General features: G+C 37.3%; 46 protein-coding genes and 2 tRNA genes (1 of these 48 cut by a window edge). 23 read left to right on the top strand and 25 right to left on the bottom strand.

Annotated features, from left to right (window positions below):
- Window positions 1-34: 34 nt before the first annotated feature.
- From acs to F564_RS0100535, 4 genes are all read left to right on the top strand, one after another.
- Window positions 35-1,942: an acetate--CoA ligase gene (acs, locus tag F564_RS0100515; protein ID WP_028120867.1), complete on the top strand. Its 1,908-nt coding sequence runs from the start codon at window positions 35-37 to the stop codon at window positions 1,940-1,942.
- Window positions 1,943-2,339: 397 nt separating this feature from the next.
- Window positions 2,340-2,732, top strand: a complete 393-nt coding sequence (locus tag F564_RS0100520) for a surface-adhesin E family protein (protein WP_028120868.1) — start codon at window positions 2,340-2,342, stop codon at window positions 2,730-2,732.
- A gap of 513 nt (window positions 2,733-3,245) precedes the next feature.
- Window positions 3,246-3,419: a hypothetical protein gene (locus F564_RS0100530; RefSeq protein WP_154656769.1), complete on the top strand. Its 174-nt coding sequence runs from the start codon at window positions 3,246-3,248 to the stop codon at window positions 3,417-3,419.
- Between the two features lie 90 nt (window positions 3,420-3,509).
- Complete coding sequence (locus tag F564_RS0100535; RefSeq protein ID WP_051259508.1) at window positions 3,510-4,118, top strand: dual specificity protein phosphatase family protein; 609 nt, start codon at window positions 3,510-3,512, stop codon at window positions 4,116-4,118.
- 184 nt (window positions 4,119-4,302) lie between these two features.
- Here the strand turns inward: F564_RS0100535 and cphA are convergent, their stop codons facing one another.
- Complete coding sequence (gene cphA, locus F564_RS0100540; protein WP_028120871.1) at window positions 4,303-6,930, bottom strand: cyanophycin synthetase; 2,628 nt, start codon at window positions 6,928-6,930, stop codon at window positions 4,303-4,305.
- A gap of 354 nt (window positions 6,931-7,284) precedes the next feature.
- On the opposite strand from cphA, the gene F564_RS0100545 reads away from it, so the two are divergent.
- The 4 genes from F564_RS0100545 (at window position 7,285) to F564_RS0100560 (ending at window position 9,771) form a co-directional block, all read left to right on the top strand.
- Complete coding sequence (locus F564_RS0100545; protein WP_028120872.1) at window positions 7,285-8,184, top strand: cyanophycinase; 900 nt, start codon at window positions 7,285-7,287, stop codon at window positions 8,182-8,184.
- 149 nt (window positions 8,185-8,333) lie between these two features.
- Window positions 8,334-9,176: an isoaspartyl peptidase/L-asparaginase gene (locus F564_RS0100550; RefSeq protein ID WP_028120873.1), complete on the top strand. Its 843-nt coding sequence runs from the start codon at window positions 8,334-8,336 to the stop codon at window positions 9,174-9,176.
- Between the two features lie 107 nt (window positions 9,177-9,283).
- On the top strand, window positions 9,284-9,526 hold the full coding sequence (locus F564_RS21175) for a DUF2752 domain-containing protein (RefSeq protein ID WP_394330620.1): 243 nt from the start codon (window positions 9,284-9,286) through the stop codon (window positions 9,524-9,526).
- Entirely contained in the window at window positions 9,523-9,771 is a 249-nt protein-coding gene (locus F564_RS0100560; protein ID WP_028120875.1) for a hypothetical protein, read from the top strand. The genes F564_RS21175 and F564_RS0100560 overlap by 4 nt, the downstream gene beginning before the upstream one ends.
- 84 nt (window positions 9,772-9,855) lie before the next feature.
- On the opposite strand, the gene F564_RS0100565 is transcribed toward F564_RS0100560, so the two are convergent.
- The 3 genes from F564_RS0100565 to F564_RS0100575 are packed head-to-tail and all read right to left on the bottom strand — an operon-like array spanning window position 9,856 to window position 12,730.
- Window positions 9,856-10,839, bottom strand: a complete 984-nt coding sequence (locus tag F564_RS0100565) for a PLP-dependent cysteine synthase family protein (protein WP_028120876.1) — start codon at window positions 10,837-10,839, stop codon at window positions 9,856-9,858.
- Between the two features lie 34 nt (window positions 10,840-10,873).
- Window positions 10,874-11,479, bottom strand: a complete 606-nt coding sequence (locus F564_RS0100570) for a hypothetical protein (protein WP_028120877.1) — start codon at window positions 11,477-11,479, stop codon at window positions 10,874-10,876.
- Between the two features lie 21 nt (window positions 11,480-11,500).
- Window positions 11,501-12,730 (bottom strand): ABC transporter permease, encoded by a 1,230-nt coding sequence (locus F564_RS0100575; RefSeq protein ID WP_028120878.1) that lies wholly within the window; start codon window positions 12,728-12,730, stop codon window positions 11,501-11,503.
- Window positions 12,731-12,734: 4 nt separating this feature from the next.
- On the opposite strand from F564_RS0100575, the gene F564_RS0100580 reads away from it, so the two are divergent.
- A complete protein-coding gene (locus tag F564_RS0100580; RefSeq protein ID WP_028120879.1) occupies window positions 12,735-13,931 on the top strand; it encodes an exo-beta-N-acetylmuramidase NamZ family protein in 1,197 nt (398 codons plus the stop codon).
- Window positions 13,932-15,006: 1,075 nt separating this feature from the next.
- Here the strand turns inward: F564_RS0100580 and F564_RS0100595 are convergent.
- Complete coding sequence (locus F564_RS0100595) at window positions 15,007-15,450, bottom strand: 6-pyruvoyl trahydropterin synthase family protein (RefSeq protein ID WP_028120882.1); 444 nt, start codon at window positions 15,448-15,450, stop codon at window positions 15,007-15,009.
- A 100-nt stretch (window positions 15,451-15,550) separates the two neighbouring features.
- On the opposite strand from F564_RS0100595, the gene F564_RS0100600 reads away from it, so the two are divergent.
- On the top strand, window positions 15,551-16,018 hold the full coding sequence (locus F564_RS0100600) for a hypothetical protein (protein ID WP_028120883.1): 468 nt from the start codon (window positions 15,551-15,553) through the stop codon (window positions 16,016-16,018).
- A gap of 3 nt (window positions 16,019-16,021) precedes the next feature.
- On the opposite strand, the gene F564_RS0100605 is transcribed toward F564_RS0100600, so the two are convergent.
- The 3 genes from F564_RS0100605 to pheT form a co-directional block, all read right to left on the bottom strand.
- Window positions 16,022-16,852 (bottom strand): alpha/beta hydrolase family protein, encoded by an 831-nt coding sequence (locus tag F564_RS0100605; protein ID WP_028120884.1) that lies wholly within the window; start codon window positions 16,850-16,852, stop codon window positions 16,022-16,024.
- A gap of 52 nt (window positions 16,853-16,904) precedes the next feature.
- A complete protein-coding gene (gene hemN, locus F564_RS0100610; RefSeq protein WP_028120885.1) occupies window positions 16,905-18,284 on the bottom strand; it encodes an oxygen-independent coproporphyrinogen III oxidase in 1,380 nt (459 codons plus the stop codon).
- Between the two features lie 389 nt (window positions 18,285-18,673).
- Complete coding sequence (pheT, locus tag F564_RS0100615; RefSeq protein ID WP_394330621.1) at window positions 18,674-21,115, bottom strand: phenylalanine--tRNA ligase subunit beta; 2,442 nt, start codon at window positions 21,113-21,115, stop codon at window positions 18,674-18,676.
- Window positions 21,116-21,257: 142 nt separating this feature from the next.
- Between pheT and F564_RS0100620 the strand changes: the two genes are divergently transcribed.
- Window positions 21,258-22,664 (top strand): leucine-rich repeat domain-containing protein, encoded by a 1,407-nt coding sequence (locus F564_RS0100620; RefSeq protein WP_028120887.1) that lies wholly within the window; start codon window positions 21,258-21,260, stop codon window positions 22,662-22,664.
- Entirely contained in the window at window positions 22,661-22,999 is a 339-nt protein-coding gene (locus F564_RS0100625; protein ID WP_028120888.1) for a hypothetical protein, read from the top strand. The genes F564_RS0100620 and F564_RS0100625 overlap by 4 nt, the downstream gene beginning before the upstream one ends.
- Before the next feature lie 153 nt (window positions 23,000-23,152).
- On the opposite strand, the gene dnaN is transcribed toward F564_RS0100625, so the two are convergent.
- A complete protein-coding gene (gene dnaN / locus F564_RS0100630; RefSeq protein ID WP_028120889.1) occupies window positions 23,153-24,283 on the bottom strand; it encodes a DNA polymerase III subunit beta in 1,131 nt (376 codons plus the stop codon).
- Window positions 24,284-24,560: 277 nt separating this feature from the next.
- On the opposite strand from dnaN, the gene F564_RS0100635 reads away from it, so the two are divergent.
- From F564_RS0100635 to coaD, 3 genes are all read left to right on the top strand, one after another.
- Window positions 24,561-24,926 (top strand): diacylglycerol kinase family protein, encoded by a 366-nt coding sequence (locus F564_RS0100635; protein WP_028120890.1) that lies wholly within the window; start codon window positions 24,561-24,563, stop codon window positions 24,924-24,926.
- Between the two features lie 116 nt (window positions 24,927-25,042).
- Complete coding sequence (locus F564_RS0100640) at window positions 25,043-26,026, top strand: D-alanine--D-alanine ligase (RefSeq protein ID WP_028120891.1); 984 nt, start codon at window positions 25,043-25,045, stop codon at window positions 26,024-26,026.
- A 56-nt stretch (window positions 26,027-26,082) separates the two neighbouring features.
- Window positions 26,083-26,544 (top strand): pantetheine-phosphate adenylyltransferase, encoded by a 462-nt coding sequence (gene coaD, locus F564_RS0100645; protein WP_028120892.1) that lies wholly within the window; start codon window positions 26,083-26,085, stop codon window positions 26,542-26,544.
- Window positions 26,545-26,618: 74 nt separating this feature from the next.
- On the opposite strand, the gene F564_RS0100650 is transcribed toward coaD, so the two are convergent.
- From F564_RS0100650 to F564_RS0100675, 5 genes are all read right to left on the bottom strand, one after another.
- A complete protein-coding gene (locus F564_RS0100650; RefSeq protein ID WP_028120893.1) occupies window positions 26,619-33,341 on the bottom strand; it encodes a T9SS type B sorting domain-containing protein in 6,723 nt (2,240 codons plus the stop codon).
- A gap of 411 nt (window positions 33,342-33,752) precedes the next feature.
- Window positions 33,753-33,825: transfer RNA gene (locus F564_RS0100660), tRNA-Phe, on the bottom strand.
- Between the two features lie 118 nt (window positions 33,826-33,943).
- A tRNA-Phe gene (locus tag F564_RS0100665) sits at window positions 33,944-34,016 on the bottom strand.
- 91 nt (window positions 34,017-34,107) lie between these two features.
- Window positions 34,108-35,952 carry a lysophospholipid acyltransferase family protein gene (locus F564_RS0100670; protein WP_028120894.1) on the bottom strand — a complete coding sequence of 615 codons (1,845 nt, stop codon included), beginning with the start codon at window positions 35,950-35,952 and terminating at the stop codon, window positions 34,108-34,110.
- Window positions 35,953-35,959: 7 nt separating this feature from the next.
- Complete coding sequence (locus tag F564_RS0100675; RefSeq protein WP_028120895.1) at window positions 35,960-37,198, bottom strand: aspartate kinase; 1,239 nt, start codon at window positions 37,196-37,198, stop codon at window positions 35,960-35,962.
- 240 nt (window positions 37,199-37,438) lie between these two features.
- Here F564_RS0100675 and fbp point away from each other — a divergent pair, with 240 nt between their 5' ends.
- The 8 genes from fbp to F564_RS20485 all read left to right on the top strand — a co-directional run bounded on the left by fbp (window position 37,439) and on the right by F564_RS20485 (window position 45,799).
- Window positions 37,439-38,458, top strand: a complete 1,020-nt coding sequence (fbp, locus tag F564_RS0100680; RefSeq protein WP_028120896.1) for a class 1 fructose-bisphosphatase — start codon at window positions 37,439-37,441, stop codon at window positions 38,456-38,458.
- A 65-nt stretch (window positions 38,459-38,523) separates the two neighbouring features.
- Complete coding sequence (locus F564_RS0100685; protein ID WP_028120897.1) at window positions 38,524-39,537, top strand: o-succinylbenzoate synthase; 1,014 nt, start codon at window positions 38,524-38,526, stop codon at window positions 39,535-39,537.
- Window positions 39,538-39,633: 96 nt separating this feature from the next.
- The gene (locus F564_RS0100690) at window positions 39,634-42,012 is read left to right on the top strand and encodes a M1 family aminopeptidase (protein WP_028120898.1); all 2,379 of its coding nucleotides are present in this window, start codon (window positions 39,634-39,636) and stop codon (window positions 42,010-42,012) included.
- Window positions 42,013-42,064: 52 nt separating this feature from the next.
- Entirely contained in the window at window positions 42,065-42,790 is a 726-nt protein-coding gene (locus tag F564_RS0100695) for a DUF3108 domain-containing protein (protein WP_028120899.1), read from the top strand.
- 168 nt (window positions 42,791-42,958) lie between these two features.
- Window positions 42,959-43,240, top strand: a complete 282-nt coding sequence (locus F564_RS0100700) for a co-chaperone GroES (RefSeq protein ID WP_028120900.1) — start codon at window positions 42,959-42,961, stop codon at window positions 43,238-43,240.
- Window positions 43,241-43,286: 46 nt separating this feature from the next.
- Window positions 43,287-43,643, top strand: coding sequence for a four helix bundle protein (locus F564_RS0100705; protein ID WP_028120901.1), 357 nt, complete (start codon window positions 43,287-43,289; stop codon window positions 43,641-43,643).
- Between the two features lie 129 nt (window positions 43,644-43,772).
- Window positions 43,773-45,395, top strand: coding sequence for a chaperonin GroEL (gene groL, locus F564_RS0100710; RefSeq protein ID WP_028120902.1), 1,623 nt, complete (start codon window positions 43,773-43,775; stop codon window positions 45,393-45,395).
- 254 nt (window positions 45,396-45,649) lie between these two features.
- The gene (locus tag F564_RS20485; protein WP_154656770.1) at window positions 45,650-45,799 is read left to right on the top strand and encodes a hypothetical protein; all 150 of its coding nucleotides are present in this window, start codon (window positions 45,650-45,652) and stop codon (window positions 45,797-45,799) included.
- 257 nt (window positions 45,800-46,056) lie between these two features.
- Here F564_RS20485 and F564_RS0100720 read toward each other — a convergent pair whose 3' ends face one another.
- The 11 genes from F564_RS0100720 to F564_RS0100770 all read right to left on the bottom strand — a co-directional run.
- Window positions 46,057-46,425 carry a septal ring lytic transglycosylase RlpA family protein gene (locus tag F564_RS0100720; RefSeq protein ID WP_028120903.1) on the bottom strand — a complete coding sequence of 123 codons (369 nt, stop codon included), beginning with the start codon at window positions 46,423-46,425 and terminating at the stop codon, window positions 46,057-46,059.
- A 516-nt stretch (window positions 46,426-46,941) separates the two neighbouring features.
- A complete protein-coding gene (gene rimO / locus F564_RS0100725; protein WP_028120904.1) occupies window positions 46,942-48,243 on the bottom strand; it encodes a 30S ribosomal protein S12 methylthiotransferase RimO in 1,302 nt (433 codons plus the stop codon).
- Window positions 48,244-48,335: 92 nt separating this feature from the next.
- The gene (locus F564_RS18475) at window positions 48,336-49,727 is read right to left on the bottom strand and encodes an exopolysaccharide biosynthesis polyprenyl glycosylphosphotransferase (RefSeq protein ID WP_051259510.1); all 1,392 of its coding nucleotides are present in this window, start codon (window positions 49,725-49,727) and stop codon (window positions 48,336-48,338) included.
- 124 nt (window positions 49,728-49,851) lie between these two features.
- On the bottom strand, window positions 49,852-50,397 hold the full coding sequence (gene rfbC, locus F564_RS0100735; RefSeq protein WP_028120905.1) for a dTDP-4-dehydrorhamnose 3,5-epimerase: 546 nt from the start codon (window positions 50,395-50,397) through the stop codon (window positions 49,852-49,854).
- A complete protein-coding gene (locus tag F564_RS0100740) occupies window positions 50,394-50,852 on the bottom strand; it encodes an adenylyltransferase/cytidyltransferase family protein (RefSeq protein ID WP_028120906.1) in 459 nt (152 codons plus the stop codon). The genes rfbC and F564_RS0100740 overlap by 4 nt, the downstream gene beginning before the upstream one ends.
- Window positions 50,853-50,910: 58 nt before the next feature.
- Window positions 50,911-52,014, bottom strand: a complete 1,104-nt coding sequence (locus tag F564_RS0100745) for a glycosyltransferase (protein ID WP_051259511.1) — start codon at window positions 52,012-52,014, stop codon at window positions 50,911-50,913.
- A gap of 74 nt (window positions 52,015-52,088) precedes the next feature.
- A complete protein-coding gene (locus F564_RS0100750) occupies window positions 52,089-53,297 on the bottom strand; it encodes a GH39 family glycosyl hydrolase (protein WP_161625922.1) in 1,209 nt (402 codons plus the stop codon).
- Between the two features lie 140 nt (window positions 53,298-53,437).
- Window positions 53,438-54,505 carry a glycosyltransferase family 4 protein gene (locus tag F564_RS0100755; protein ID WP_028120909.1) on the bottom strand — a complete coding sequence of 356 codons (1,068 nt, stop codon included), beginning with the start codon at window positions 54,503-54,505 and terminating at the stop codon, window positions 53,438-53,440.
- A gap of 18 nt (window positions 54,506-54,523) precedes the next feature.
- Complete coding sequence (locus F564_RS0100760; RefSeq protein ID WP_028120910.1) at window positions 54,524-55,708, bottom strand: O-antigen ligase family protein; 1,185 nt, start codon at window positions 55,706-55,708, stop codon at window positions 54,524-54,526.
- A gap of 76 nt (window positions 55,709-55,784) precedes the next feature.
- On the bottom strand, window positions 55,785-56,879 hold the full coding sequence (locus F564_RS0100765; protein WP_028120911.1) for a glycosyltransferase family 4 protein: 1,095 nt from the start codon (window positions 56,877-56,879) through the stop codon (window positions 55,785-55,787).
- A 26-nt stretch (window positions 56,880-56,905) separates the two neighbouring features.
- A protein-coding gene (locus tag F564_RS0100770) for a glycosyltransferase family protein (protein WP_028120912.1) crosses the window boundary here: on the bottom strand, window positions 56,906-57,671 show its 3' portion. Its footprint extends 467 nt past the window's final position; 766 of the gene's 1,233 nt are visible here — the last part of the coding sequence; its start codon lies beyond the right edge, outside the window; it ends in the stop codon at window positions 56,906-56,908.

Consider the following 57,671-nt stretch of genomic DNA (forward strand, 5'->3'; position numbering starts at 1 on the left):
AACAATGATTTTAAAAATTAAAAATAGATAAACAATGAGAAATTATCACATTCAGAATTTACAGGATTATTTCAAAGAGTACAAGAAATCAATCCAGAATCCGAAGAAGTTTTGGGATAAAATTGCGGATGAAAATTTCGTCTGGTATCAGCGCTGGTCCAAAGTGGTGGATTATGACATGCAGGAAGCCAACATCAAATGGTTCAAAAATGCGAAACTTAACATCACCAAAAACTGCCTGGACAGGCACCTTTCCGTACGTGGTGACAAAACAGCGATCATCTGGGAACCAAACGACCCGAAGGATGAAGCACAGCACATCTCTTACAACGACCTATACACCAGAGTCAACAAAGTAGCTAATATCCTTCGCGGATTAGGAATTGAAAAAGGTGATAGAGTCTGCATCTACTTACCCATGATTCCGGAATTAGCGGTCACAATGTTGGCTTGCGCGAAATTGGGCGCAGTTCACTCCGTGGTATTTGCAGGGTTCTCAGCTTCAGCAGTGGCTTCCAGAGTGAATGACTGTGGCGCAAAAATGATCATCACCTCCGACGGCAGTTACAGAGGCAACAAAGTGCTTGACTTGAAAAGTCTTGTGGACGAAGCCCTTGAAAAGACACCAACAGTCGAGAACGTCTTGGTGGTCAAACGAACCCACAACGATGTCCAGATGAAAGAAGGCCGTGACCATTGGATGGATGACTATTATGACAAGGCTTCTGCAGATTTTGTGACTGTCATTATGGACGCAGAAGATCCGCTGTTCATCCTCTATACGTCAGGATCCACAGGGAAACCGAAGGGAATGTTACACACCTGCGCCGGCTATATGGTTTACACAGCTTACACATTCAAGAATGTCTTTAATTATAAAGAGAATGACATCTACTGGTGTACAGCAGATATCGGCTGGATCACGGGACATTCCTACATCCTCTACGGTCCACTTCTGAATGGCGCAACAACTGTCATCTTCGAAGGCGTGCCCACGTTCCCCGATGCGGGAAGATTCTGGGAAGTGATCGAAAAGCACAAAGTGACTCAGTTTTACACCGCCCCGACAGCCATCCGTTCGCTGGCGAAAGAAAGTGTAGATTGGGTGGTGAAACACAATCTGGACTCATTGAAGGTCATCGGCTCTGTGGGAGAACCTATCAACGATGAGGCTTGGCACTGGTACAACGATAATGTCGGGAAGAAAAAATGCCCGATTGTCGATACCTGGTGGCAGACAGAAACCGGCGGTATTATGATCTCGCCGATCCCGTTTGTAACGCCCACCAAACCTACCTACGCCACGCTCCCACTGCCAGGAATCCAGCCAGTTCTAATGGATGAAAAACGCAACGAGATCACTGGAAACCAGGTGGACGGGAATCTATGCATCCGTTTTCCGTGGCCAGGAATTGCCAGAACCATATGGGGCGATCACCAACGGTATAAGGAAACCTACTTCTCCGCTTTCCCTGGAAAATATTTCACGGGTGATGGCGCTCTGAGGGACGAAGTGGGCTATTACAGGATCACAGGCCGAGTGGATGATGTGATCATCGTTTCGGGTCACAATCTGGGGACAGCACCCATTGAGGACAGCATCAATGAGCATCCAGCGGTAGCAGAATCGGCGATCGTAGGTTATCCGCACGACATCAAAGGGAATGCGCTCTACGGTTTTGTCATACTGAAAGAAGCAGGTGAAGAAAGAAACCGCGAGAACCTGGCCAAAGAAATCAACCAGTTGATCTCTGAACAGATTGGGCCGATTGCGAAGCTGGATAAGATCCAGTTTGTATCCGGGTTACCAAAGACGAGATCCGGGAAGATTATGCGCCGAATCCTCAGGAAAATTGCCGAAGGCGACTTCAACAGCTTTGGAGATATCTCGACGTTGCTAAATCCGGAAATTGTGGAGGAAATTAAGAATGAGAAAGTCTAGAGGAAGAAGTTAGAGCTTAGATTGCAGAAGTTAGAATTGATACCTTTTATCCTTAATTATACAACAAAGCCATCCGAATCAGGGTGGCTTTTGTGCTGTAATAAAGTCTCGTGCATTTACACGAAAGACTTGACGATGCTGTTGTTTCAATTTTCCGCTAACGTTTTGGTTTTTAAAATATTAATGATTAAAGAGAATTTCAGATCAGGGATGATATCCATATAAAAGACCATTTTTAAGAATGATTTCCGTAAGATCACAGGAGATGAACAGCTTTTGGATTCAATGTGGAATTATTAATTGATATTATGTTAAATTAATAAATTAATCATCTGATTATCAGTCTATTTTGTAAATTTGAACAAACTAAATTCACTAACCAATTGAAAACTACAAAATGAACAAACCTTTATTAGCCCTTTCGCTCATCCTATTTTCTTACAGCTATTCGCAGGATTGGAAATACATTTTTGAAAATAATACTGATACCTTTTACTACAAACCCAATACAGAAAATACGGCGTGGATAAAAATGATATCTGTCAAAACAGAATACTATCCAAAAAATTCTACCGGTTTAAAGGTGATTGACGGTTATACATTAACCCTATGGAAATTTGACTGCGAACACAAAAAAACAGGCCTTATCCAATGGAATGTCTACTCAAAAGAAGATAATCTCTTAACCAGTTTAAAACAAAATCAATATTTGGCTGAGATGGCATATGCGATTCCGGATTCTGTGGGAGAAGGTTTTTTTGGTGTGTTTTGTAACAATGAGTACAAATAGCCCAGTTGGATGGTTTAATTTTTCTAATTACATAAGTTAAATTATTGTTAATAAGTTTTTTTTTAAAAATACTGACTTGTCATATTTTAAATAAAAAAAATGGACTAGATATCTGACTGTTTTGTAAATTTGAATCAAACAAAAAAACCAATACTTAGCGTTTGTTGACAAATAATTGAAAATTCAATTATTCAGATATTTTTCTTCTACCCAAACATAGAGGGCGAAAAAAGCATTGAACATCTCGTCAAAGTTTCGCCTTTTAGGTTTGAGGTAATCATTTTGCTGAAATTCAAAAAGGCCCTTAAACGCTTCAAATGAAAAAAAACCTTTTAGTTCTGTCAGTTCTTGCAGCCTCACTCAGCGCTGCCGCAAGCACAACTACAATAAGATGCGAGCCTGAGCCTTGCACCGACGATAAGATTGGGTTTTATTTCTGAAAATTAGTATTTTAGTGACTTAAAAAAACCAGATTAATCTTAATACTTAAAAATGATGGAAAAGAAAAATCCAATGACTTTTACGATGGGTGTGGTTGCCATCATCGTGGGTGTGGCATTATACAGGCAAATTGATTTCAAAACTATGACTGTGGAGAAGCCTGCGTTGGCGGTGCTATATGCGGTCACTTTTGCGGGTGCTGTTTTTGTACTGATGAAGCATTATTGCGAGAAGGTGGAGAAATAGGAAATTGATCTGACGAGCTGAAAAGAAAAAAGAATAAAGACAAGCTGAGTCTTTGGCTTCTGCTTATTAAAAATTATATTTTAAGAACCTATGACGTTGAATTTTAAAAATAAAACAACGAAAACAACAGCAATTCTACTGATTACAGTTGTAGTATTGGTTTCTGGTTTTGCTTTTTATCAGAAAAAAGTACGGTACAATCTGGTAACGATTTCGGAAAACAAAGTCTACAATTCTGGCGTCATCGCTCCCGAAGAACTGCCCCAAGTCTTAGGCGAAAACCGAATCAAAACAGTGATTGATCTCCGTGATGGCTTGGAACGTACAGCACTGAATCCCGAAACCAAAAAACAGGTAACTGCAGAGGAAAACGCAGTCAACAAAATCGCAGGTGTACAATATTTCAATTTGCCTACAGATCAGATTCCACCAGACAGTACAGTCAAAAAGTTTCTGAAGATTATGGACGACCCTAAGAATTACCCTGTCCTGATCCATTGCCACCACGGTGTTGGGCGTTCCAGATTATTCAGTTCTATTTACAGGATTGAATATGAAGATTTCAGCAATGAAAAAGCAAGAGCAAATGCCCGTTATTTTTGGGAATTAAGCGGTAATTTTTCTAGAAAGTCTGATAAAGGAATGTACCTTACCAATTACAAAAAAAGAAATCTTTCCGACACCAACACTTACAAATAATCATTTAACACAAACAAGGAAAACCGCTACTGTAAGGCTCTTTTGGGCTAAGAGCTTTCCGTAGGAGATCTTATCATTATCCCAGAAAACATGATTGAGTCTGTAAAAATCACAGGCACTTCATTAATGCAAAAAAACCGCCCTATATAACAGAGCGGTTTTGGTTTTTAAACACTTTAAAAGCCTAGTACATCCCTTCGTCCTGAACTTCTTTGTTCTGGTATTCCTGAACGAGTTCTATCGCATTGTTGATAACGTCGCTTAGCGCAGTGATGAACGTTCCTTCCTCTGCCAGACTCATGGCGTGTTTCAGTGCGTCTATCTCTTTCGGGATACATTCATAGCTGATATCTCTGTTGGCATCCTGGATGCCTTCGATGATCAAGCCGTTGATCTCTTCTTCCGGCCGTCCTCTTAGATGTTTTTCGTTTCTGATGATGATATGGTCAAACATTCTTCCGGCAATTTTTCCTATCTCACGGATATCATTATCCCGTCTGTCACCCACGCCGGAGATGATACCGATCTTCTTGTTTGCTTCCACACTTTTCAGGAAATCCTCGATGGCTTCATAACCCGATGGATTATGTGCAAAATCGATCATCACTTTGAAATTTTTGAAGTTAAAGATATTGAGTCTTCCCGGTGTCAGTTGCGCACTTGGGATAAAGGTCGTCAATGCCAAAGCAATATTCGGAATTTCGAAGCCATAAACATAAGCCGCCAATGACGCTGCCAGAACGTTGGCAATCATAAACTTTGCCTTACCTTCCATCGTAATCGGGATATTTTTCACCCTTTCGATTCTGATTTTCCACTCGCCTTTTTTGATGGTTACAAATCCTTCTTCGTAAACGCAGGTAATCCTCCCCTCTTTCGCAAAACGTTTGATGTGGGGATTATTTTCATCCAGACTAAATAGCGCCACTTTGGACTTCAGATCATCTGCAATTCTCATAGAATATTCGTCATCAGCATTCAGGATACACCAGCCGTCTTTCTTCACACTATCCAGAACTACACGTTTCACTTTCGTAAGGTCTTTCAGATTGTGAATATCACTGATGCCCAGGTGATCTTCCTTGATATTGGTCAAAACGCCAATATCACAACTTCCAAAACCAAGACCTGAACGTAGGATTCCACCTCTGGCGGTTTCCAGAACAGCAAATTCTACAGTTGGATCTTTCAGAATAAATTCTGCCGACTGTGGTCCTGTGGTATCGCCTTTCTGAAGCAGTGTATTTTGGATGTAGATCCCGTCAGATGTTGTGAAACCTACTCTTTTGCCATTATTTTTAACGATATGCGCCAGGATCCTTGTCGTGGTTGTTTTTCCGTTCGTACCAGTCAAGGCGATGATTGGAATCCTGAATTCTTTTCCAGGTGGATACAGCATATCGACAACAGGCGCAGCCACGTTCCTTGGCAGTCCTTCACTTGGTGCAAGGTGCATTCTGAAACCAGGTGCAGCATTCACTTCCAGTATGGCGCCGCCACTTTCTTTAAGCGGCTGTGTTAGGTTTTCCGCCATAATATCGATACCGCAAACATCCAATCCGATGATCCTGGAAACGCGCTCCGCCATCTGGATATTTTCCGGATGTATCATATCTGTCACGTCAATAGATGTTCCTCCGGTAGAGAGATTGGCGGTCGATTTTAAGTAGACGATTTCTCCTTTATGAGGGACAGTTTCTAATGCGTAATTCAGTTTTTCAAGAAGTTCATTGGTGTCTTTATCGACATCAATTTCGGTCAACACATTTTCGTGGCCGTAACCCCTTCTTGGATCTGTGTTTTCTTTATCGATCAACGCCTGAATATTGAGTTCACCATCGCCTACCACGTGTGCAGGAACTCGTCTTGCGGCAGCAACCATCTTATGATTGATGACCAACACACGGAAATCAAAACCTGTGATGTATCTTTCTACGATCACTTTTTTTGAATATTTCTGAGCGTGTTCCAGTCCGGTGCGCGCTGTCTCAAAATCATTGACATTGATAGAAGCACCCTTTCCGTGGTTGCCATCCAAAGGTTTGATTACCAAAGGATATCCAAATTTTTTGATGGCTTGTTCCAAACCTTCTTCATCTACAACAAGACTTCCCGATGGAACCGGAATGGCGGCATCTTCCAGCATTTTTTTTGTCAGCTCCTTATTACATGCAATATCTACTGCAATACTGCTGGTATTACCTGTAATAGTGGCCTGAAATCTCTGCTGATTGATCCCGTAGCCTAATTGAACCAGAGAGTTCTTACCCAGTCGGATCCAAGGAATTCTTCTGGAAACAGCTTCTTCAACAATACTTCCTGTGGATGGCCCTAGTCTTTCGCTTTCACGGAGTTCTTTGAGGTGGTGGATACATTCTTCGATATCATAGGCTGTAGCAGCTATCAATGCTTCGGCAATTTTCACGGCTTCTTCTGCCGCAAAGATCCCAGCCTGTTCTTCTTTATAATTGAAAACCACGTTGTACACGCCTGGTGTTTTGGTTTCACGCGTTCTTCCGAAACCAACATCCATTCCTGCCAGCGTCTGGATCTCCAGAGCAATATGCTCTATCACGTGCCCCATCCAAGTGCCCATTTCTACACGTTTGAAAAAGCCGCCTACGCAACCTTCGGAGCATCTGTGAGAAATCAGTGATGGCAACAACAGTTCTATCCTTTCGCGGAAGCCATCTATCTTGTTGGTTGGAAAATGTTCCGTTTCCTCCAGATCCAGGCGCATCTGTATTAGTTTCTTTCTGGTTATACTCCAGATATTGGGACCTCTTAAAACCTGTATTTTCTCAATTTTCATATTTAATAGTAGATGTTAGATATTAGACTTTGGATATTAGACTTAAAATCAATGTCTTAAAATACCTTTTTAAGATTTCTCGACTGTATAGAAAGCTATTCCTTAAGATCATTAGTCAGTTCAACTTTATCAAAGATAATAGAAAAGCATTTAAATCACGAAAAATCAGAAATAAATATTTTAGTATAAAAATCATTCTTTGCCATTTTTATAAAATAATTGAATATTTCTTGGTTTAAAATTATTTTTCGAAACAAATAAGTGGTAAATTACCAAAACACCGAATAAAGTTAATTGCGATTTACCTTAAAAATATGAGGTATATTCTATCATGATTTATTATTTTTGTTAACTATGAAATCAAAAGGAAAACTTGTCATCATTGGAGGCGCTGTAAACAAAGGAAGTTTTACAGAAACCGATTTTGACCAGAACGTCGAAAAAAACCTCAACTTTTTTGAACGAGGTATCCTCAGAAAAATCATCAACGAATCCAAACTTAAGGAAGATTCTGTAATAGAAATTATTACAACGGCTTCTCAGATCCCTGATATTGTTGGCCCGGAATACAAAAAGGCTTTCGAGTTTTTAGGCACCAAAACCTGCAATATTCTGGATATCCAAACCCGTGAACAAGCGAATAGCGATGCAATTGTTGCAAGAGCCAATGCGGCTGATGTGGTGATGTTCACCGGTGGCGATCAGCTGCGTCTGACCTCTATCCTGGGTGGAACCAGATTTCACGATACCATTTTGACGAAATATCAAACAGAAGATTTTATTTATGCCGGTACTTCTGCCGGTGCAGCGGCGGCATCAGAAAATATGATTTACCAAGGTTCCAGCTCTGAAGCACTATTGAAAGGTGAGATCAAAACCACGCAGGGTCTTGGCTTTATAGAAAATGTGATCATCGATACCCATTTTGTTCAGCGTGGAAGAATCGGAAGGTTGTTCCAAGCTGTGGTCAACAATCCCAGAACTTTAGGAATTGGCCTGGGTGAAGACACCGGATTATTCATCGAAGATGATAAAATGACTGCAATTGGTTCTGGTTTGGTAATCATTGTAGACGGACTTCAAATTAAGGATACCAATCTAACAAACGTTGAACTTGGACAACCCATTTCTATTAAAAACCTCATCGTAGATGTGCTGTCTATGAATGATACTTTTGATATGAAATCCAGGGAAATGACCATTGTCAATTCCCAATACAATCCCATTCCGCAGATCGCACCGCATCAATCATAATAAGATGTTAGATATTATAATTTAAATTAATGCATCGTGGCTCCACAAGGTGTGCTGAGGCTGGTAATCCCTATGTAAATCTTTCAAAAATATCAGTCTGAGGCTTTCGAAGACGAAGACCAATCATAACTAAAATTCCCTATCTAAGAATGAAGATCATCATCCACGGCGGTTTTTTCTCCGAAAGCAATCAAAGCCACGAAGTGAAAGTTGCCAAACAAAATTCTCTGAAAACCATTGCTGAAAAATCATACGATTTTATGAAGACGAATTCAGCATTCGATACGGTCGCCTATGCGGTTTCGCTTTTGGAAGATGACGAGCTGTACAATGCAGGCATTGGATCTCAAATCCAAAGTGACGGCATCATCCGGATGAGCGCGGCGATTATGGATGGCGAAACGCAGAAAATGAGTGGTGTGATCAATCTTCAGGATGTTAAGAATCCGATTTTTGTAGCGAAGGAATTAATGAAGGAAGACGACCGTGTTCTTGGAGGAAACGGCGCAAAACAATATGCTACAAAAAACGGCTTTGAAAACGTCTCCACCGAAATCCCACAACGAAGAAAAGAATACGAAGAAAAACTAAAAACCGGCGGCAAAGGAACCGTTGGCGCTGTTGCAATTGATAAAGACGGAAAATTGGCCGTTGCTACTTCTACTGGCGGAAAAGGTTTTGAAATCCCGGGAAGAATTTCGGATTCTGCCACGGTTGCCGGGAATTATGCCAACCAATTTTGTGCGGTAAGTTGTACTGGCGTTGGCGAAGATATCGTAAGCAATGCGACCTCAGCCAAGATTGTTACCAGAGTGACAGACGGATTGACCATAGAAAATGCCTTCGACAGAACCTTTGAAGAACTGAAAGAAATTGATGGTTTTGCTGGCGCGATTGGTATCGATTCTGAGGGCAATATCTTCCATCAGGACTCTTATCCAACGATGGTTTTTGCGAGTTTTGATGGGGTGGATTTTGAGGTTTTTGAGTGATTAAAATTTAATTTCTATTATTGAAGCTATTCTCAAAAAACCAGGAACTCAAAAACGCAATCCGTATTATTTGGCAGATCACAGCGATTCTTTCCATTTTAATATTGTTGATTTTATTTTTCATTGATGATCAAATCATTCTATCTAAAGTTCCAATTTGTGAGGCTAGGAAAAAAGGGTCAGAATGTTTACTGTGCGGATCGACACACGCTTTTCTTGAACTTAAAAACTTAAATTTCAAAAGTGCTTTCGCATTGAATAAGTTAAGCCCGTTTATGTTCATCGTTCTCATCATCAATTCACTTTTATTTTTAAATCATTTATTCAAAAACGATAAAACAAAACTATGAAAACAGCAAGCCTCGTGATGGGAATTTTATCAATTTTCGGAATGTTTTTCGGATTTATCCCGTGTTTGGGAGCGTTCAATTGGATTAATATTCCATTTGCTATGATCGGTTTGGTCATCGGCATCGCAGCTTATGTTCAGGAAGACGGTTTGCCAAAAAACAATGCAACAGCTGGAATCATTATGTGCAGTATCGCAGCATTTTTTGGATTAGTCAGATTATTTTTGGGCGGAGGAATTGTATAGATCCTCAATACAGTTCATTAGACAAACAAAACCGCCTCGTTATAAAACAAGGCGGTTTTTATCATTTATCAATTTTTATAATTACTACTCCAGCCAACCCATTTCCTTCATCCACTCGTCGTTGTAGATTTTACCCACATAACGGGAACCGTGATCGTGAAGCAGAACGACAATGATGTCATCTTTTGTGAATTGATCTTTCATCTGAACCAAGGCAGCCATGGCGCTTCCTGCAGAATATCCACAGAATATGCCTTCTTCTTTTGCCAGTCTTCTTGCGTAGATCGCGCCGTCTTTGTCCGTCACTTTCTCAAAATGGTCGATGACGCTCATATCATAATTTTCAGGAAGAATATCTTCACCGATTCCTTCTGTAACATAAGTGTAGGCGTGATCCAAATGTATTTCTCCGGTTTCGTGGATCTCTTTTAGGATAGAACCATAAGTATCAACACCAATGACTTTGATACCCGGATTTTTTTCTTTAAAGAATGTCCCACAACCTGTCACTGTTCCGCCTGTTCCTGCACCAGCTACAAAATGCGTCAGTTTCCCTTCTGTCTGATCCCAGATTTCCGGAGCTGTGCTTTCGTAATGTGCCTGTCTGTTGGAAAGGTTGTCATACTGGTTCACATACCAGCCATTTTCTGTCTCGGTAGCCAGTCTTTTGGAGACTGAATAATACGAACGTGGATCTGTAGGTTTCACATCTGTAGGACAAACGATGACCTCTGCGCCAACCGCACGAAGAATATCACATTTTTCCTTAGATTGCTTGGAGTTGGTGACGAAGATGCATTTGTAACCTTTTTGGATTGCAACAAGCGCCAAGCCCATTCCTGTATTTCCGGAAGTACCCTCAATGATGGTTCCGCCGGGTTTCAGACGGCCGTCTTTCTCGGCATCTTCTATCATCTTCAGCGCCATTCTGTCTTTTACAGAATTTCCCGGATTTGTGGTTTCTACTTTTGCAAGAACCAAAGCTGGGAAATCTTCTCCAAGAACTCTGTTTATTTTGACTAATGGTGTGTTACCAATCGTTTCTACAATGTTGTTATAATATTTCATATTTCTATTTTTCTTATCTATTCTGTTTCAAATCTTATCCTCTGGATCTTTCCACAAGTACCATCATCAGAAAACTTAAAACAACCAGGGATTCATCTTCATCATCAATATCGATTAATCGCTCTAGCTGAAACCGTCTTCCAACCAACGAAGGCATTTTTTTTAGTCGGAAATATTCTTTCCCTGCATGATCCTTTACGGTGTACGATGGATTGAGGAAATATCCTGTAAACATTCCTACAATAGGAATCTCGCTCACGATCCCGTCCAATACTTTTATCCAGCCATTGTCCTCGTTAATCTGGTATTTTGGCTGATCGTTGGCACCAATGATATCATATTGTGATTTCCAGAAAGAACGCATCCCTCTTCTGGCAAGCCTTCCAACAGTTCTCCCATTCACCAGGTCCGTCATCGAAAAAGAGGCATTGAAATCGATCCATTGGTTTGCTTTTATTCTGAAAAGTTCCTCAGATTTCGATTCGTTCTGATAGACAATGACGTCATCTTTCAGTTTGAATATTTTTTCGCGGACGTAGGCTACATTATTTCCATCTCTGTCTGCTATATTAAAATCACTGGAAATGGTTGTAATTTTAAACTTAAAATCAAGCGGATAATTAAGGTTTTTGAGTATCATTTAGGATTTTTTGGTCTTTTATTAGCTGTATTTGATCGCTCGTACAGGAGAAATTTTACTAATCAAATAGCTTGGCAAGATCATCGCTATTCCTGAAACAATAAAGATACCAACGGACACAGCAATGATATAAACAGGGTTGAGATCTACCGGAACTGTGCTGATAAAATAATTTTCGGGATCCAGTTTGATAAATCCACTATATTTCTGAATCAACAGCAGTCCAATGCCGATCACGTTTCCTGCCAATAATCCTGGAATCATAATCAGTAAAGTGTAATTGATAAATATGGATCTGACCTGAGCATTGGAAGCACCCATCGTCTTCAAAACCCCGATGGAATTGGTCCTTTCGATGATCAAAATTAATAACACCATCACGATATTGATTACCACGACCAAAAGCATGATGGTAATGATCAATGAGATATTCTGATTGAAAATATTGATCCAATCTAGGATCTGCGGATATTTTTCGGTTACTTTTTCTGCGTAATTTTTGTAACCAATGTACTTTTCGATTTCAGGAAAAACCTCATCGGTCTGATTTGTATTCTTTAGGAAAACATCCAGCCCACCAACCTGCTTTTCGTCCATATTCATCACTTTGCGCACGTGGTTGATATCGCCAATGATGTACAGATCATCCACCAGTTTGATGTCCGTTTTGTAAATGCCTTTGACTACAAATTTTCTATAAATCGGTTTCTGGTCTTCCTTTGAGAAAATCGTAACAATGCTGTCATTCGTTTTTAAAGAAAGATCACTGGCAATTTTTTCTGACAGAATGATCTCGTTGTTATAACCATCTTCCTTAAAATCAGGAATAGAGCCTGCGATCATAAACGGCTGGAATCTGGTTTTGTCAAAATCCTTTCCTACACCTTTCAGAATGATACCTGCAAAATTGGTTTCGGTTCGCAGAATGCCACTTACCGAAGCGTAAGACTGCAATCCTGCAACACCTGGAATATGTTTCACTGCGTTGATATCCAGCCCTTGTGTTTCCAAAACCGAGGAATTGTAGGAAGAGTTGGATCGTGTGGATTTTACAGAAATATCTCCGCTGAAATTTGAGATTCGGTCTTCGATGGCTTTTTTGGAACCCAGACCTGTGGATATCGTAATCAAAGAAACAATGATGCCCAATGCCACAGAAAGCCTGCCGATGTAGACGATGACCTTCGAGAGATTATTTTTGTTATCTTTGGAAAACGCTATCTTTTTCGAGAAATATAACGGAAAATTCAAATCAATGATATTAAGCTTCAAAAATAAAACTTTAGTTTTTATCCTGCTAATTTATTTTACTTCAATCCCATTTATAAAAGGTCAGAAACCAGGAAAAGACTGCTTTGCGACTGCTGCGGACAGACCAGAACTCTATCTTCCACTTCTGAAGAATAAAAATGTGATTGTTGCCGCAAACCAAACCAGTCTTTTGAAGGACAAAAAACATCTGGTCGATTTTTTAGTAGAAAAAAATATTAAGATCAAATCCATCTTCGCCCCAGAGCACGGTTTCCGAGGGACGGCAGACGCTGGAGAACATGTAAAAAGTGGTATCGACACCAAGACAGGATTACCGATTGTCTCGCTTTATGGCGACAACAAAAAACCAAAAGCAGAATATCTGAAAGGCGCCGATGTGATATTATTTGACATCCAAGATGTTGGCGTACGTTTTTATACGTACATATCGACACTTTCCTATATTATGGAAGCGGCGGCAGAAAGTAATATTGAAGTGATTGTCCTGGACAGACCCAATCCCCACGATGGCTACACAGACGGACCAATGATGCGTGAGCAATGGAAAAGCTTTGTCGGACTGCACAACGTTCCCGTGGTGTATGGCTTGACTATTGGCGAATATGGTAAAATGGTCAATGGTGAAAAGTGGCTTAAGAACAGTATCACTGCAAAATACACGCTGATCCCTATGCTGAATTATCACAAGCAAAAGCGCTACGGCGTTTCTGATAAACCATCACCAAATCTGCCCAATGACAGATCCATCAATCTCTATCCGAGTCTTTGTTTTTTTGAAGGCACGCAGGTTTCTGTAGGCCGTGGGACAGATTTACCTTTCCAGATCTATGGAAGCCCGTGGACGAAAGGTTTTCCTTACCAATTCACGCCCAAGCCAACTGCAGGAGCTAAAGATCCTTTCCTGAATGGCAAATTATGTCACGGAGAAAATCTAAGCAATTACAGTCAGGATTTACAAGTTTTGAACCTCGGATGGCTTTTAAACTCTTATAAAAACTACAAAAATCCTGAGCAGGATTTCTTCCTCAAGAATCTTTTCTTTGATAAGCTTGCAGGAAGTGATGCACTGAGAAAGCAAATCATTGCCGGAACATCCGAGAAAGAAATTAAGGAAAGCTGGAAAAAAGACCTTGAAAGTTTTGAAAAAATAAGACAGAAATATCTGGTTTATCCAAACTAACAAAACTCGTACAAAAGCGGGGTTTCTTTTGATATAAATCTGCGATATTATTTAAAAAAATACGAAAATCAAGCGTTGAAACAAGACGTGTAAGTTACATGCTTCACCGCTCCTTCTTGATTAGAAGTATGGCTGTATGCGAAACTAAGATCAACACCAAGTGGCGGGTTATTTGTTGTACTGTAAAAACATCTTCTAACCCCAACCCAAATAAGGCATTACCTTAGATGCTGACTTGAAATAATAAGCCTCATTGGGCAGTGCAACTTTCGCAACGGTCTTATTACAACAACGTTCCGGCGCTTGGCGAGGTTGCGAGCTTCGGAACCGATTATTTTCTATCCGAGATAAAATTTCTTGCGAGAAATAAACGTGAATTTACTACAAAATTCGCAATCTTGCCAAACGCCTGTTATGCGTTGCTTTTATTGTATAAAGTGTTTTTTGATTCCAATCTGTTCCCATTTTTCTTTATCACTTTTTTGGAACATAATTGTAAATGTTGCGAAATATTGATCCCAATCTTCGTCAAGGAATATTGATTTACTTTTGGCTACAATATATAAAAAAGCAAATTTTTCATTTGTTGAGTATTGAGGTTCAGAAACCAAAAAGTAAAAACCTTTTCCGTCGAATTTTTTGATTGTATTGTAATTACGGCCTTGAATTTGATTTTTTTTTGAGGAAATCAAGCTTGCTTTTGCGCTTAGTTTTTTCTTCTCCTTATCTTCAATTAAAAGATCAAGAGTTTTGTCAGTAATAAGTATAAAGAATGATAATAATGGTGTTCTTCCTTTTTAATTTCTTCAACCACTTTCGGATCTTTTAAATCTACATTTTCAAGGTAGAATGTTTTTGGTTGCCAAACTATTGTAGTATCAATTATCAGAAACTTTCTTGGTATTTTATCACCCATTATTTTCAACAATTCAAAATTTTCTTTTTTTGAGAACGCTAAATCATAGAGTTCTTTAGTTTGAGAAATCCCTGAAAAGGATATTAAGAATAATAAATAGATTAAGTTTTAGAAATTCAGTGGTTTTATACACAGTTTTTCCAAAGTAACGCCTAACTATCAATTCTCTTCAGCCAGCCATTCGCCGTAAGAATTTTCGGTTTCGTGCAATTTGAGGTAGGCGAGTTGAACTTCGGAAGGCAGTTTTGATTTGATTTTGGAAGCAATGTCGTAAAGCATATTTTCGCAAGTCGGCTGGTAATCACAGAAAATAACTTGATGACCTTGGTTTTCCAGACTTTCGCCAAGACTTCTGTGGGGCGACGCACCGTTTACCAAAACCGAATGATCCCAAAGATCGATGATTTCCTCATTCACAATTTTTTTGATATCCCCAAAATCTACTACCATCCCATTTTTGTGGTGATCCAGATCATTGATAGGATTTCCCTTGACGGTTACAAACAATTTGTAGGAATGGCCGTGCATATTCTTGCATTTCCCATCATAATTATAAAGCACGTGCGCCGTCTCGAAAGTAAAAATCTTGGTTATCCTTATCATTCTGCAAAGATAATCAAAAATCCGTTTTATAATTTTCACAAAAGATTTGTCGCCCACTATCCAAATGCTTATTTTTGTAACTGAAAACGCAAGCAACACAATGAAAAAAACAATTCTATTCTTAACCCTACTTTCCTCTGTTTACTTCTATTCCCAGGACTTTTCAGGCATCAATAAAATCCTTGAAAAAATCGAGGAAAAAGGCAAAAAAATGAAAGATGCCAGCAATTACGAGCTGAAGGGCAAAAAGTTCGTCCTGGTAGAAGATTTTGAAGATCATACGGAACGTCATGTTTTAGAATTCAATGCAGACGGTACTTTGACGCTGATAGAACTAATTGACGATAAATCCAACGGACAAAGTTTTTCCAATATTTTCACCGGCGATTACATCCGTAAGAAAAATGCAATATCTGTACGTGCCAACTTTCTGGAAGGAAAAAAAATAGCGATGCCTTTGGTGTATAATCTTTATATAATGAACGCCAGTAACATCTGGTACCTGAAAGATATCAACAGCAGCAAGCGCTGGATCGAGAATAACAATCTGATCAAAAAGAAGCAATAGATGCTATTTTTTCTTTAAAAAATCAATACAAATTTCTACAGCTTTATCTAGTTCTTTTGGTAAAAAATCACCTTCCCAAGGTTCTTTGGCGCCAAAGGTATGACCTGCATTTCCTATGATCCTGAGTTCTGAATGCTTGGTCCAATGGTGTAGCTGTTTTGAATGATCGCTGCTTACAGATTCATCTGTAGAACCGTGAATCAATAAGGTGGGAATTGTTAATTTTTTACACGCTTTTTCAACATCTAAGCTTTCCTTATTATTTTCAAAGTCCTGATAGAACTGAAAGTAATGAGGCATTTTCTGTTTTGTTCTGGCATTTTCCACAAAATAAACGCCTTCTTTTTTCCAGTCTTCGAAAGCTTCATTTTTAGGAAAACGGTCTAGTGAGGAAACACTGGCGAGCGTTATTAGTTTTGTAATGCTTTTATTTTCAGCAGCTTTAATCACAGAAACTCCACCACCTCGGCTGTGACCAATTAAAGTAATATGGTCGTAATCCACTTCTTTTTGAGTTTTAAAATGATTGATAACCAATTCCAAATCCGCCAATTCTCTGGAATAATTGTTTTGCCCAAAAGCTTCCAGGTCTGCAAAGTTATTTGGATGCAATACTGTTGTGCCGTTGTGTGACATATTGAATGTAACAAAATAAAATCCAGCATCTGCGAACTTCTCTCCCATCAGCTTCCAAGCTCCCCAATCTTTGTAGCCTTTGTAGCCGTGAACAAAAATCAGTAAGGGTAGTTTCTCCTCAGAAACCGGGAAAATAGCGTCTGACAAGAACTCTTTTTCGTTCTTTAGAATAAGGTTATTTTGTATCATCAGTTTCATCCCGAATGGTATTAAAATAAAAAAGGAAGTTAATGAAAACTTCCTTTATATATTATATGGTCATCGAGAAAATCCGAGTTTCTGGTTTATTTCTCAACATTCTGAGGTCAAAAACCATGGCTACATTTCTTGTAAAAGCGCGTCCTTTTTCTGTGATCTTAATTTGATTTTCTGCGATCTCTACCAATCCGTCAGATTCCATTTCTTTCAGTTTTTCAATGGCGTTTTCAATTTCAGGGAAAGAGGTTTGCAGATCCCAACTGGTTTCCAACTGACACATCAGATTCAGGATGTGCTTTCTGATCATCAGGTCTTCCTGATCCAAAATATGACCTCGGAAAACAGGAATCTGACCCTCTTCTACCATGTTCTGATACTCTTCTACGGTTTTTGCATTCTGTGCAAATGCGTACCAGGAATCGGAGATTGCGGACATTCCCAAACCAACCATCAACTGGGTTTTGCTGGAGGTGTAACCCATAAAGTTGCGGTGCAGTTTTTTCTGAATCAAAGACTGATAAAGATCGTCATGATGCAGCGCAAAGTGATCCATCCCGACTTCTATGTATCCCAGATCTTCCAGCAATTTTTTCCCGTCTTCGTACAGTCTTCTTTTTTCCTCGCCACTTGGTAAATCATTTTCATCAAAACCGCGTTGCCCAACGCCTTTTACCCAAGGTACATGCGCGTAGGAATAGAATGCGAGGCGGTCCGGTTTCAGTTCCAGCGTTTTTCGGATGGTGAATTCCATGGCTTCCCAGGATTGGTGTGGTAATCCAAAGACCAAATCGTGGCTCACACCCTTGTAACCAATTTCTCTCGCCCATTCTGTTACATTCTTTACATTTTCAAAAGGCTGAATTCTGTTGATCGCTTTCTGAACTTTTGGATCGTAGTCCTGAACACCAAAACTGACTCTGGTAAATCCAAGATCATACAAAGTCTGCAAATGGGCTTTTGTGGTGTTATTCGGGTGGCCTTCAAAACTGAACTCCTGATCTTCTGCAATGTCTACGGTATCAAAAATACCTTGTAGTAGTGTTCTCAGATTTTCCGGAGAAAAGAAAGTGGGCGTTCCACCACCCAGGTGAAGTTCTTTCAGTTTTGGTTTCTGAGTCTGGGCCTGGGATTCTTGGTTGAACAATTCGAGATACAATTTCCACTCCTTCAGTACACTTTCCATATAAGGAATCTCTACAGAATGCTGCTTGGTAATCCTTTTGTGACAGGCACAAAATGTACAGAGCGCTTCGCAGAACGGTAAGTGAATGTAGATGGAAATCCCTTCTTCGGCATTGCTTTCCGAAAAAGATCTGATCACGGATTTTTTCCAGAGATCTGCGGTAAAACCGGCTTCATTCCAATATGGAACGGTTGGGTAAGAGGTGTAACGGGGCCCTGGAATATTGTATTTGTCGACTAGAGAATTCATTGAGGCAAAGTTACAAAAATTGCATTTGGAATGCTTTTGATTTGGGATGATTTTTGATTGGAAGTTTCTATAATGGATGACAAAATTTTTATCAAATGACAAATCCCATAGCCCCGATAGAAACGGCATCCTTTTTTGTCTTTCTGTCAAAGGTCTATTGATAAAAAAAACCGGATAAAGACAAAAAAGATATAGTGGATAGCGGGAAACAGCTCCTAATAATTTGACTTTATTATTTAATTTTGTTATAATTTATAAGGAGTTTTATTTTTATATGTCTTCGAGAACCTCAGACTGACAAAGAAAAAACCCTGTCAGCGTTTGAAAATCTGACAGGGCCTTTATATGAATAACTTTGTCAAAGATTCTGAACTTTGACAAAGTAAAAATTATCTCAATTCTGCGTTCAATTCTTTTGTGAAAGACTTTATAAGCGAATTCATCACTTCTGAGATGTCTTTGTCTTCCAAGGTTTTTTCCTCGTTAAGCAGTTCAAAACTCATGGCGTAAGATTTTTTGCCTTCCGGTAGATTTTCCCCTTCGTAAACGTCGAAGAGATTGATTTTTTTGAGAAAAGGCGATTTGTTTTTCTTGGCCAACTCGTACAATTCTGAGTAAGAAACCGTCTTGTCTACCAGCAATGCAAGATCCCTTCTGATTTTATTGAATTTTGGGATATCGGCGAATTTGAGATTCTCTTTGCTTCTGAAAGACTGGCAATTTTCCAATTCTATCTCTGCGTAGAAAACTTGCTGACTGATATCGAAGTCCTTGAGTAACTGTGGAGAGACTTTGCCTAATCTTGCCAGGGTTTTTCCTTCCGCTGTAATTTCCAGAGCATCTGAGAAACGGTCGTCTTCCAGGGCAGATTCGTGAAGATCCAGATTCAGTTTTTCAAGAAGAATTTTCACATAGGCCTTCAAGTGGTAGAAATCTGTTGCGCTTTTTGGCTGAAGCCAGTTTTCTGCAACCTCTCTCCCTGTTGTAAGAATCGCCAATTGTTTTCTCTCCTCGTATTGTTCTTTTTTGTGATAGATTTTGCCAAGTTCGAAAAACTTGATGTCGGCAGATTTTCTGTTGATATTGTAGATCGCATTTCCTAGAAGACCTTCTAACAAAGACTTTCTCATGAATGCAAGATCATTGCTTAAGGGATTGAGTAACTTAACAGCATCGGTTTCATCTTTTACGGAAGTGAGTGAATTGTTCATCACTTCATTAAAACCATTTGATTGTAACGTCCTTGCCCAAGCGTTTTCCAAAGCATCCTGATCTTCAAAATCAAGCTTCACGGGTGTGAAGGAAATTTTCTTTGGCGCTTCTATTTTGTTGTAGCCATAGATTCTTAGAACTTCTTCGATCACGTCTATTTCTCTTGTGACATCTGCCCTGTAAACGGGAATTGATAGTTCCAATCCGTTTTGGATTTCGTTAAGAATGGTGATCTCCAGAGATTTCAAAATTTCTTTAATTTTCTCCCGGTGGATTTTCGTCCCAAGGATCTGATCGATCTTCGAATATCTAAAAACCACATAATGATCTTTGATTTTCTCGGGATAATGTTCCAAAATTTCGCCAACCAACTTGCCACCAGCCAATTCCTGAATGAGCTTGATAGCGTTGGTCAAAGCTGTTCTTGCATTGTTCGGATCCACACCTCTTTCGAAGCGGAAAGACGCATCGGTATTGAGTCCGTGGAATTTCGAAGCTTTTCTGATCGCTACTGGATTGAAGTAAGCACTTTCCAAAAATATCGTTTTGGTTTCAGAAGAAACGCCACTTTCGCTTCCACCAAAAACGCCGGCGATGCAAAGTGGATTGTCTTTTCCGTCTTTGATGATGATCTCGGAACCGCTTAAAGTTCTTTCCACACCATCCAAAGTTTTGAATTTCGTCCCTTCTTCTACGGTTCCAACTTTCACCGTTTTATCCGCAATTTTATCAGCATCAAAAGCATGAAGTGGCTGTCCAAGACCGTGAAGGATGTAATTGGTAATATCTACTACATTATTAATAGGCGAAAGTCCGATGGCTTTCAGTCTTGCTTTCAACCAATCTGGAGAAGCTTTCACTTCTACACTTTCTATGACAGCTCCAAGATATCTTGGTGTCTGTTCTGTGCTTTCAACTTCTAATTTGAACTCGTGCGAACCTTCTATGGTTAAGACTTTGGATTCTATTTTTGTGAATTCTGATTTCAGATTATTGGAAATCAGGAAAGCCTGCAAGTCTCTGGCAACGCCATAATGTGACATGGCGTCGGTTCTGTTTGGTGTGAGTCCGATCTCGTAAACCTCATCATTGGTCAATTCAAAATAGTCTGCAAAGTTTTTCCCCACTTCGAATTTTTCTGAATCCAAGACCATAATGCCGCCGTGATCGTCGCTTAAACCTAATTCGTCTTCTGCGCAGATCATTCCTTCGGAAACTTCGCCACGGATTTTTGCTTTTTTGATATCGAAAGAAGTGCCGTCTTTTGCATAGATTTTGGTACCAACCACTGCAACAGGAACGGTTTGTCCTTCGGCAACATTTGGTGCACCACAAACGATTTCCAAAATTTTTCCGCCGCCAACATCAACGGTTGTTTTGTTGAGTTTATCGGCGTTCGGATGTTTTTCGCAAGTCAAAACCTTGCCAACAACGATTCCTTCCAAGCTACCTTTTACGCTTTCGAATTTATCCACACCTTCCACTTCCAGACCGATGTCTGTAAGGTAAGCACTGATCTTCTCCGTAGAAAGTTCAGTTTTGATATAATCCTTAAGCCAATTATTTGAGATTTTCATTTGATTGATTTGAAATTTGAGGTTTGAAATTTGAAATTCCAGAACCTTTAAGCTTGCAAATATCGTGATTTTTTAAGAAACTGGAAAGCTAAAATTTCCACAAATACTATACTGAAAAATGATTTAATTTTATTATTTCAAGAATGTTTTATAAATTACAAAACTATTTAAAACTATAACACAAATGCTTTATTACATACACATTCAAGAAACAATTGGTGATTTTAACGAATCAATAATTTGGTTAAGAAATGTAGATTATGAGGAAGCTGTTGAACTAATCCAAAATAATTCTCCTGCATTTTGCAACAATATTTCTTTTTCAATTCCCTATCATCTTGAACCAACTATTATAACAAATGACTTAACATTAAGCCTACTATTTAGGAATGCGTTTGATTTGAACGAATTTATAAGTTATTGTGGATTAGTAATAGAGAACACAGAACGTAGACCCTTTTATTATCAACAAACAAATTTCAATTCTAAATATTCAAGATTTATCATTCAAGCAATTAATCAAATTTTAATTGGAAATTATTCCTTTGCAAGTTTAAATACTCAAAAAATTCTTTCATTCTTAGGAGATTGTGATGATGAAGAAACTCTAGATATAAATTCCTTAATTTTTAATGGTGTTTGGCTTGATAAGAATGAAAGTGAATTTAATTTTTCTGAAGATGATATTTATTTTAATAATCTATGGGAAGAGTTACCCTTAAATTGGAAAAAACTTATTATAAGTCCTTTGGGAGGTATATTTAATAATTATCAAACAACTAAAGAATTAACAAAGTCTATTTTTCAAACTGATATTTTAGATTTTGATAAACTAGAAATGGTGTATAATTCAGAATTAGATATAAATTATCTAAAATTTTTCAGTAAGCTTAAAAGTTTAATTATAAAAAGAAAGAATATTATTAACGCTCGCTATATTGAAAATTTAGAGAATTTAGAAACGATAAATTTATCAAGCTCTACTATTGATGATATTTCTTTTATAAAAAGTCTAAAAAATTTAAAAAAATTAGATTTATCCGAAGTAATAATCAGAAACCAAAATATCTTTAATGACACAAATTTTAATATGGATAAACTCGAATATTTAGACATCTCCAAATGCAATTTTGAGTCATACAACTTCTTAAAAAATTTTAAAAATTTAAGAGTTTTAAAAATTCATAAAACCAATTTCAAAGATTTTAACATACTTTTAAATTTAACAAAATTAGAAGAGTTAGATATTTCATTTACAGCTTTTAACAACTATGAATTTATCAAAAACTCTTCAAAATTAAAAACACTTGACTTATATGCTACTGAAATCACAAGTACGGAAGGACTTAGTAATTTTAAAGAATTGTCATATCTTAACATTGGTAAAACACAAATCGAAAGCATACTTCCTTTATATACAAATGATAATTTAGAAACATTAATTTGTTGTGATTGTAAATTAAAGTCATTAACTCCTATGAAAAGCTTAAAAATATTTGATATGCGATTTAATAATGATATTGATACCGATGAATTATTAAATTATGAAAAATTGATTGGATATAAAATATTAGATTTTCAATGGCTATGAAAATTCAAGAATACGGTAACAAAGAAATTAAAAATGCAATTATCAAATCCTTTTTAGAAAAAGACCCAAAATATTTTATTCCTTTTCTGCTATCAAAAAATGTTTTTGTCGAGTATTGGAATAAAACAAAATTCTATCAAGTCTTTAAAAATGAAATTTTAAATTTGGAAATAAAGGATGGATTTAGAGAAATTAAATTTGAAAATCAAGATTGGGGTTATTGTGATGATTACACTCAACTAAATATTTATGATAATTACCATTTACATCCTAGATTTTCAATTCTTTTCAAGGATGAAAATGAAAAACTATATTTAGAATTCAATCCTTTTTAAAACTAATATTCGTAGATTGGAATTGAGATTCCTACGGAATGACAAATATTGGATTTAAAGCTATCAAACAAAAAATGAGACTCGAAAAATTCAAGTCTCATTTTTTTTATTTATAAAATTAATGAAAATCATTCATCAATTATCATTCATCACTTATAAACCAATCACTGGCATTGACAGCATCAGGATACTTTCGTTTTCCTCCAATCCGTCAACCGGCTCTACGATTCCTGGTCTGTTTGGCTGAGACATTTTCATCGTCACATCGTCAGAAGCCAAAACGGATAACATCTCTGTCAGGAATTTTGAACTGAAACCGATGTTGATATCATCACCGTTGTAATCGCAAGGAATCTGCATATCTGCCTTGTTCGCGTATTCCGTATCTTCTGCGTGAAGGTGAAGCACGTTTCCGGACAATTTAAACCTTACCTGATTGGTAGATTTGTTGGACATAATGGACGCTCTTCTGATAGAACTCAAAAGCAAACCTCTATTGATGGTCAAAACATTTGGATTTTCTTTTGGGATAACAGCGTTGTAGTTTGGATATTTTCCATCAATCAAACGACAGATCCAAGTGTTGTTTCCAAAAGTGAATTTCGCCATATTATCACTAAACTCGATCAACACATCTTCTGTTGAATTGTTCAGGATATTTTTGAAAATCGCCAAAGGTTTTTTCGGCATAATGAATTCCAAAGTCTCGGGATGCGTGACATCTGTTCTTTTGTAAACCACCAATCTGTGAGAATCTGTAGATACAAAATTGGTCTCATCTTCTTTAAATTGAAATAAAACACCCGTCATAACCGGACGAAGAGAATCGTTACTCGTCGCAAACAAAGTATTCGCCAAAGCTTCTGCCAAAACGCCACCGGAAATGGTCACTTTTTGAGACGCATCGAACTCCGGTAATTCCGGATAATCGTCTGCATTGTCTAGCGCTACTGCAAAGTTATCTTTCTCATCCAAGATCTCTAGAACGCTTCCGTTCCCGTCTTCGGAATCTTTCACGGCCAAAGTCAAAGGTTGCTCGCCATAAGTCTTCAAGAAATCCTGAAAGATCTTACCTGGAACTGCTAATTTTCCTTTATCATCTGACTTCACATCCAGGGAAGTAATCAAGGTTGTTTCACCGTCAGATGCGGTAACAGTCAATAAGTTCTGATCTAACTCGAACAGAAAATTCTCCAAAATTGGTCTAGACTGTGAACCGGAAATCACGCCGCTAACTGTCTGTAAAGCTTTTTGCAAATCGCCACTGGCAACAATAAATCTCATAAACTGTATTTATTTCAATTGTACAAAGATAATGAATTTGATGTGATTTTAAAAGCTGTATTTATTTAGTTATTAACAATTTTTCATTTGGAGTAAAATAAGTTTGGATAACTTTGTCGAAGTTTATTAATGATCATTTTTTTTGAACGCAAAGTCCGCTAAGTTTATTGAGTTTATTGAAAATATTTTTAAGGTTTGCAAAGGTACTTCGACAGGCTCAGTATAAACTTCAACTCAGCAAAGAGTAAGAATTATTATTTAATTTTATAAAATCAATATGAAAAAACCGCCATTTCACAAAAGCGTTCAGTTCACAATCCGTGGCATCTTGTGGATTTTGAGGAACGAACGTAATTTCCAGATCCATATTTTGGGATTGATCCTAAATCTTTTTCTCATCGTTTTTCTTGGTCTTTCCAGTTTTGAAAGCGCGTTGATCATTCTGGTTTCATTCTTCGTCTTGGTGACGGAAGCTTTGAATACTTGTGTTGAGAAAATCTGCGATTACATTCAGCCGGAATTTGATTTGAGAATTGGAATTATTAAGGATTTGGCTGGCGGAGCGGTTTTGTTGGCGACTATTTCTGCTATTTGTGTTGGGATTTTGGTTTATTGGTCTTATTTGAAATTGTTTTTTTATTAAAATTATTTTAAATTAATTTCGTTTACCCCAACCCTAAAGGGAGCAAAATTAATTTAAAGATTTAATCACCATTTTTTACATAAAATTTTTACATTTGTTTTCAATATAATTCTAGAATGAGCAAAAAAAACATCGCCGTCGTAATGGGCGGATATTCTGATGAATACAAAGTTTCTCTAAAAAGTGGACAATTGATTTTCGATTCTTTGGATCGCGAAATTTATCAAGTTTACAAAGTGGTCATCCTGAAAGACGAATGGTATTTCCTTGATGAAAACGAACAGAAAAACCCAATCAACAAAGCAGACTTCTCTGCCGATCTAGGAAATGGAGAAAGTCTGAAATTTGACGCATGCTTCAATACCATCCACGGAACGCCTGGCGAAAACGGAATCTTACAGGCTTATTGGGACGCAGTCGGACAAAAATATACAGGTTGCGACTTTTACCAAAGCGCATTGACCTTCAATAAAAAAGACACCTTAGCGGTTCTTTCAAAATACGGAATTCCTTCTGCGAAAAGTATTTATCTGAGAAAAGGCGAAGCTATTTCTGATGACAAAATCGTGGAAGAACTCGGATTACCGCTTTTCGTGAAGCCCAATCAAAGTGGTTCTTCTCTCGGAATTTCTAAGGTTAAGGAAAAAAGCGAACTGAAAACTGCACTTGAAATTGCTTATAAAGAAGATGATGAAATCTTGATCGAAAGTGCTTTGATTGGAACTGAAGTTTCTGTGGGCGTTTTGGACTACCAAGGTGAAGTGATCGTTCTGGGCATTACGGAAATCATCCCCGACAAAGAATTCTTCGATTACGAAGCCAAATATGAAGGCGCTTCTCAGGAAATTACGCCTGCAAGAATAGACGAAGAGACCACAAAAAAGGTGGAAGAAATCTCTATTAAAGCTTACAAATCTTTGGGAATGAGTGGATTCTCCAGATCAGAATTCATCATTGTGGACAGCATCCCTTATCTTTTGGAAATGAATACGAATCCTGGATTTTCGCCGGCAAGCATCCTACCACAACAGGCAAAGATCTACGGAATCTCCATCAAAGATCTATGTGGAAGCGAAGTGGAGAAAGCATTGAAAAAATAATTATAATTTGGCCAAAGAAAAGTCTTTGGCTTATTTTTTTTTAAAATCTGAAATAAATGAAAATTGCTGTTTTCCCCGGATCGTTTGATCCTATTACACTTGGGCATTATGATATTGTAGAACGCGCCGTTCCGCTTTTTGACAAGATCATCATTGCTATCGGAAAGAATTCTCAGAAAAAATATATGTTCTCTTTGGAACAACGTAAAGAATTTATCAGAAAAACATTTGAAAAATTCCCGAATGTGGAAGTGGATGATTTTGAAGGATTGACGATCGACTATTGTAAAAGTAAAAACGTGAATTTCATTTTGAGAGGTTTGCGCAATCCTGCCGATTTTGAATTTGAAAAATCAATCGCTCAGACCAACAGAGCTTTGACCAGAGACAATACCATTGAAACCATTTTTCTTCTCACATCCTCCGGAAAATCTTACATCAGCAGCAGCATTGTGAGAGAGATCATCTCTTACGGCGGAAATTATGAGATAATGGTTCCGGATGCGGTAAGGGCTTAAGAGACCTAAAGACCTGTTTATCAAACAGAAAAGACGCCCGATAGAGCGTCTTTTCTGTTTTTAAATACTAAAATTTAATTTCTATTTTTTATGACAACATATCCTGTCAGCAATCTGCCATCTGTAAGTACGATATGATACCAGTAATTGTCTGTCGGCAAAGGGCGTCCCAGAAAAGATCCGTTCCAGAAAAACTGACCTTTAACAGTTGTTTCCAAAACCACCTTACCATTTTTATCCATCACACGAACAACAGTGCCAGGATAATTTTCCAAACCTTCTATCTCCCAGCCGTCATTCACGCCATCTCCATTAGGTGTGATGATATTATTGATTTTAAAAATTGTAAAATCTTTAATTGTTACAGCACAGATATTTGTTTTTTCCCTAACATAGACTTTGTGTACGCCTTGTGAGAGATTTCGGAAAACGTTAGAATCTTGCCAATCTTTGTCGTTATCTAGAGAATACTCATATGTGAGAGAACCTTTAACAATGACTGTCGCAGTTGTATTTTCTATCGTAATATTTGCCACCTCAGGACCTGAGTTGCCCGGGATATTATCAGATGTTATCATAATCAAGATTGGTAATCTCTGTACACTCTCACATCCGTCAACAGTTTGAGTAGCGTAATAGGTAAAGCCATCCTGCAAAGCAGTGACCGAAGGTAACGGCGTCAGAGACAGCTTGTCTGAATACCATTTGATATGACTCCCCGTAATTTTGATATCGTCTAATTTTGCATTTGTGCTGATACAGAATAACTGCGGAGAACTTCCCGTTGGAGGTAAAGTTGCTGTGATGTTAACATTTACTGGAACACGCACGCTCTCACAAGTTGCAATAATCTGAGAAGCGTAGTAAGTATTCCCATCAACCAAGGCTGTGGAGGGCTGCAATTGATGACCACCAATTGCGGCATCATACCATTTCACATCTGTTCCTGTTATATTTACATTCCCGAGGGTTGCTTTGTTTTGAATACAAAAACTCTGCGTAGGTGATGCCAAAGGTGTTGGCGTCGTATTAACATATGTATTAATAACGACCTGAGCAGGATCTGATATACATCCAATCGCATTTTTATACCTGATCTTATAAGTATCTGGCACCAAGCCTCTGAAAGAATTAGAACTCGCCCAAGAAACACCATCATCTATAGAATACTGAACTGCTGAAGTCGTAATCAAAATCTCACCACTTGCATGATGACAATCTAGCTGCTGAACTTGAAACAGCGCAATTACAGGTGTATCAATAGGTTTTTTAACCACTACCAGAACAGCTGCAGATTCGCAACCAGCAGCGTTTTTTGTTTTTAATTTATAATTGCCCGGAGCCAACTGCCCAGAATTTGCGTTAAGCGAATAGGTTACACCATCATCAAAACTGTAAAAAGCAGCAGGCGTCGAGATCGTGATATCGCCAAAAGGATTGGCACAAGAAGCAGGCTGATTCACCACATAAACTGGCAGAACCGGAGCATTCGGAGGCGTATTAATCACCACAGAAAGTGCAGGTGAAGGACAGCCGCTACTGGATAATTTTTGTCTTACCAAGTAAGTACCCGGCGAAAGCATTGCATTAGAAACCGTCACCCAGGTAACACCATCATCAAAACTGTAATAGGCTGCAGGCGATATTACAGATATATGACCCGTAGTGGCAGTGCATCCTAAAGGTTGAGTTACAGAAACCTGTGGCTGAAGCGGTGTAATAGGTTTTATATTGACTGTTACCATTGCTGCTAATGAGATACAGCCGGCAGCGTCTTTTATCATTAGGTTATAAGTTCCTGGCGGTAGATTAGATCTGGTGTCAGATGTACCAAATGTAAGTCCGTTATCAAAACTGAATTCTGCGGCAGAGCTCGTAATTTTGATTATTCCCAAAGCACTGTTGCAATCAGGATGCGTCACAGAATAGACCGGAGCAGGCAACGGCGCAGGCGTGGTGATGACTGCAGTTGCAACATTGGATATACAGCCGGCAGCGTTTTTCACCTTGATCTGATAGTTTCCTGGTAAGAGGCCGCTTTTTGTATTAGAATAGGTGAAGGTCAATCCATTATCAAAACTGAAAGTGGCGGCAGGGCTTGTTACCGTGATACTACCTGTGGCAACACTGCAAGTGGGTGCTGTCACAGAAACAGTAGGCGCAGCAATAGCAATCCCGGAATCCAGATTGACAACAGTCGTAAGAGACTCGCAGCTGTAAGCATTCACTTTGATTTTGATAATATAAGTCCCAGAGCCTAGATTGTTTTTGACAGGATTGTTTGTCCAAGACGCACCATCGTTAAAAGAGTAACTGCTTGCTACAGTATTGATCTTTATACTACCATCTGTACTGTCACAAGCGGTAGGCTGCACTGTTGCGACCACCGGAGCTGCAGGTATACTGGGACTAGAATTAATATATGCATTAGCAGTTTGAGAAACGCATCCAAAACTATTTTTTATCAAAACATTATAGTATCCAGAAGCGGCATTATTCTTAATAGGACTAGTAACCCATGTTGCACCATTATCAAAACTATAAAGATCTGAAATGGTTTTAACAATAATAGAACCTAATGGTGATGCGCAGGTTGGCTGGATCGTCGTAACCTGCGGAGAACCGAGATAATATTTCTGAACACTCTTTCCTACAGCAGTAGAAACACAACCAATTGAGTTTTTTATTTTTATATAGTAATACCCTGGCACTGGGTTGAGTAATGTAGAACTGGTACCCCAAGTCGCACCATTATCAAAAGAATAAAATGCAGCATTCGACAAGACTGTGATGCTACCATTATTACCACATGTAGGCTGCACAACGTTCACCAATGGCTGTGGCAGATAATAGGTATTGATCGAGATATAGAAGGAATTGGATCTACATCCTTGCGCATTTTTTATCACAACATTGTAAGATCCTGTAGTGAGATTTGTTAAAACAGAATTGGTTGTCCAAGTATTTCCGCCATCAAAACTGTACTGGGCTGCAGGCGTAAGTACTTTTATACTTCCATTTTGACCACATTTTGGCTGGATGATCTCAACATCCGGTTTTGGCAGATAATAGGTGGAAAAATAGACAGAAGTGTTGTAAGTATCGGAGGTACAGTTAAGATTATTCTTGATGGCAATTCTATAAGACGTTCCTGACAAATTGGTAAAAACAGGACTGGAGCTCCAGGTATTACCACCATCTATACTGTAAAAACTAGCTGGTGTTGTAATCGTAATAGAAGCTCCTACCCCACAAGAAGGCTGAGTAGAGGTATACGAAGGGTTTTCTAAATAAAATGGTTTAAGATTAACACCAACAGTAGAGGATGTACAAGTTGCATCCTTTATCATAACAGAATAATAACCGGGATTCAAATTAGAAAAGACAGGATTGGGAGCCCAAGTATAACCACCATCTATGCTATAAAAATTGGCAACAGCATTTACAGTAATACTTCCCTTCGTTCCGCAAGCGGGCTGAACTGCAGTGACAGATGGCTGTGGCAATCTCGTATCGTCCAAGTCCACATAAATATTATTTGAAATACATCCTGATTTTTTAACTACCAAACGATAATAACCTTTTGTAAGATTGGAAAAATCCGGATTGATTGACCAGCTAGAGCCGCCATCTATACTGTACTGATCGGCTGCTGACGTGAATTTTATACTTCCAATGGTATTACCACAACTTGGACTTACCGCAGTATAAGTGGGATTATCAAGGTAAATTTGGCTAAAATAAACAGAAGACGCATCTGATATGCAGCTCAGACTATTTTTGACAACTACGTCATAACTGTAATTAGTCAAATTCGTAAAGACAGGATTAGAATTCCAAGTATATCCACCATTGATACTATAAAAATCAGCTACTGTATTCACGGTAATACTTCCCTTTACGGCACACGTAGGCTGTACAACCGTTATTGATGGTTTCGGCAATTTTTGCTGATTCAGCGAGACAGATTGTGGATAAGATTTACATCCTGTATTATTTTTCACCATAATATAGTAATACCCAGCTGGAAGACTTTTGGAGTTTGTGGTTACCCAAGTTGCCCCATTATCAAAACTGTAAAAATCAGAAACACTATTGATTGTTATCTTACCATTGACGCCACATCCGGGTTCTTCCGTAGTATAAATTGGACTTGGAAGTGTAGGAGGATCTAATCTAACCGTTTGCGACTGAGAAATGCAGTTTGCGCTGTTTTTAATTTTAATTTGATAATTACCTGGTGGTAACTCTGCAAGATTACTAGTTGTCCAGGTGGCACCATTGTCAAAGCTGTATTCCGCTGCTTCTGTTTTTATGTAGATACTACCGTTTGTTCCACACTCTGGCTGAATGGTTTCATATTGTGGCGCCTGGCTTTCAAATTTGTACACAGAAATATATGAATAATCAGAGGTACATCCCAGATAATTTTTAACTCCTACAGAGTAGTTCCCTGCAGTTACATTACTGGAAACATTGGAGCTTGCCCAAGTTACACCTCCGTTAAAAGTATAAAAATCTGCCGGTGTATTGATTGTGATTGTTCCTAAAACAGCACATGCAGGACTTACCAATGTATAATCTACATTGCCAAGCGTCTGGCTTTGTATGAGGACGACTTGAGCATTTGAAATACAGCCAGCTGCATCCTTTGTTCTTACGATATATTTATCTGGCTGCAGTTTGTCTGCCACAGGATTGGTTACCCAAGTCACCCCATTATCAAAACTGTAATATGCCGCAGTAGTCGTTACAGTGATACTTCCCGTATCGCCACAAAATCTTGGCTGGGTTGCGTTGGTATTAGGTACCTGTAATAATGATTGGATGATGTTGACCTCCTGAGAATACGAAGTGCAACCTTTGAGCGTTTTGATCTTCACATAGTATTTTCCTGGATACAGATTGGTTTTCGTACCATTGGTAGTCCACGTCGCACCATTATCAAAACTGTATTCTGAAGCAGGAGACGTTACCTTTATGGTGCCATAAGAGACAAAACAAGAAGGCTGAGTAACAAGCAATGTTGGAGAAACTGCAGTTACACTGGGTTCTATACTTACACTGGCAGTACTGCTACAACCATAACTATCCGTAACAGTAACAGAATACACCCCAACATCGGTTACAGTAATGGTTTGTGTGTTTAATCCGTTAAAGCTCCATAAATAAGAACTCCCGGGAGATGCAGTTAGCTCTGTACTCCCAGAGCATACGTTGAGGACTCCAGTGATATTCGCAGTAGGATTTCTTACTTCCAGTGCAACCGGTATAATCTTGTAACAGCTTGGATCTTTGGAAACCCTTATATAAATAGTACTTGTACCGGATTGGTAACTTGTAGAGCCCGAGATACTGTTGGCATTTGTAAAAGCATCATTGTAATTTTTGAAATATGAAAAAGTAAGACCTACTGTAGAAGTTACGACTTTGTTATCAAAATCCGTCAGATTAAAATTTTCTAATGCATCTTGACCAATATCACACTTTGAAAGCTTTGCCGTTGTGACCGGAATATGACAAGATGATGAACAATTGAGGAAACTAATATCCCAACCATCATTGGCATCTGTATCTGATGCATTGGAGAAAAAATTACCGCCTCCACAAGAACTTCCCTGTATATCATAATCAATATAAACACCCACATTATAATTGGACTGACTTACGTTGGGGACATCAGCACTGTTGAGAACAAAATTGAATTTTTTATTAACATTGTCAATAGTGGCTGCTTGAGTCGTATAGACAGCCGTACCAGTTTCATTGAACAATTTCAGTGTGATATTCTTCACAGAAGCCGTGACACCGCCAGAATTCGGAACAGTAAAAACACCCGAAACATTCAGTGGCAAACTAGGACACACAGCATTGAGAGGATCTAAATTGATACTTCCTATAAAACTCTCGTTAGAGTGCAGAAGACAAATATCATCTACATAAGCATAACCAAAATGACCTCCCAAACCGCATCTGGATGCCATAAACTCTATCGTAAACTCTTCATTATTAGGGATGGCAGAGATATCCAATATCCCGGACTGCCAATTGGCTGTATATAATGTTACATAACCATAGCTGCCATCTGGGACCTTTGTAAAAATACAGTTTTTCTCATCTCCTACAAGACAGAACTCACTTACAACCTGGTTATTTTTGTTAAGAACCCTAGCTTTAAAAAATGCCTGATTATCAGTATGGCTATTATCATACACACTTTGTAGAATAGCTTTATAATTAAATTTCAGAAAATTTTCATTATTGGTTTTAAATCTTTTTCCCTGAACAATTGCCCCATACGTGCTCGAGTTTGGATAATTAATTTTCAAAGCATATTGATCAAACGCTTTGATATCACCCATATACCTATCAATAAGATTAGCGGGAACCGTGGTTGCCATCTCATTGACTGCCGAAGGGTCATATTGATTGATATAGGTATCAGCTTTATTAGATATAGACCTACACTGCGTAGGACCGGGAGGATCTCCGATGTTGTACAAGAAGTTTTTAAGATAATTGGCGCCAGCCACGGTTTCTATCTGTTCAAAACCGCCATTGGAGCACATCTCTACCGCTGTTAGTGCAGTTTTTTTCATGTTTTTCTTTTCAAGAAGCACTTTAGCAACACGATCTTTCAAAAATTTCTGTTTGAGACTTTGATCCGTAATGATTTTACCATTCCCATCTTCTACAATACCATTGGAAAGGTAGTTAATAGTATCATTTTCATGAATATGCTGGGCAGTAAGGAAAGAAACAAGGAATAAAAATAGTACAAAATAATACTTTTTCATGCAATTTAATATGAAATTAGTTTTTACAAAAGTATCCTTTTTTTTAAGATAAATTTAACACTATATCCAAAAATTAATACATCGAGCCTCTGTCCCACTTGCGACAAAGGGTTTTTAATATTTTTTAAAAAAATTAATTTCCAAAATAGTCGACTGCAAATTTCATCCTATCTTCCAACGATAGATCCAAACAAGCATCCGGCAGTATTCCAATATAATCAATCGGACAACCTGGCCAGTGCATCGCCCTGTAAGGTTTGCGGGCTAAAGCATTTTTCCTGTTCAGGTTGTATAAACTTTTTGCCTAGTTCCCAAGTTTTGAGATTGATCGGATCAATCCCACTGATCCCAAACTTCACTTCTATAAATATAAAGACATAAAAAAACCGCCTATAAATAGGCGGTCTTCAGTGGTTTCTCCAGGGATCGAACCAGGGACACATGGATTTTCAATCCATTGCTCTACCAACTGAGCTAAGAAACCATTTCTCTTTTTGTTCTGAGTGGCGCAAAAATACACCCTTTATTTTTAAACTGCAAATGATGTCAACATCAAATTCACATTTTGATAAAAAAACCACCTAATACAGGTGGTTTCTTAGTGGTTTCTCCAGGGATCGAACCAGGGACACATGGATTTTCAATCCATTGCTCTACCAACTGAGCTAAGAAACCATCACTCTTTTTGTTTGAGTGGTGCAAAAGTATAGCCTTTATCCTTACGATGCAAATTATATTATAATTTCTTCTGCTTTTTATATAAAAATCACTGATTATCAGAAGATTTTTTTTCTGTCTGGGATTTGAAAAAATCACTTAATTCTTCCAAAACCGGCTTTATTGTGTCTTCCGGAAGATCACTAATACGGATGTACATCAGGCCATCAATCGCATCATTGAAGTTTGGATCCACATTAAAGGCGATCATCTTTGCATTCTGCTTGATATATTTTTTGATCAGAACAGGCAATCTAAGCTCGGGCTCCAGATCATCAATGATCTTATCCAGTTTATTGAGATCAGCATCGATATCTTCAAAAAACAACGCTTTATCCCGCTCTTTCATCACCACTTTGAATTCATTCTTTGGGTGAATATATTGTGCCACTGCAGAATCATAATAATGCGATCGCATAAACTCTATCATCAATGATTTTGAAAACTCAGAAAACTTATTGCTGATACTTACACCGCCCATCAAAAATTTATGCTCCGGATTTCTAAGACAAACATGCACAATGCCTCTCCAAAGTAAAAATAAAGGAAATGGCTTCTGCTGGTATTCAATGGAGATATAAGCGCGTCCCATTTCTATCACTTTACGGAAGAATGGCTGCAATTCCGGATCGTACTCAAAGAGGGAACTCGTGTAGAAGCCAGCGATCCCGAATTTTTTCATAACTTCAGAACCCAAAGCCATCCTGTAAGCGCCGACCAGTTTTTTATCGGCATTATCCCAAAGGAAAAGATGGTGGTAATGGTTGTCATATTCATCCAAGTCAAAAGGAAGATTGGTACCTTCTCCAATGGCACGGAAAGTCAGCTCTCTTTGGCGTCCTATTTCCCTCATTATAAAGGGTATCTCTGCAGATGTCGTAAAAAACACATCATAGTCGCCGTGAGAAAACAGCTTTTTGTTCTCTGTATTTTTAAGGGTATTAATTTCGTTTTCTATATCTTCTGTAGGCGTAGCATCTATGATATTCTGGACGATATTATTCTGTTTCAGCAATGGAAGTTTGAGTGCCATATTTGGCAGTTTCAGCTTCTCTGTGATACTTCTTCTTTTTTCGTAATAAGACTTCAGCATATAGACCTTATTATAAAGATAATCCCCTAGTTCCTCAATCGTCTCCTCCTCTTCCATCTGTTTGACAGAGATGGGTTTGCCAATTCGGATCCTGATGGGTTTATCCCGCTTGCGCATCATTTCCGTTGGCAACATCAGGGTCTGTAGATCTGGATGCAGCTTGGAGACAGTATAGAAAATCTTACTATTGTTGGCGTGGAAATACATTGGAACCACAGGAACTTTTGCTTTCTTAATGATCTTAAGCGCTGTTTTCCCCCACGGTCTGTCTAATATTTCGCCATATTTATTATTCTTATTGGATACTTCACCAGCCGGAAAGATGCCCAGACATCCACCTTCTGAGAGGTGACGAAAGGTTTCTCGCATTCCGGAAGAACTACTGTATGCGTCCTTTCTCTCTTCAAAAGGATTGACAGAGATGACGAAAGGATCCATCGGCTTAATTTTCGAAAGTAGGAAATTTCCCATCACTTTGAAATCAGGACGTACACTCAGAATGATCTTGCACATCAGTATCCCATCCAACGCACCCAGTGGATGATTGGAGACAATAATAAATGGCCCGGTCTTAGGGATTTTCGAAAGATCTTCTGCAAAGACAATGTAACTGAGTTCCTGTGCTTTTACAAATTCATCAAAGAATTCTACGCCTTTTGTATGGATCAACTTGTTGTACAGTGCATTGACTTCATTTATTTTAGTAAGATTCATGATAGCCGATGCCACTGGTCTCTTTAGAAAACCAATTTTATCGAGTCCGGCTGCTTTTATCAAGTCTTCTTTGGAAATTAAGCTCATAGTGTTTTTACATGGTTACCATTTGAAAGGTTTTTTTGGAAATCTGTTCCAGCAGTACTTTTTTATCTTTGTAAAATTTTTCCAGCTTATCCAGTTCTGCATTTCTAACGGTGAACAAGGAAACGTTTTTCGTCATCTGCGTGATAAAGCTCTGCTGAAGCTCTTCATTAAAATCATTAGCCATTCCGAATTTATCTTCCAAACATAAAGCTAGTGAAATTGCTGAATTCTGCATCAAAGAAACTTTAATTTTATATTTGGCCAGAAGTGTAAAGATCAAACTCATGTGATCCTCTGCTATGAACGAGAAATCACGCGTTTCAACATTCAGCAGCGTTTGGTTTTCTTTCAGGATATAACTTTCTATCAATTCGTTTTCTGTGGAGTTTCCCACCTTGGTTCCCGGTTCTTGCGGTTGCAGAAATGATTTTACAAAAAAAGGAATATTTTTCTGTTTTAGGGGCTGCAATGTTTTTGGGTGAATCACCGATGCACCATAATACGCCATCTCAATCGCTTCCTCGTAAGAAATAAAGGACAGCAATTCTACATTTTCGAATTTTCTTGGATCACCCGTCATTACACCCGGAACATCTTTCCAAATGGTCATCTCGTCTGCATTCAGGCAATAAGCAAAGATCGCTGCGGTATAATCTGATCCTTCTCTTCCTAAAGTCACTGTAAAATTATTACTTTCTGATCCTATAAATCCCTGCGTGACATAACAATTGATCTTATCCAGTTTGGAAATATTTTGTTCTGTTTCCTGCCAGTTGACGATTCCTTCTCTGTAATTGCTATCGGTCTTGATATAGTCTCTCGCATCCAGCCAATGGTTAAAAAACTGAATATCATTAAGATACTCACTTAATATTTTGGACGATATCATTTCGCCACAGCTGACCACTTGGTCATAAACGAAGTTATAATTGGGCGACTTATTTCTTCTTAAAAAAGAATCGATGTCATCAAAAAACAAAGAGATCTCTCCAAAAACCGGATGATCTTCTGAAAATAAACCCTTGGCAATATCGATGTGGTCCTTCTTTATCAGCTCTATTTCTTTCTGATAATCCTGTTTCTTGAAATAATATTCTACTACTTTTTCCAAAGCATTGGTCGTTTTCCCCATTGCGGAAACCACAAGCAGACATTTTTCAAAACCTTGAGTTTCCAGAACCAAGGCTACATTTTTCACTCCTTCTGCATCTTTCACAGATGCACCACCAAATTTGTAAACTTTCATTTAGATTTTAGCTTTTTTAGAACAAGCTTTTTTTATATTAATATTAAGAAGGATTTTTTTCAAGCCTCAAAAATATTAATAATGAACGAAATATGAAAATTGAAGCGGCTTTTTTTAATGACTCAAAATGAGATACAAAACCATATTAATCAGATTAAAATGATTATTATCAATTAGTGATAAATTTTGTTCCATGTAAATAAAAAAAAATATAGTTTTGTAAAACTCAAAACTACAATAATGTCAAAACAAGCGCTACAGACTTTAGGAGAATTCATCATAGAAAAACAGGACGACTTCAAATACTCTACAGGAGAGCTTTCCCGTCTTATCAGCTCGATAAGAATTGCCACAAAAATTGTCAACCGGGAAGTGAACAAAGCGGGCATTGCAGACATTATTGGAAACGTCGGCAATATGAATGTCCAAGGCGAAGATCAGCAGAAGCTGGATGTTTTGGCCAATGACATCTTCATCGCTGCACTTTCTCAGAGAGAAGTGGTTTGCGGCATTGCATCTGAAGAAAGTGATGATTTCATCGAAGTGAAATGTACAGAAAATGCCCACCTCAGTAAGTATGTTGTTCTGATCGATCCTTTGGATGGTTCTTCCAACATTGATGTGAATGTTTCCGTAGGAACTATTTTTTCGATCTACAGAAGAGTTTCTGATCCGGGAAGCCCTGTGGAGTTGAGAGATTTTCTGCAAAAAGGGGTGAATCAGGTTGCTGCAGGATATGTTGTTTACGGCTCGTCTACAATGATCGTGTACACCACCGGCAACGGCGTCAACGGTTTTACTTTGGACCCATCCATCGGCACTTATTATCTGTCTCACGAAAACATCAAATTCCCTACGATGGGGAAAATATATTCTATTAATGAAGGCAATTACATCAAATTTCCCCAGGGTGTGAAAGATTATATCAAATATTGCCAGGAAGAAGAAGGCGACAGACCTTACACCTCCAGATACATCGGATCTTTGGTATCCGATTTCCACAGAAATATGCTAAAAGGCGGCATCTACATCTATCCACAGACTTCCCACTCACCTAACGGAAAATTAAGATTGCTTTACGAAGCCAATCCGATGGCATTCTTGGCAGAGCAGGCTGGCGGAAAATGCACCGACGGTTTCAAAAGAATTATGGAGATAGAGCCAACAGAACTGCATCAGCGTGTGCCTTTTTTCTGCGGAAGTGCAGCAATGGTCACCAAGGCAGAAGAGTTTATGGCAAAAGCAGTGAATAAAAATTAAAATCAACAATTATTAAATGATACTAAAGGCCGATTTCTTCGGTCTTTTATTATTTTTGCAATATGATGGACGCCAAATTTCAAAAGTACATTCTGAATTTCAAACAGCCAAGCGGAACTTCCCGAGGTATTTTGAACACAAAAGAAACTTATTTCCTGGAAATTTCTGACAAAGGAAAAACCGGAATTGGAGAGTGCTCTCTTTTCCGAGGGTTAAGCTACGATGATGTCCCAGATTATGAAGAGAAATTACTTTGGCTTTGCAATAATATCAATGAAGATGTGGACATATTAAAAGAAAACCTAAGTCAGTTCCCATCAATCATTTTTGGATTGGAGCAAGCTTTGGCAAACATTACCCGCGATACAAACATCTACTTTCCTAGTGATTTTACAGAAGGCAAAGATTCTATCAAAATCAATGGATTGATATGGATGGGAAATGAAGATTTTATGCAATCCCAAATCGAGGACAAACTGAAAAACAACTTTACCTGCATCAAACTCAAAATTGGGATAAACTGGCATTCTGAGAAGGACGTTATCAGATCCATCCGAAAAAAATTCCCGAAAGAGCAGATTGAACTGCGTGTGGATGCCAATGGTGCTTTTTCCCCAGAACAGGCAAAAAATATTTTGGAAGAATTGGCAGAACTAGACATTCACTCTATAGAGCAACCCATAAAAGCAGGAAGCTGGAAAGCGATGGCAGAACTTTGCAAAAACACACCCACACCCATTGCTCTGGACGAAGAGCTCATCGGCATTGTACATACTCAGGCAAAAAAAGAACTCCTGGCAGAAATCAAACCTCAATATATCATCTTGAAACCAAGCTTAGTAGGTGGATTTTCCGGTTCTGACCAATGGATCGATCTTGCAGAAAAAAACAACATCAACTGGTGGGTGACCTCGGCTCTTGAAAGCAACATCGGACTGAATGCGATTGCCCAATACACCTACAACAAAAAAAATCCAATGCCGCAAGGCTTAGGCACCGGCGGCTTATTCACCAATAATTTCCCAAATCCTCTGGCTTTAGAAGGAGAAAACCTGTGGTTTCGACAATCATATTTATAGAAAAAACACCAATAACCCATTTCTATTTCAAATTTATTAGTAACTATTTCCTAAATTTGATGACATATAATTTTATAAGTCATTAATTTTTCGAAAATGAAATTAAAAGTTCTAAGTCTTCTCGTCATCAGTGTTTTTTTCAGCGCTCAAAATATTCAAAATAATCCTGGGAGCAACCACGGAAACAAATTTGAACAACTCGGCACCATTCTCCCCACGCCAAATACTTATAGAACAGCTTCTGGAGCGCCGGGACAAGCTTATTGGCAACAGCGTGCAGACTATGATATCTCTGCCTATCTGGACGAAGACAAAAGAAATTTAAAAGGTTCTGAAACCATTACCTACTATAACAATTCTCCCGATAACTTAGAATATCTATGGCTTCAATTAGATGAAAATCAGCAGTCTTCTGTGAAAAACGCAGATTACCCAACTTCTTCTACCCTGCCAAAAGGATCAAATATAGATAGGCTAAAAACATCCGAACTTCCTGCAAAAGATGATGGCTATGGTGTGAATCTGGAAAAAGTAACAGACGCCAACGGCTCACCTATCAAATATGTCGTGAACAAAACGATGATGAGAATAGACCTTGCCAAACCTTTGAGAGCTGGAGACCAATTTACTTTCAAAATAGATTGGAATTACAACATCCCAAACCGTACGGAAAAAGGCGGTCGTGGTGGTTACGAAAACTTCCCTGAAGATGGCAACGATCTTTATACAATGACGCAATGGTACCCAAGAATGTGTGTTTACAGTGATTTCCACGGCTGGCAGAACCACCAGTTTACCGGGCGTGGAGAATTTGCTTTGGTTTTTGGAAACTTCAAAGTGTCCATGAATGTTCCGGCAGATCACATCATTGGCGGAACCGGCGAATGTAAAAATTATAATGAGGTTTTGACTTCGGCTCAATTAGCAAGATATAAACAGGCAGAAAATGCCAACGAACCGATTGAAATTGTGACGCTGGACGAAGCTAAAAAAGCAGAGAAAAACAAATCCAAAGAGAGAAAAACCTGGAAATTCGAAGCAGAAAACGTACGTGATTTTGCTTGGGGTTCTTCCAGAAAATTTGTTTGGGACGGCATGCGTGTCACGATTCCCGAAAACAACAACAAAGTGATGGCAATGAGTTTTTACGGAAAAGAAGCGTACGGACTTTACAGAAAATTCTCTACAAAAGCGGTTGCGCACACGATCAAAACTTATTCTGAATTCACAATTCCTTATCCGTATCCAGTGGCACAATCTGTTGAAGCTTCCAACGGAATGGAATATCCAATGATCTGTTTCAATTATGGAAGAACCGAGAAAGACGGAACTTATTCTGAAGCAATCAAAAACGGAATGTTGGGCGTAATTATCCACGAAGTTGGACACAATTTTTTCCCGATGATCATCAACTCGGACGAGAGACAATGGTCTTGGATGGATGAAGGTCTTAATACATTTGTTGAATATCTTACTGAAGAAAAATGGGATCATAAATTTCCTTCCAAACGTGGACCGGCGTGGACAATCGTAGATTATATGAAACTTCCGAAAGACGAATTGGAGCCAATTATGACCAATTCAGAAAACATTGCGAGATTTGGACCGAATGCTTACTCCAAACCGGCAACCGGACTTAATATCCTTCGTGAAACCATTATGGGAAGAGAACTTTTTGACAAAGCATTCAAAACCTATGCAAAAAGATGGGCCTTCCGTCATCCGGAACCTGCGGATCTTTTCAGAACGATGGAAGATGCAAGTGGCGAAGATCTTGATTGGTTTTGGAGAGGCTGGTTCTATAGCACAGATCCTGTAGATATCGCGATCACCAAAGTGACAGCAGCTACGCCGGATTTCGATGCACTTCCTAGAGAGGCAAAAGAAACCAAGTATAAAACTGATTCGCCAGCTGTAAACGAATTCCAAGATATCTCGAAAATCAGAAACAGAAATGAGAAAATCAAATTCTATGTGGATGGCGACAAAGGGGTTCAGGACTTCTACTACCGCTATGACAGAGGCGAAGAAAAAGTGGACACTTCTAAAGAATATACTTTAAAATCGCCAGCTTCCGAAAAACTGTCAGCACAAGATAAAACGCAAGGTGCTAACAAAAACATCACCGCCTACCAGATTGATTTTACAAACAAAGGTGGACTGGTAATGCCCATTATTCTGGAATTCACTTTTGAAGACGGATCCAAACTGAATGATAAGATCAATGTTCAGATTTGGAGATCAAATGAGCAGAAGGTTTCCAAAACTTATTACTTCGGTAAGAAAATAAAATCCATCCAATTGGACCCAATGAAAGAAACGGCGGACATTGACACCTCCAACAACTATTGGGCGGCGAGTACTTCCACAGAAGCACCTACAAAATTCCAGGTTTTCAAACAGGCACAAAAAGAAACGGCAAGAGGCGGCGCAAGTGGAAAAGTAAATCCAATGCAGGCTGCAGGAAAAAAGTAAGTACCGATTGCTGTAACTTTATCACCATTGGCACTACTTATAATTAAAAAATATGAGAACATTTCTTATTCTTTTAATTATAAGTAGTGCTAATTTTTTTTCTGCACAAAGCATACTTACACCTTCCAATGTCAAACTTAACCCAAAGTATATTCAGAATGAAATATCAGAAGCTGTCTGGTCTGCAGAACGAGCTGGCTCCAAAATAGAAATCGGTAGGGTAACAACGGAACTGACGAAATTAAACAAGAAAGAACTCCTCATAAAAACAACCGTCAAAATGAATCAGAATCCTGATGCGGCATGGGTAGATTCGACTATTATTAAAATTCTGGATTTTCAGCCAGTTTACCATTCGTCTTCCAATTCTATGAGAAATATGGCGCTCAAATTGGGTAAAAACAGAGTGACTGGATATTATCTTGATAAGAAAACGCAAAAAAAGGATCTGATTGATGAAGCGACAACATCAGCTTATTTTGACAGCAACAGTTATCCTGCTTTAATTCGATTTTTGCCATTAAATGAAAATAACACAGCTGAAATCTCCATTTTCGATTACAATCCGACAGCCAAAAAAGGCATCATCAAAGCTTATATCGAAAAGGTGGAAAAAGGAGAATACAATGGCCAGAAAGTCTGGATCGTGAAAACGACCGATGATATCCAGGACAGGAAAACGGAGAGCACTTATTATATAGATTGGAACACAAGAAAGGTATTAAAACAAGACATTAATGCAGCTGGAAGAAAAATGACAATAGAGACCACAGAATAACCCATGAAAGTTTACCAAACCGGTAAACTTTTTTTCTGCCAAAATTTCAGTTTTGAAATAAATATCTGCCAAATCGAACAATCATCGATCAAGTCATCAGCATCAACGACGTTGGCACATTGTTGGAGATGTAGGAAATAGAATAAATATTAAAAATCAAATATAATTATGTCAGTAAATTTCAGACCATTAGCGGACAGAGTTTTGGTAGAGCCAACACCTGCAGAAACTAAAACAGCATCAGGAATCATCATCCCGGACACTGCAAAAGAAAAACCTCAGGAAGGAACAGTTGTAGCCGTTGGTCCAGGAAAAGTAGATGAACCAACTACTGTAAAAGTGGGAGACAAAGTGCTTTATGGAAAATATTCAGGAACAGAACTTAAGTTTGAGGGAAAAGATTATCTTATCGTAAAAGAGGGCGATCTACTTGGAATAATAACTAGCTAATTGCTTTTAGCTTCTGGCTGTTGGCTTTTTGCATTGAAAATAAGCAATGAGAGATTTCAAAAAATTTGAAGTTTGGCAACTCAGCCATCAATTGACTTTAAAAATTTATACTTCAACTAAAAGTTTTCCTAAAGAAGAACTATTTGGATTGACCTCTCAAATTAGAAGATCATTGGCTTCCATTGGTTATAATATTTCTGAGGGAAGTGGAAGAAATTCTGATAAAGAATTTGCTAATTTTATCAACATTGCATTAGGCTCATCAAACGAAGCTGAAAGCCAATTAATTCTTGCTAAAGATTTGAACTACATTAAAGAAAGTGATTATCAAAATATTTTAGAAGAATTAATTATATTAAAAAAGAAGCTTGTAACACTTTGGAACAGGCTAAACGGAAAATAGCTTTTAGCATTTAGCTAATTGCTTTTAAAATTAAATAAACCAGCCAAACGCTGTAAATTAAACATTAAAATAAAAATCGCGAATTGCTAAAGCCAAAAGCCAAAAGCAAATCGCCAAAAGCAAAATAATATGGCAAAAGAAATTAAATTCGATATTGAATCAAGAGACGCTTTGAAAAGAGGTGTTGACGCATTAGCAAATGCAGTTAAAGTAACTTTAGGACCAAAAGGTAGAAATGTTGTCATCGAAAAATCTTTCGGTGCACCACACGTTACCAAAGATGGTGTAACGGTTGCAAAAGAAATCGAACTGGAAGACAGAGTAGAAAATATGGGAGCGCAGATGGTAAAAGAAGTGGCTTCTAAAACCAATGATATCGCCGGAGATGGTACAACTACCGCTACCGTTCTTGCTCAGGCTATCGTAAGAGAAGGTCTTAAAAACGTTGCTGCAGGTGCAAACCCAATGGACTTAAAAAGAGGAATCGACAAAGCTGTTTTGGCAGTGGTTGAAAATCTGAAATCTCAGTCTCAGGAAGTGGGAAACAACTCAGAAAAAATCAAACAAGTAGCTTCTATCTCTGCTAACAATGACGATACCATTGGATCATTGATTGCTGAAGCTTTTGGAAAAGTAGGAAAAGAAGGTGTCATCACTGTAGAAGAAGCAAAAGGAACGGATACAACTGTAGACGTTGTAGAAGGAATGCAGTTTGACAGAGGCTTCCAGTCTCCATATTTCGTGACTAATCCAGAGAAAATGGTGGTTGAATTGGAAAATCCTTATATCTTATTGGTAGAGAAAAAAATCTCTTCTATGAAAGAATTATTGCCAGTTCTGGAGCCCGTTGCACAAGGTGGAAAATCTCTATTGATTATCTCTGAAGAAGTTGAAGGTGAAGCTTTGGCAACTTTGGTTGTGAACAAATTGAGAGGTTCTCTTAAAATTGCGGCTGTGAAAGCACCAGGATTTGGCGACAGAAGAAAAGCGATGTTGGAAGATATCGCCATCCTGACAGGAGGAACAGTGATCTCTGAAGAAAGAGGTTTCACAATGGAAAACATCACCATCGATATGTTGGGAACTGCTGAGAAAGTGGTGATCGACAAAGACAATACAACACTTGTAAACGGTGGTGGCGAAGAGGCTCAAATCAAAGGAAGAGTTTCTCAGATCAAAGCTCAGATGGAAACCACAACTTCTGATTATGACAGAGAAAAACTTCAGGAGAGATTGGCTAAATTGGCTGGTGGTGTGGCTGTACTTTACGTAGGTGCTGCATCTGAGGTAGAAATGAAAGAGAAAAAAGACAGAGTTGACGATGCATTGCACGCAACCAGAGCTGCCGTAGAAGAAGGCATCGTTGCCGGTGGTGGTGTTGCTTTGGTAAGAGCAGTTGCTGCCCTTAACTTCGAAGGTGCTAATGCTGACGAAACCACAGGGATTAAGATCATCAAAAGAGCTATCGAAGAGCCATTGAGACAAATCGTTACCAATGCTGGTGGTGAAGGCTCTGTAATCGTTGCGAAAGTAGCAGAAGGAACCGGAGATTTCGGTTACAACGCAAAGACTGACGAGTATGTGAATATGCTTGAAGCTGGGATCATAGATCCTACTAAAGTGACAAGAGTTGCTTTGGAAAACGCAGCTTCTGTTTCAGGAATGTTGTTGACAACAGAATGTGTAATCACAGAAGTGAAAAGTAACGAACCTGCAATGCCAATGGGCGGCGGAATGCCAGGAATGATGTAAGAGTCAAAGACCAATAAACTATATAAACCGTTCAGATTTTTCTGAGCGGTTTTTTATTTTTAAAATCAAAAAATTGAGTTTAATCTGTATTTTGAAATTTTGAAATAAAGGCCAATTAATCATAGATGCACAATTTTGATGAACCAATACATATGGGAACTGCTTTTACATTAAATGCATTATAAGATGTCCATTTTGCAGTAATTAAAGAACTCGAGACTGGCGGATCAACCATTGGAGTCAAAAACCTGCAAATGGTTCAATTACAAAAATCAATAGTGGCAATTGGAATGTTTTCTTCATTTGAATCTATACTACAACACAAGCTTGATTGTAAAAATGGATTTGAGGAAGAAGAATCTATCAAAGACATTGGGACACCAAAAGATGATTCCGAAAGTTAATATTTGATTTAGAACCTAATAACGCCGACGAAAAGCTGATGAAGATCATCTCAGAACATTGCAAAGTCAAATTTGGATATCTGCGCGAAGCTCATTGGCATGCGATTCCGGAAATTACGTGATCTGTATCTTCAAAAAAATTACGGCGTTTATCAAATCCTTAGATTACCGAAAATCCCTTGACATAAACTACGCTTATTATATAACAAAAGCCACCCGAATCCGGATGGCTTTTAAACTTTAAAATAAGTTGAATCTTAGTCGATAATTTCGTATTCGATGGCAATGGTACCTTTTCTGGTGTCGCCTATCGAATCAAATGCAGCTTTCGAGAGATCAAAGGCTCTGGATGAGTGGTATGGTCCTCTGTCGTTAACTCTAACTACAACACTTTTCCCAGAGATCAAGTTAGTAACTTTTACTTCTGTCCCAAAAGGAAGTGTTTTATTAGCAGCGGTAAATTCTTTGTTACTGAAAATTTCTCCGCTTGCTGTTTTCCTACCATTAAACTTATCGTGGTAGAACGATGCAAAACTTGTTTTAGCATCTGTGGCATTGTTCTTGAAAGAATAAATACCAAGTGTGGAAATCATCATTATGATTACAAGAAGAATTCTTTTTATCATGTTGAATTTTTATTGGTTTTGACTCTGCAAAGATATCAGTAATGACTTTCCGAACCTCATTTTTGACCTGATCTCCCCTCTATTCTGCTCCAATCGTGATGTTGAAGCGCTACAACCACTTACTATAAGGACATTACAAAGGTTGTTAAAAAGTGTTAATTTAATATGAATTTTGTTAATTAATTACACCATTCAGACAACAGTTCAAACCAACAAATACCTGATAAACAGCGCATTAAACTGATATCTAATTTTTAATAAATTCAATATTATGTAAAACTGATCATTTTTTAGCTAAAATAAATTAACAATTAATCACAATACTGATCATTATATATTAAAAAATGATTAAATAATACGGAATCGATAAAATTATAAATAAAAGTACGATACGAAGTCTTAATTATATCACAAGACGCTAGAAATCAAATACTTAAATCAATTCTGAAAAAAATTTAACAAAATTCATAAAAAAAGCCTTCAAAAATGAAGGCTTTATATTGTTCAAAATGGTAATTATACCAATTCTCCTATCAGATCATAATCTTCTGCGGAGGTAATTCTCACGTCTGCAAACTCGCCAATAGAGATGTAAGTGTCTTTTGCAGGAACCAAAACCGTATTATCGACGTCCGGAGAATCATACTCTGTTCTGCCTACGAAGTAATCGCCTTCTTTCCTGTCAAAGATACACCTGAACACCTTACCGATCTTTTCCTGGTTTTTCTCCCAAGAGATCTGCTGCTGGATTTCCATGATTTGCTCTACCCTGCTTTGTTTCACTTCATCAGAAATAATATCCTCCAAAACATATGCGGTCGTATTTTCTTCGTGAGAATAAGTGAAACAACCTAGACGATCGAATCTCTGATCTCTTACCCATTGTTTCAATTCTTCGAATTTCTCGTCCGTCTCACCTGGGAAACCTACGATCAATGTGGTTCTGATTGCCATATCCGGCACTTTCTCACGGAACTTATCAAGGAGTGCATTGGTCTTTTCAAAAGTTGTGCCCCGTTTCATCGCTTTCAATAACTCTGTATTGATGTGCTGCAGAGGAATATCGATGTAATTACAGATCTTCGGTTCGTTTCTGATAATATCGAGTACATCTTCCGGGAAACCTGTAGGGAAAGCATAATGAAGCCTGATCCACTCTATCCCTTCCACTTTTATCAATTCCTGAAGTAATTCTCCTAAAGCTCTTTTCTTATAGATATCCAAACCGTAGAAGGTAAGGTCCTGAGCAATCAGGATCAATTCTTTGACCCCTTTTTTCGCCAGTTTTTGAGTTTCGATGATCAATTTCTCAATAGGTGTAGAAATGTGATTTCCTCTCATCAACGGGATTGCACAGAAAGAACAAGGGCGGTCACAGCCTTCTGATATTTTGAGATAAGCGTAATGCTTCGGTGTTGTCGTAAGCCTCTCGCCTACCAACTCGTGTTTGTAATCTGCACCAAGATGCTTCAGCAAAATAGGCAGATCACGGGTTCCGAAGTATTGGTCTACATCGGGAATCTCGCGGATCAAATCCGGTTTGTATCTTTCGGAAAGACAGCCAGTCACAAAAACCTTTTCTACCAGACCCTGATTCTTCAGGTCTACATATTCCAGAATCGTATTGATGCTTTCTTCTTTTGCGTTATCTATGAATCCGCAGGTATTGATCACCACAATATCTCCTTTTTCTTCGTGTACCACATTTTTTCCGTTGGCTTCCAGCTGGCCCATCAAGACTTCTGAGTCGTAGACGTTTTTGGAACATCCAAGAGTGACGATATTTATTTTTTTCTTACCTGTTGATTTCGTACGCATTTATAAAAATTTGAAGTTGCAAATTTAGTGATAAAAAAAAGAACCAAAATTTGGTTCTTTCTATTTAGATTATTTTTAAACAAGTTGATACTTTAATAAGCCTGCTCGTCTCCTTTGATGATATTATAAAAGGTCAAAAAAACAATTTTAAGATCTAGAAAAAATGACCAGTTCTGGATATACCAAATATCTTTTTCTATTCTTTTTTCCATGTCTTTGTCAGAGAATATCTCGCCACGAGAACCCATGACCTGTGCCCAGCCAGTAATTCCAGGCTTGACAATATGTCTCAGCATATATTTTTTTGTAATCTTGGAATATTGATCAGTCTGTGACAGCATATGTGGCCTTGGTCCTACGATAGACATATTCCCCATTAAAACATTGATAAACTGTGGCAATTCATCTATGCTCGTTTTTCTGATAAACTTACCAAATTTTGTAATCCTGCTATCTCCTTTTTTGGCCATCACGATATCAGAATGACTGTTGATTGCCATACTTCTAAATTTGATACATTTAAAAGGTTCATTTTTAATACCTGATCTCTTTTGCAGAAAGAAAACAGAACCCTTACTTTCTATTTTGATAATAAGAGCCACGATTGGAATAAGCCACGACAGGATAAAAATAATAACAAACAGTGAAAAAACGACATCAAACAATCTTTTTACAAATTGATTTTCCGCATTGGTTAACGGCTCTTTCATTAATTTTAAAAAAGGCACTCCTTGAATGACATCAAAAGAATGTGGCCCCATATTAATATACTTAAAATCCGGAACGATATATATTCTGATCATTTTATGTTCTGCCACATGAACGATCTCATTATACAATTCTTCGTCTATTGAATCGTCGCAAAGAATGATATTGTCTATTTTTTCATTTTCAAGATCTTCAAGAAGAGCATTGATATCACCCAGATATTTCCCTTTTTCAGTGGCACTTTCAATGGAATAAAATCCTCTAATTCCCATAGATGATCGTATCTCCTCGTTGGATAAAATGGTTGTTGAAAAATTATTCTTTCCTATTAAAATGGTATTGACGGAAGTGATTTTTCTGCTGATTTTTATCCTGTATTTTTTACGGATCAGAAATATGACTATTCTTCCCAAAACCATCATAGAGGTTACCAAAAGCAGATACTTCACGGTAAACCAAATACTTATTGATTTGGAATAAATCAGTGTATTGTAAAAGAAAAAGAATACAATAAATATAGAAAGGGCTTTGAATAAGGAGCTGAAGTGTTTTGCAGAATCTTTATAATAAGAATCCGCATACAACTTCACTAATTTGGAAATGATATACCAGGAAAAATTGAGGATCAATAACTGAGTCTTGTAATCTGGCTTAATAACAGAAATTTCTGAGGGACTAATAAGAAAATTGATCCCTAATAGAAAGAATAAATTGATAACGATATAATCCCCAAATACAAGATATTTGGTTAATTTTTTCAAGAAATAAAGCGGCATATTCTAAAACATCAAGTATTGATTTTTAATTTCATCAGTTACATTCGATATTTACAAAAAATCGCAAATGGCAGTTTCAAATATAACATTTATTTAAAGATAGTAAATTACAATTTTAAATAAATTAAAAATTATGCTCAGAAAACTTAGAAAGTATCGCGTCTTTATCTGATAAAATTACATCTTCCAATGGAAGTCTCCAGTCAATATTAATTTGTTCATCGTTCCAGAGCACACCTCCTTCTGATTCTTTATTATAAAAGTTGTCACATTTGTATGCAAAGACTGCTGTTTCACTTAAAACAGAAAAACCATGTCCGAAACCTCGTGGAACATAGAGTTGAAGTTTATTTTCCGGTGTCAGTTCTATTCCAAACCATTTACCAAAAGTTGGAGATTCTTCCCGGAGATCTACTGCGACGTCAAAGACTTTGCCCTCCAGACAAGAGACCAATTTTGCCTGTGCATGCTCACCCTTCTGAAGGTGAAGACCTCTCAACACACCATAGGATGATTTTGAAATATTGTCCTGTACAAAATGGCCATTGAGACCTGTAGCCTCTTCAAATCTCTTCTCATTATATTTTTCAAAGAAAAAACCTCTATCGTCTTCAAATACGGTTGGCTCTATAATGTAACAATCCTTAAGTGGCGTTTCTTTTACTTTCATACGATCTGTTTTCCTAAAGTTGAATCTATCTTTTTTAATTCCTGCTCAAACACAGACTTTTTCAGTGCAGAACTGGAGAATCTATGATCCCTCTTGTTGTAAAAAATGTCAATTCCTTTTTCTTCGCAATATGCTTTGCCCGTAAAATTCTTATCCTTGTAATCACTGCCGATAATACGCACATCCACTACGAAAGACTGCAAAATATCCATAAGATCCTCCTCTGTATTGTAAGGAATAATCTCATCCACATCTTTACAAGCTTTTAGCTGAATATAGCGCTCTACAATGGTTTGTGTAGGTTTATTTTTATTGGGGCGATCAAATGTCGGATCCAGTTGGAGACCAACTATCAGGTAATCACAGACAGTTTTGGCTTCTTCCAGCATCTTGATATGACCTGCATGAAGCAAATCAAAAGAAGAAAAGGTAATTCCAACTTTTTGTGTTTTCATAAGTTTTAGTTTATGACTACAAAAGTAAAGATTATAAATTAAAAAAAAAATTATTTTATCAAAGTTTAAAAGCTTGTAAATAAACGTTTACCAATTCTGTAAAGTTTTTTTGTTTATCATATTCTGTAAAAGCTTTGTTAAAAGAACTGTCTCCTAATTGGGAGATCAACGCTTTGTTTTTAAACAGATTGATCTTCTCTACAGCCTCGTTCAGGTTGTCAAAAACAAAACCATTGTATCCAACTTCTACACAATCTTTGTTACCAATGATATTGCTTACGACCAATGGTTTTCTCATCACCATTGCTTCTATCAAAGCTATTGGAAGCCCTTCCCAAAGAGATACCTGCAGGTAAAGATCTATCTCATTGAGCTTATTCAAAAGATCTTCTCTGGTTTTGACCCAGCCAGTTACTGTGATGTTTTGTGAATCTATCTCGTGCTCTAATTCACCATTACCAATCCAAATAAAGTCTGCATCAGGGATTTGCTTAGCTATTTCATTAAAGAGTTTTGGATTTTTCTGAGGTGTAAGTCTTCCTATTGTCCCTATTGTAAGACGTTTTTTATCAATATTTCTAATCAACTTTTGGGGTAGACCAAAATCTACTCCATTTCTGATTAGAATTGTTTTGGAGATTTTTTTTGCAATTTCATATTCTGTATTCCCAGAAGCTACAGTTGTACCTCCCAGTAGAAAAGGCATCACATTTTCAATGATTTTAAACAGATAAACTTTACTTTTAGAAATATTTTTCTGAATAAACGCATACCCGTGTGGAGAATAGAAAATCTTGTCTTTACTGATTAATCCAAAAACTGCAATTCTTGCCAGAACACCCGATTTGGATGAATGCAGATGCAGAATATCAGGTTTTATTTTTTTCAGTAATGCTCTGGTTTGTTTTATGATTCCAAAATCATTCTTCAAGTCTATCTCTCTCCGCATATCCAATTCGTGAAGGATGATAGACGGATGAATTTCGTGATCGAACATTTCTTTATCAAACTCTACTCTGTTTGGGCTGTATATCAAATGAATTTCTAAGTCAAACGCAGTATCTACCAATGCCAAAAAATTACAAAGATCTTTGACATAAGTATAAACGCCTCCTCCGAATGCTTCTACAAATTGAACGATTTTAATTGTATCTTTCTTCAAGTAAGTATTTTAAATAATTAATTATAAAAAAATGAAAATAACCAATATTACAATTTAACATTGCATCTACTATTTTATTTATGTGATATTACCAGATAATATAAACTTTTTGCTTTTAAATTTTTCAAGCCTATAGTTGTGCTTTTTTTATTGAGTACAATATTACTTTTGAATACCAAAACAGGCTTTTCCAAATAAGCAGATCCTGTGTTTGGAATTTCGTATAATTGAAGAGACTTATTTTTAACTAATTTTAAATCATAAATATTATGAATGCTAAGAGACAAATTACTATAATTCTTGTCACCTAAATTACCAATCAAAGAGCATAAATTATTGTTTTTATCAAAAGATGAAATGGATATCACTTCTTGGTTACTAGTTTTTGAGTCCAATCTCTTTTCCAAACTATCCGCATAATATTTGTAAAACCACCAAGAAGCTCGCGTCTTTCCGGCAGGTGTAAGAATTCCATCCATAGAATTGTTCCAGCAACTATTTTCGCCTTCATTATCCGGATTATCCCAACAAGCCTTACACCCTCCATAAACTTTGCTTTTTTCCAAAGAGTTAATATAAGAGAAAGCAGTCAGAGGATTAAATTGCTCTTCCAATCCTATAATTTCGGGAATATAAATATTTTCAACACCCAGATTTGGATATTTTTTCAGTAATTGTTTTATCTCCTTTATGTTGTCCTGAAGCTTTACAGCATCTTTTTGATTTCCTAAATCATGCCAATTAAGAATATCTAACTGGATATTGTTTTTACTGCAGTAATTTAAAAATGCTTCAATATATTCTTTATCGTAGCTACTGATTGATGGTCCGGTAATCTTTGCATTTTTACCATCCGGCGAATTTCTGAGTGCATCGTGGGCAACTTTGAATGTTTGAAAATATTCCTCTCTAGTTCCTCCCCAAACTTCTTTTAGATTAGGTTCATTCCAAACGTCAAAAACCACCTTATTACCAAGCTCTTTGTAAAGATTACCTGTCATCTGTGCAAATGGTTTCCCATTATCGGATGGCCGAATCCAACCGCCTTTTTCCTTATACCAGTGTTCTTCATCATAGATATCACTTAAAACGATGATTGGAACAATATTGTTTTTTAAAAGGATCGCTACCTGTGCCTTTCTTTTGGGCGTATGTTCTTTCAATTTTGCTCCAAATCTCCAATATTTCGGTTTTAATTCCGAAATATTTTTTTGCAATGGTGCTAATTCATTAAAATGTAAAAATCCAGCAGCAGATTCTACTTTTTTATTTTTGATATTCAAATCCACGACAATCTCTACATTGTTGGAAACTTTCTGACAAAATACAATTAAAATATTACTAAAAAAAAGGATAACAAATATTATGGATTTATTGCTCATATAAACGATTTAATTAATGAGGAAAATTTTGAACTTTGACATTATTTCTTAATTGCTTCCATAAGTTTTCTGAAAGAATTATCCCAATCAAATCTTTTTATATTTTGAAAACCTTGTTCCACAAGCCTATCTTTTTGTTCTGGATTATTATAGAAAAATTTTATCTGCTCGGATAATTCTGCTGTAGAAGTTGGATCAAAATATAAAACAGAATCAGCCAATACTTCAGGCATACTCGCTTTATCTGATGCTATCACAGGGCAACCACAAGCTTGCGCCTCTAATGGTGGAATACCGAAACCCTCATAAAATGAAGGAAATACAAATAGGGAAGCTTTTTGGTAAGTCTCTATTAATTCCTGATCATCTACCCTTCCTAAAAACTGAATTCTCTTCTCCTGTTTCAAATCTTCAATATCAAGCGCTATATTGTTAAAAGATTTGATCTCAGAGCTACCGACAATATATAGATTTACATCCTTCAATTCATCTTTAATATCTTTGAAAGCTTTTATCAGACCTTGAAAATTTTTATGAAAATTTCTAGATGAAACAGCTAAAATATATTTGGGTGCAGAAGGATCTTTTGCTTTTAATGTATTAAACTGCTTTGCGTCAACACCATTATATATTACTACAAATTTATCTTTTGGAATTTTAAAATAATTGGAAACTTCATCTTTCGAAAAGTTGCTTACGGTAATTATCTTTTTAGAATTTTTAAGCATCAGGGGGACAATAAACTTATAGAAGCCAATGAATTTCTTTGAAAAACTTTCGGGACAACGGATGTAGGTAATATCGTGATGTGTAACAATTTGGTTAATATAAAAGCCCGGTGCAGTACTGCAAAGACTTAAGAGCATTGGATAATTATTACGTTTCAAGTATCGCGGGAGCTCAAATTGTTCCCATAAATGACCACCAAAATGACCAATTACTTTTGCATTCAATTCATTAGCCAGATCTGTATGAATAACGCCTTTTGGCGAAACAAATTGAACATCAATATCGGTTTGCTTTTTTAGCCTCTTCGATAGCTCTATTGCGAATCGCTGTACGCCGGTAATCTGCTGCGTCAAAAATCTTGCATTTACAATTAATTTCATTTGTTTGTATTTTTTCCTTTATTCTAATGCATTAAGTGATTTCCATTTATCTATATTCAGAATTGCAACAATAATAAACCAAGTTATGAAAACTGCAGTAGGTTCTTGCAAAATTGGGAACACAGATGAATAACCGAGCCACGGAATCATTAAAAACAAAAGATACTTATTGGTTGTTGTAAAAACGAGGTTTTTAAATAATAGTACAATTAAAAAAATACCCAACAACCCAAAACAAACGATCAGAGACAGCCAAGAATTTTCAAAATCATACCAATCTTCTGCTCTCGGTGAAAAAAATTCTCCAGAAACCCCGAGTATGAAATTTTCTTTTGCTTTGTTGATTCCGTCTAATAGTAATAACATCCGTAACTCATCGGATAGTGTTTCGTTATTATGATTTGCATTTTGTCCTGAAACAAAATTTTTGAAAATCACAATGCCTGCTATCACAAGTACAGCAATAAAATTATTGAGCTTGACTTTATAAAAATTGAATTTTGTATAAAAATAGACACCAACAGTAAGGACTGTTAAAAAAATACCAGCTCTGGTATTACAATAAAAAATAGAAATGAGCATTAATATGACAAAAATGAAACGCGCATATTTTTTGAAATTACCATTAATTAAAACTATAACAGCGATAAACCAGGAGTATTGACTAAACGCCATAGGGCTTACAAATCCAAATCGAGCTCTAGTAATACCTTCTCTTAAGAAAAAAGCGCCAGATCCAGTTTCTTTTTCAGACTCAAAAAACATGGAATCCTGAGTGGGAATTTCATAAAGGAAAACAAATAGAAAGCCTATGATCATAATGAACATGAGGATTCTTAGATCTGTTTTAAATCCTTTGACACTAATGTACCGAAAATAGAGATACAATGGTGGACCCATAAAAAACCAAGTCAAATATTCCATATAGCTATATCCTTGGGATACTTGGAACAAAATGATAAGTGCTATGGCCAAAAAATACCAGATAAAGAATTTATTTTTTATAAATACATTAATACCTAATAAGGTGAAAAATATATACAAACCGTCTTTCCAAAGTGATGTACCAAGAAATTTTGATATCAAAGGGTACATTGGAAAAAAAATAAAATAAAACCGTAACATCAATAGATATATAGTGTTGCAGCGATATTGTGGAACAGCATCAATTACTTCTTCATTTTCTATAGCTATTGAATTCATTAATTATTACTTTACGGAAAATACAGCGATGTAAGATCCAAATTATATTATTTGTTTATAATTGTGTTTTTTTTATTCAATTCTTATTAATAAAATTAATCAGTTTTGATATTTGTATTTTGCTATTTTTACTGGCTTCTCTGTTGATTTCTTTATTAAGATATTTCAACACATTTCTTTTAAAATCATCTGAATTATTAGGATCTATGTAGGTCACCATATCACTGTTAGCAGCAATCTGACCGGCCTCTCTCAACTCACTAATATCAGAGGTAATAACGGGTGTTCCTGATAACAATGCCTCTCTTACAGGAATACCAAATCCTTCGTAAATAGATGGAAAAACAAACAATTTGGCACCAGAATATAAAACAGGAAGATCAGACTCAGCAACATAACCCAAGGCATTTACATTGTCAGAGTACCTATTGAGTAGGGTTTGGATCTCATTATCATTCCAACCTTTGAGGCCTACTATTGCTAATTTTACCTTATTGATTTTCTGCTGATCCAATAATTCTATAAAATTTTTCAAAACAAAAACGAGATTCTTCCTCGGTTCCAGATTCCCGACAAAAAGTATATAATCTTCAGAAATATTATATTTTTTTGTCACCTCATTTATCTCATTGGATGTTCTTAATTTGTAATCCAAAGACACTGGAGGATTTATGATCTCATCTGTTTCCTTTTTAAAATAGAAGAAAAGTTTTTCCGCAGTACCCGAACTATTAGATATTATAAAATCTGCGTTGATAATATCTTTCTTAAAAAAAAGCAAGTGAGTTAAATAATGCATTTTTCCCATTGTTTCCGGGACCAATTTTGCATTGAGGTCATGTACTATTGCTATTTTTTTGACTTTATGAGAAAGCTGTGGGAAAAATCCTGTGGTGGAAATAAAAAAATCTAAATTATCATTTTTTATATCTTTTCCAGCAAAGAGTTTCAACCAAACTTTTCCAGGCATTTTACCTTTGAAACCCAGATAAAACTCTCTCTTTTTAATTGTCTTATCTATAGTTTCAGGTAAACCAATTTTTTTATTAGAATAAGCATAATAACTTGCATCAGGAATTTCCTTTATGATTTCCTCTAATACATTTAAAACATATTTCCCAATACCACTAGGGTTTTCTTGTAAAGGAAATGCATCAAAACCTATTCTCATATTATTAGTATATTATTACAACAAAATTATTTGTCTATTAAAAAATCCTGGCTTTCCAATCTCGTCTTCATTCTTACATATTTTATAAGGAAAAAATAGCGCTTGATGCCAAATACAAAAATAAATAATTTCACTAATGCATTAAAAACTTGGTCTATCCTGGATATATCTGTATTATTTTCTTTCTTGATTCCTAAATTGTAATCTGCTGTATTATCTTTCAAAATCAATCTTTTGGATTTCAAAAGTTGGTAAAATTTATTTTGATTTTCGAATGGGTCAAAAGCTTCCCTATTATTCTCTGAATAAAGTCTGTATAATCTTCTGTGAAGTGGAATGATCACATCTCCATTTTTGTAAGTATTAAAAGAATATTTTAGTTTAGAAAAAAGATCATAATTGTTTCTGTAAACAATCTCAGAATAACTATTGATAATTGGAACAAAAGATGGGAAAACATCTATATTGAATCTCGGATGTCTTCTATTAATTACTGTTTTATTATAAGGATCGAAACCAGAAAAATGAAAGAACAAAAGTGGGAATAATTCTTTAGTTCTAAGGTCTTCGATCACATACTTATTATCGCGAATCTTAAGTTCTCTCTCGTGCAGATTCCAAATTGCAATATTGATTCCCGGATGATGTGAAATTAATAGATCGTTCGGGAAAAAACCAGGCAGGAAGTCTATCCATTTTTGATCAACGTGCAAAGCATCTTCTTTATCAGCATAGCATTTATCAAACAATCTGTTTTGCCACCATTCTACGATTTGATTACCAATTTCATTG

This window comes from Epilithonimonas tenax DSM 16811, from assembly GCF_000428485.1.
Lineage (GTDB): Bacteria > Bacteroidota > Bacteroidia > Flavobacteriales > Weeksellaceae > Epilithonimonas > Epilithonimonas tenax.

Coding starts and splice junctions, on each gene's coding strand:
- F564_RS0100695 (WP_028120899.1), top strand. CDS start 42,065: ATGAGAACATTTCTTATTCTTTTAATTATAAGTAGTGCTAATTTTTTT.
- F564_RS0100550 (WP_028120873.1), top strand. CDS start 8,334: ATGAAGATCATCATCCACGGCGGTTTTTTCTCCGAAAGCAATCAAAGC.
- F564_RS0100675 (WP_028120895.1), bottom strand. CDS start 37,198: ATGAAAGTTTACAAATTTGGTGGTGCATCTGTGAAAGATGCAGAAGGA.
- coaD (WP_028120892.1), top strand. CDS start 26,083: ATGAAAATTGCTGTTTTCCCCGGATCGTTTGATCCTATTACACTTGGG.
- F564_RS0100625 (WP_028120888.1), top strand. CDS start 22,661: ATGAAAATTCAAGAATACGGTAACAAAGAAATTAAAAATGCAATTATC.
- F564_RS0100620 (WP_028120887.1), top strand. CDS start 21,258: ATGCTTTATTACATACACATTCAAGAAACAATTGGTGATTTTAACGAA.
- F564_RS0100535 (WP_051259508.1), top strand. CDS start 3,510: ATGACGTTGAATTTTAAAAATAAAACAACGAAAACAACAGCAATTCTA.
- cphA (WP_028120871.1), bottom strand. CDS start 6,930: ATGAAAATTGAGAAAATACAGGTTTTAAGAGGTCCCAATATCTGGAGT.
- F564_RS0100560 (WP_028120875.1), top strand. CDS start 9,523: ATGAAAACAGCAAGCCTCGTGATGGGAATTTTATCAATTTTCGGAATG.
- acs (WP_028120867.1), top strand. CDS start 35: ATGAGAAATTATCACATTCAGAATTTACAGGATTATTTCAAAGAGTAC.
- groL (WP_028120902.1), top strand. CDS start 43,773: ATGGCAAAAGAAATTAAATTCGATATTGAATCAAGAGACGCTTTGAAA.
- F564_RS0100720 (WP_028120903.1), bottom strand. CDS start 46,425: ATGATAAAAAGAATTCTTCTTGTAATCATAATGATGATTTCCACACTT.
- F564_RS20485 (WP_154656770.1), top strand. CDS start 45,650: ATGGTTCAATTACAAAAATCAATAGTGGCAATTGGAATGTTTTCTTCA.
- F564_RS0100640 (WP_028120891.1), top strand. CDS start 25,043: ATGAGCAAAAAAAACATCGCCGTCGTAATGGGCGGATATTCTGATGAA.
- rimO (WP_028120904.1), bottom strand. CDS start 48,243: ATGCGTACGAAATCAACAGGTAAGAAAAAAATAAATATCGTCACTCTT.
- F564_RS0100690 (WP_028120898.1), top strand. CDS start 39,634: ATGAAATTAAAAGTTCTAAGTCTTCTCGTCATCAGTGTTTTTTTCAGC.
- F564_RS0100760 (WP_028120910.1), bottom strand. CDS start 55,708: ATGAATTCAATAGCTATAGAAAATGAAGAAGTAATTGATGCTGTTCCA.
- F564_RS0100530 (WP_154656769.1), top strand. CDS start 3,246: ATGACTTTTACGATGGGTGTGGTTGCCATCATCGTGGGTGTGGCATTA.
- F564_RS0100595 (WP_028120882.1), bottom strand. CDS start 15,450: ATGATAAGGATAACCAAGATTTTTACTTTCGAGACGGCGCACGTGCTT.
- rfbC (WP_028120905.1), bottom strand. CDS start 50,397: ATGAAAGTAAAAGAAACGCCACTTAAGGATTGTTACATTATAGAGCCA.
- fbp (WP_028120896.1), top strand. CDS start 37,439: ATGTCAAAACAAGCGCTACAGACTTTAGGAGAATTCATCATAGAAAAA.
- F564_RS0100565 (WP_028120876.1), bottom strand. CDS start 10,839: ATGAAATATTATAACAACATTGTAGAAACGATTGGTAACACACCATTA.
- F564_RS0100705 (WP_028120901.1), top strand. CDS start 43,287: ATGAGAGATTTCAAAAAATTTGAAGTTTGGCAACTCAGCCATCAATTG.
- hemN (WP_028120885.1), bottom strand. CDS start 18,284: ATGAATTCTCTAGTCGACAAATACAATATTCCAGGGCCCCGTTACACC.
- F564_RS0100600 (WP_028120883.1), top strand. CDS start 15,551: ATGAAAAAAACAATTCTATTCTTAACCCTACTTTCCTCTGTTTACTTC.
- F564_RS0100685 (WP_028120897.1), top strand. CDS start 38,524: ATGGACGCCAAATTTCAAAAGTACATTCTGAATTTCAAACAGCCAAGC.
- F564_RS0100520 (WP_028120868.1), top strand. CDS start 2,340: ATGAACAAACCTTTATTAGCCCTTTCGCTCATCCTATTTTCTTACAGC.
- F564_RS18475 (WP_051259510.1), bottom strand. CDS start 49,727: ATGCCGCTTTATTTCTTGAAAAAATTAACCAAATATCTTGTATTTGGG.
- F564_RS0100740 (WP_028120906.1), bottom strand. CDS start 50,852: ATGAAAACACAAAAAGTTGGAATTACCTTTTCTTCTTTTGATTTGCTT.
- F564_RS0100545 (WP_028120872.1), top strand. CDS start 7,285: ATGAAATCAAAAGGAAAACTTGTCATCATTGGAGGCGCTGTAAACAAA.
- F564_RS0100700 (WP_028120900.1), top strand. CDS start 42,959: ATGTCAGTAAATTTCAGACCATTAGCGGACAGAGTTTTGGTAGAGCCA.
- F564_RS0100755 (WP_028120909.1), bottom strand. CDS start 54,505: ATGAAATTAATTGTAAATGCAAGATTTTTGACGCAGCAGATTACCGGC.
- dnaN (WP_028120889.1), bottom strand. CDS start 24,283: ATGAGATTTATTGTTGCCAGTGGCGATTTGCAAAAAGCTTTACAGACA.
- F564_RS0100605 (WP_028120884.1), bottom strand. CDS start 16,852: ATGAAACTGATGATACAAAATAACCTTATTCTAAAGAACGAAAAAGAG.
- F564_RS0100635 (WP_028120890.1), top strand. CDS start 24,561: ATGAAAAAACCGCCATTTCACAAAAGCGTTCAGTTCACAATCCGTGGC.
- F564_RS0100765 (WP_028120911.1), bottom strand. CDS start 56,879: ATGAGAATAGGTTTTGATGCATTTCCTTTACAAGAAAACCCTAGTGGT.
- F564_RS0100650 (WP_028120893.1), bottom strand. CDS start 33,341: ATGAAAAAGTATTATTTTGTACTATTTTTATTCCTTGTTTCTTTCCTT.
- F564_RS0100670 (WP_028120894.1), bottom strand. CDS start 35,952: ATGAGCTTAATTTCCAAAGAAGACTTGATAAAAGCAGCCGGACTCGAT.
- F564_RS0100570 (WP_028120877.1), bottom strand. CDS start 11,479: ATGATACTCAAAAACCTTAATTATCCGCTTGATTTTAAGTTTAAAATT.
- F564_RS0100580 (WP_028120879.1), top strand. CDS start 12,735: ATGATATTAAGCTTCAAAAATAAAACTTTAGTTTTTATCCTGCTAATT.